Annotated in this window: 43 protein-coding genes and 1 pseudogene (1 of these 44 only partly in view); 9 read left to right on the top strand and 35 right to left on the bottom strand. The window is 26.7% G+C overall.

Annotated elements, in window-relative coordinates:
- Positions 1-49 precede the first annotated feature (49 nt).
- The 17 genes and pseudogenes from ACYUET_RS04785 to ACYUET_RS04865 all read right to left on the bottom strand — a co-directional run bounded on the left by ACYUET_RS04785 (position 50) and on the right by ACYUET_RS04865 (position 19,838).
- Positions 50-223 (bottom strand): hypothetical protein, encoded by a 174-nt coding sequence (locus ACYUET_RS04785; protein ID WP_460278103.1) that lies wholly within the window; start codon positions 221-223, stop codon positions 50-52.
- Between the two features lie 294 nt (positions 224-517).
- Complete coding sequence (locus ACYUET_RS04790) at positions 518-2,197, bottom strand: glycosyltransferase (protein ID WP_460278104.1); 1,680 nt, start codon at positions 2,195-2,197, stop codon at positions 518-520.
- A 27-nt stretch (positions 2,198-2,224) separates the two neighbouring features.
- A complete protein-coding gene (locus tag ACYUET_RS04795) occupies positions 2,225-3,172 on the bottom strand; it encodes an FkbM family methyltransferase (RefSeq protein ID WP_035792229.1) in 948 nt (315 codons plus the stop codon).
- Between the two features lie 74 nt (positions 3,173-3,246).
- Positions 3,247-4,359 (bottom strand): FkbM family methyltransferase, encoded by a 1,113-nt coding sequence (locus tag ACYUET_RS04800; protein WP_460278105.1) that lies wholly within the window; start codon positions 4,357-4,359, stop codon positions 3,247-3,249.
- Between the two features lie 30 nt (positions 4,360-4,389).
- A complete protein-coding gene (locus ACYUET_RS04805; RefSeq protein ID WP_460278106.1) occupies positions 4,390-5,484 on the bottom strand; it encodes an NAD-dependent epimerase/dehydratase family protein in 1,095 nt (364 codons plus the stop codon).
- Positions 5,484-6,593 (bottom strand): FkbM family methyltransferase, encoded by a 1,110-nt coding sequence (locus ACYUET_RS04810; RefSeq protein ID WP_460278107.1) that lies wholly within the window; start codon positions 6,591-6,593, stop codon positions 5,484-5,486. Before ACYUET_RS04810 ends, ACYUET_RS04805 begins: the two co-directional genes overlap by 1 nt.
- Positions 6,594-6,683: 90 nt before the next feature.
- On the bottom strand, positions 6,684-7,811 hold the full coding sequence (locus ACYUET_RS04815) for an FkbM family methyltransferase (protein WP_460278108.1): 1,128 nt from the start codon (positions 7,809-7,811) through the stop codon (positions 6,684-6,686).
- Positions 7,812-7,844: 33 nt separating this feature from the next.
- The gene (locus ACYUET_RS04820; RefSeq protein ID WP_460278109.1) at positions 7,845-8,870 is read right to left on the bottom strand and encodes a TylF/MycF/NovP-related O-methyltransferase; all 1,026 of its coding nucleotides are present in this window, start codon (positions 8,868-8,870) and stop codon (positions 7,845-7,847) included.
- Positions 8,871-8,890: 20 nt separating this feature from the next.
- Positions 8,891-10,693 (bottom strand): thiamine pyrophosphate-binding protein, encoded by a 1,803-nt coding sequence (locus ACYUET_RS04825; protein ID WP_460278110.1) that lies wholly within the window; start codon positions 10,691-10,693, stop codon positions 8,891-8,893.
- A gap of 57 nt (positions 10,694-10,750) precedes the next feature.
- Positions 10,751-11,827, bottom strand: coding sequence for an SIS domain-containing protein (locus tag ACYUET_RS04830; RefSeq protein ID WP_460278111.1), 1,077 nt, complete (start codon positions 11,825-11,827; stop codon positions 10,751-10,753).
- A gap of 4 nt (positions 11,828-11,831) precedes the next feature.
- On the bottom strand, positions 11,832-12,656 hold the full coding sequence (locus ACYUET_RS04835; protein ID WP_460278112.1) for an N-acetylneuraminate synthase family protein: 825 nt from the start codon (positions 12,654-12,656) through the stop codon (positions 11,832-11,834).
- 29 nt (positions 12,657-12,685) lie between these two features.
- The gene (gene rfbG, locus ACYUET_RS04840; protein WP_460278113.1) at positions 12,686-13,756 is read right to left on the bottom strand and encodes a CDP-glucose 4,6-dehydratase; all 1,071 of its coding nucleotides are present in this window, start codon (positions 13,754-13,756) and stop codon (positions 12,686-12,688) included.
- A complete protein-coding gene (gene rfbF / locus ACYUET_RS04845) occupies positions 13,738-14,517 on the bottom strand; it encodes a glucose-1-phosphate cytidylyltransferase (protein WP_460278114.1) in 780 nt (259 codons plus the stop codon). Before rfbF ends, rfbG begins: the two co-directional genes overlap by 19 nt.
- A 270-nt stretch (positions 14,518-14,787) precedes the next feature.
- A pseudogene (locus ACYUET_RS04850) lies at positions 14,788-15,431 on the bottom strand (reverse transcriptase domain-containing protein); the annotation flags it as partial.
- Positions 15,432-15,705: 274 nt separating this feature from the next.
- On the bottom strand, positions 15,706-17,424 hold the full coding sequence (locus ACYUET_RS04855; RefSeq protein ID WP_460278115.1) for a flavin monoamine oxidase family protein: 1,719 nt from the start codon (positions 17,422-17,424) through the stop codon (positions 15,706-15,708).
- A 66-nt stretch (positions 17,425-17,490) separates the two neighbouring features.
- A complete protein-coding gene (locus ACYUET_RS04860; protein WP_460278116.1) occupies positions 17,491-18,630 on the bottom strand; it encodes an aminotransferase class V-fold PLP-dependent enzyme in 1,140 nt (379 codons plus the stop codon).
- A gap of 434 nt (positions 18,631-19,064) precedes the next feature.
- Complete coding sequence (locus ACYUET_RS04865) at positions 19,065-19,838, bottom strand: hypothetical protein (RefSeq protein ID WP_460278117.1); 774 nt, start codon at positions 19,836-19,838, stop codon at positions 19,065-19,067.
- A gap of 1,086 nt (positions 19,839-20,924) precedes the next feature.
- On the opposite strand from ACYUET_RS04865, the gene ACYUET_RS04870 reads away from it, so the two are divergent.
- Positions 20,925-21,503: a hypothetical protein gene (locus ACYUET_RS04870; RefSeq protein ID WP_460278118.1), complete on the top strand. Its 579-nt coding sequence runs from the start codon at positions 20,925-20,927 to the stop codon at positions 21,501-21,503.
- The gene (locus tag ACYUET_RS04875; protein WP_460278119.1) at positions 21,496-22,533 is read left to right on the top strand and encodes a DUF6709 family protein; all 1,038 of its coding nucleotides are present in this window, start codon (positions 21,496-21,498) and stop codon (positions 22,531-22,533) included. The genes ACYUET_RS04870 and ACYUET_RS04875 overlap by 8 nt, the downstream gene beginning before the upstream one ends.
- A 91-nt stretch (positions 22,534-22,624) precedes the next feature.
- On the opposite strand, the gene ACYUET_RS04880 is transcribed toward ACYUET_RS04875, so the two are convergent.
- The 5 genes from ACYUET_RS04880 to ACYUET_RS04900 form a co-directional block, all read right to left on the bottom strand.
- The gene (locus tag ACYUET_RS04880; protein ID WP_460278120.1) at positions 22,625-24,370 is read right to left on the bottom strand and encodes a 3'-5' exonuclease; all 1,746 of its coding nucleotides are present in this window, start codon (positions 24,368-24,370) and stop codon (positions 22,625-22,627) included.
- 183 nt (positions 24,371-24,553) lie between these two features.
- Complete coding sequence (locus ACYUET_RS04885) at positions 24,554-25,780, bottom strand: chloride channel protein (protein ID WP_460278121.1); 1,227 nt, start codon at positions 25,778-25,780, stop codon at positions 24,554-24,556.
- Positions 25,781-26,105: 325 nt separating this feature from the next.
- Positions 26,106-27,143, bottom strand: a complete 1,038-nt coding sequence (locus ACYUET_RS04890) for a DUF4097 family beta strand repeat-containing protein (RefSeq protein ID WP_460278122.1) — start codon at positions 27,141-27,143, stop codon at positions 26,106-26,108.
- Positions 27,143-27,745: a DUF1700 domain-containing protein gene (locus ACYUET_RS04895; protein WP_460278123.1), complete on the bottom strand. Its 603-nt coding sequence runs from the start codon at positions 27,743-27,745 to the stop codon at positions 27,143-27,145. The genes ACYUET_RS04890 and ACYUET_RS04895 overlap by 1 nt, the downstream gene beginning before the upstream one ends.
- Positions 27,738-28,061, bottom strand: a complete 324-nt coding sequence (locus tag ACYUET_RS04900) for a PadR family transcriptional regulator (protein ID WP_460278124.1) — start codon at positions 28,059-28,061, stop codon at positions 27,738-27,740. Before ACYUET_RS04900 ends, ACYUET_RS04895 begins: the two co-directional genes overlap by 8 nt.
- 338 nt (positions 28,062-28,399) lie before the next feature.
- Between ACYUET_RS04900 and ACYUET_RS04905 the strand changes: the two genes are divergently transcribed.
- From ACYUET_RS04905 to ACYUET_RS04915, 3 genes are all read left to right on the top strand, one after another.
- Entirely contained in the window at positions 28,400-29,383 is a 984-nt protein-coding gene (locus tag ACYUET_RS04905; RefSeq protein ID WP_460278125.1) for a magnesium transporter CorA family protein, read from the top strand.
- A gap of 138 nt (positions 29,384-29,521) precedes the next feature.
- Complete coding sequence (locus ACYUET_RS04910; RefSeq protein ID WP_460278126.1) at positions 29,522-30,211, top strand: hypothetical protein; 690 nt, start codon at positions 29,522-29,524, stop codon at positions 30,209-30,211.
- 515 nt (positions 30,212-30,726) lie between these two features.
- Positions 30,727-31,362 carry a hypothetical protein gene (locus ACYUET_RS04915; RefSeq protein ID WP_460278127.1) on the top strand — a complete coding sequence of 212 codons (636 nt, stop codon included), beginning with the start codon at positions 30,727-30,729 and terminating at the stop codon, positions 31,360-31,362.
- A 125-nt stretch (positions 31,363-31,487) separates the two neighbouring features.
- Here ACYUET_RS04915 and ACYUET_RS04920 read toward each other — a convergent pair whose 3' ends face one another.
- Positions 31,488-32,795, bottom strand: coding sequence for an FtsW/RodA/SpoVE family cell cycle protein (locus tag ACYUET_RS04920; protein WP_460278128.1), 1,308 nt, complete (start codon positions 32,793-32,795; stop codon positions 31,488-31,490).
- 15 nt (positions 32,796-32,810) lie between these two features.
- On the bottom strand, positions 32,811-33,137 hold the full coding sequence (locus tag ACYUET_RS04925; protein WP_460278129.1) for a PadR family transcriptional regulator: 327 nt from the start codon (positions 33,135-33,137) through the stop codon (positions 32,811-32,813).
- Positions 33,138-33,351: 214 nt separating this feature from the next.
- Between ACYUET_RS04925 and ACYUET_RS04930 the strand changes: the two genes are divergently transcribed.
- Positions 33,352-34,365 (top strand): ABC transporter permease, encoded by a 1,014-nt coding sequence (locus ACYUET_RS04930; RefSeq protein WP_460278130.1) that lies wholly within the window; start codon positions 33,352-33,354, stop codon positions 34,363-34,365.
- 431 nt (positions 34,366-34,796) lie between these two features.
- On the opposite strand, the gene ACYUET_RS04935 is transcribed toward ACYUET_RS04930, so the two are convergent.
- The 3 genes from ACYUET_RS04935 to ACYUET_RS04945 all read right to left on the bottom strand — a co-directional run bounded on the left by ACYUET_RS04935 (position 34,797) and on the right by ACYUET_RS04945 (position 38,353).
- Positions 34,797-37,049, bottom strand: a complete 2,253-nt coding sequence (locus tag ACYUET_RS04935) for an ATP-binding cassette domain-containing protein (protein ID WP_460278131.1) — start codon at positions 37,047-37,049, stop codon at positions 34,797-34,799.
- Positions 37,030-37,488 (bottom strand): MarR family winged helix-turn-helix transcriptional regulator, encoded by a 459-nt coding sequence (locus tag ACYUET_RS04940; RefSeq protein WP_460278132.1) that lies wholly within the window; start codon positions 37,486-37,488, stop codon positions 37,030-37,032. The genes ACYUET_RS04935 and ACYUET_RS04940 overlap by 20 nt, the downstream gene beginning before the upstream one ends.
- A gap of 277 nt (positions 37,489-37,765) precedes the next feature.
- Positions 37,766-38,353 (bottom strand): hydrolase, encoded by a 588-nt coding sequence (locus ACYUET_RS04945; RefSeq protein ID WP_460278133.1) that lies wholly within the window; start codon positions 38,351-38,353, stop codon positions 37,766-37,768.
- Positions 38,354-38,517: 164 nt separating this feature from the next.
- On the opposite strand from ACYUET_RS04945, the gene ACYUET_RS04950 reads away from it, so the two are divergent.
- Positions 38,518-39,069, top strand: a complete 552-nt coding sequence (locus ACYUET_RS04950; RefSeq protein WP_460278134.1) for a helix-turn-helix domain-containing protein — start codon at positions 38,518-38,520, stop codon at positions 39,067-39,069.
- Positions 39,070-39,156: 87 nt separating this feature from the next.
- Here the strand turns inward: ACYUET_RS04950 and ACYUET_RS04955 are convergent, their stop codons facing one another.
- From ACYUET_RS04955 to ACYUET_RS04970, 4 genes are all read right to left on the bottom strand, one after another.
- Positions 39,157-48,273 (bottom strand): GH36-type glycosyl hydrolase domain-containing protein, encoded by a 9,117-nt coding sequence (locus tag ACYUET_RS04955; RefSeq protein ID WP_460278135.1) that lies wholly within the window; start codon positions 48,271-48,273, stop codon positions 39,157-39,159.
- Positions 48,274-48,467: 194 nt separating this feature from the next.
- A complete protein-coding gene (locus ACYUET_RS04960) occupies positions 48,468-49,073 on the bottom strand; it encodes an MptD family putative ECF transporter S component (RefSeq protein WP_460278136.1) in 606 nt (201 codons plus the stop codon).
- Positions 49,074-49,090: 17 nt separating this feature from the next.
- Positions 49,091-50,605 carry an ABC transporter ATP-binding protein gene (locus tag ACYUET_RS04965; protein WP_460278137.1) on the bottom strand — a complete coding sequence of 505 codons (1,515 nt, stop codon included), beginning with the start codon at positions 50,603-50,605 and terminating at the stop codon, positions 49,091-49,093.
- An 88-nt stretch (positions 50,606-50,693) separates the two neighbouring features.
- The gene (locus tag ACYUET_RS04970) at positions 50,694-51,422 is read right to left on the bottom strand and encodes an energy-coupling factor transporter transmembrane component T (protein ID WP_460278138.1); all 729 of its coding nucleotides are present in this window, start codon (positions 51,420-51,422) and stop codon (positions 50,694-50,696) included.
- Positions 51,423-51,767: 345 nt separating this feature from the next.
- Between ACYUET_RS04970 and ACYUET_RS04975 the strand changes: the two genes are divergently transcribed.
- Positions 51,768-52,745: a helix-turn-helix domain-containing protein gene (locus tag ACYUET_RS04975; protein WP_460278139.1), complete on the top strand. Its 978-nt coding sequence runs from the start codon at positions 51,768-51,770 to the stop codon at positions 52,743-52,745.
- Positions 52,746-53,094: 349 nt separating this feature from the next.
- Here the strand turns inward: ACYUET_RS04975 and ACYUET_RS04980 are convergent, their stop codons facing one another.
- A complete protein-coding gene (locus ACYUET_RS04980; protein WP_460278140.1) occupies positions 53,095-54,030 on the bottom strand; it encodes a DUF5692 family protein in 936 nt (311 codons plus the stop codon).
- 736 nt (positions 54,031-54,766) lie between these two features.
- Between ACYUET_RS04980 and ACYUET_RS04985 the strand changes: the two genes are divergently transcribed.
- Complete coding sequence (locus ACYUET_RS04985) at positions 54,767-56,173, top strand: peptide MFS transporter (protein WP_460278141.1); 1,407 nt, start codon at positions 54,767-54,769, stop codon at positions 56,171-56,173.
- Between the two features lie 132 nt (positions 56,174-56,305).
- Here ACYUET_RS04985 and ACYUET_RS04990 read toward each other — a convergent pair whose 3' ends face one another.
- The 3 genes from ACYUET_RS04990 to ACYUET_RS05000 form a co-directional block, all read right to left on the bottom strand.
- Positions 56,306-56,776 (bottom strand): hypothetical protein, encoded by a 471-nt coding sequence (locus ACYUET_RS04990; RefSeq protein WP_460278142.1) that lies wholly within the window; start codon positions 56,774-56,776, stop codon positions 56,306-56,308.
- A gap of 133 nt (positions 56,777-56,909) precedes the next feature.
- The gene (locus ACYUET_RS04995; protein WP_460278143.1) at positions 56,910-57,083 is read right to left on the bottom strand and encodes a hypothetical protein; all 174 of its coding nucleotides are present in this window, start codon (positions 57,081-57,083) and stop codon (positions 56,910-56,912) included.
- Positions 57,058-57,671, bottom strand: partial view of a YdcF family protein gene (locus ACYUET_RS05000; protein WP_460278144.1) — the 3' portion only. The gene runs 145 nt beyond the window's last position; 614 of the gene's 759 nt are visible here — the last part of the coding sequence; the start codon falls outside the window, past its right edge — the gene reads right to left on this strand; the stop codon is at positions 57,058-57,060. Before ACYUET_RS05000 ends, ACYUET_RS04995 begins: the two co-directional genes overlap by 26 nt.

Genomic DNA, 57,671 nt, shown 5'->3' on the forward strand with positions numbered 1-57,671 from the left:
CTCTATATTCCAAAAATTCTTATCATCATAATTAATTCATTGCTTTGTTTTATAATTCTATTTTTAATAAGCTCTTCATATCTTCAATTTGCTGTACTAATGAATAATTATTTATTATAAAGTCCTTATGATCTTTTGAATTATATTCATCAGAACAAATCATATTTATAGCTTCATCAATTGTATTCCATACATACTTTTTCTCATATATTTTTTGCTCCAACAAAATTGTGTACCATAGGCTTTATTCATTTACACATACACTGCATAACATTCATATTTTGTGATTCACGAATACTAGTATATAATATTATATTTTTACATGATTTATTGACATTAGAATTACTATTATGAAATTGCTTAAATATCTACAATTAAAATAAACTTCCTAAAGTTATCTTTCTATAAGAAGTTTATTAATTAACTATGCAATTTTTGCAAAGAAAAGTTTACCTACTCAAAGCTTTAATACTATAGCTAAAACAATATCAAATATTTAATTTAAATTTAGTAATCTTTACTTTAAAATAATCCATTCATTAGATTGTATTGAATTTAAAAAGTTGTTTTTAATATTTATTTGTAAATTTTTATCTAAAGTTTTAATACCTATAATTCCATCTTCTACTAGACGCTTTTTTAATTCAGAAATAATTAGCACTGGATCCTTATACGTTTCTACTTTACTTTCAAAAATTATATATTTAAATTTCTTGCCAGTAAAAATTTTATCTATATACTCACATGAATTTATATACTCAGCTACATTTGATATTCCTTTTAAGTCTTCAATATAATTTTCTTCATCTGTAATATTATAAATTGTAACATCTAAATTATGTGCAATTTCTTTAATGCTTTCTTTTACTTTTAAAGGATTACTTCCAATACCACAATTTATACCAAGAATATCTACATGTTTAGTATCATTACATGGCAAATACTTAAATAGCTCTTCATTAAAACAACAACCAGTTTCCCATGGATCAATTCCAAAAGCATTATAAAATTCTTGTCTTCCTTCATTTAAAAAAGCTTGTCCTCCTATATTCCCATTTTTATCTTTATACTTAGCCATATCATCATTTACAGTTATACTTCCAAAATGATAACAATACGCATCTTTTGCTAATATCATTTTATAACCATTTCGTCGTAATAAAAGTGACAATTTATCATCTGGAAATGCTAAAAAAGTAGATGAATGAAAATATCCTGTCAAACAAATTCCATTTGTAGAAAGAAAAGTTTTACTTCTACAAAGGCTAATAGGATTGCACAATCTTGGTCTTTGCTCCCATCTATAGCTATCACTTATATTATTTTCAGAAGCAAATTTATACATTTCGTCCATATCAGTATAACTCGCATTTATTGCTTGATAATTGCTGACATTAGGAGTGCTTGAAACTATCCATGCAATATTTTCATCTGATTCCATACACTTAATCATATTAGAAATAGCATTTTCAGTAACTAACACATCATTACTAATTATTAAATGATATTTTCCTTCTATAATTCTAGCTATTACAGAAACTAAACTACCATTTTTCATTATATCTACTTGCTTAGTAGGAGCAATTGATTCAAAATATTCTTTTGTACCATCTGTTGAACCATGATTTATTAATATTAACTCATAATTTATATCATTAGGCAAATACTTCAATAAGCTTTCAATACACAACTTCGTATATTCTAACTTATTATATCCAATTACAACAATAGAAAGTTCATATTTATATTTCCCTTTTTTCTCTGATTCGTTAATATATTTATTTGAAGACAGTTTTTTCATCTCATTGTTATAATAATATTTCATTTTTTCTCTATCTGGATAAATACATCCCCAAAAATATAATTGCAAATACATCTCCTGTAACAAAGGAATTAATTCAAATTCTATTTTGTCAAAAAGCTTTTGTGATCTAGTTTTGGATAACATTATAATTCTATTCAATGAATCCTGTACACTTTCACATGCAATATCCATGCTAATAATTAAATTTTCTTCATTTTTTATATTAACTATTATATTATATATACTATTAATTAAATCATGCATATCAGTAGAAATATTCTCAAAAGCAGTAAAATCATGTTCTTTAGCAATTTTATATAAGTATTCTGTTGTTTCAATAAGTGTATCATTCATTTCAAGTATTTGTTTAACTATAGATTGATTTTTAATCATATAATTCCCCCTTAGTTTATAAAACTACTATATAATATTATTACTCATCTTATTAATAATATCTCTATGTTTATCTGAATGTAAAAAGAAATAATTAGTTTCTATTGTTTCTTCATCTACTCTTTCAAACTCTTTTAATCTTCTATTAGAAATCACAAAACATTTGTATCCAATTTCTCCAAATAAATCAATAATTTCATTGGGATGATAACCAAATTTTGCAGACCACTTTCTAAGCATTTCAGAAAAAATAACTGGTTTAAATTTTTTAATACTTTTAAGTCCGCCTTTATAAACAAATAATTCTGCTCCTTCAACATCACATTTTATAAAATCCAAATTATCAATACCATTTTCTGTGACAAAATCATCTAACTTTTTTACATTGCATTTTACTATCTTGGTTGTATCTAATTCTCTTAAATCTTGTATAGATGATGCTCCAGATGCAAAAATATCATAAAAGAATTCTAAAACTTTATTTTCACTATAAAATCCAAAATTATATATATTTTTATCACTTATATTATTTAATAATAGATTGGTTTTTAGCTTTTCAAAAGTTTCTTGTATTGGTTCAAATGAATAAATCTTACTATTCTTTATTGCTTTAGCCATATTAAGAGTATACCATCCCAAATTTGCTCCAATATCAAATATAACACTAGTATCACCAATCATTTTTAGTATATTCAAACTAATATCTAATTCATTTTTCTCATATTCACCAATGTTCATTATTGTAACCGGTACAGCACATGAATCTAAACTATACACCTTCATTTTTATGATATTATCATTACTTTCTATTTCTACTATTACCCCATCTTTAGTTATGTTTATATTTTTCACCAAGGAATTTTTTAATAACTCAGGATATTCCAATAATATTTCATGTATTAAAAATATTTTTTCACAATATTCCTTATTACTAATTATTCCATTTTTATGTTCTTCTATAATTTCTTTTAGCATCGCATACCTCCTTGTCTAATTCGATATAACATAACAAACAATTAACTGCTAGAACTTAAAATAATTATAATTGTCTAATCTAATATAGCGTAACAAACAGTTTCATTTAATAAATCAGTATGATGTCTAATAAATATTTTATACTCCGGCAAAATTTCTTTTATATAAAATGGTATTTCCCATAAATCTTGGGGTTTATGATAAATACAAATTGACAATTTTGGTTTACATTTTTTTATAATATTTTTTGCACCATAAAGTGCCTTTAATTCAGATCCCTCTATATCCATTTTTATAAAAGATACCATTTCATTTTTCAATTCAGAATCTATAGTTGTTGTTTCACCTTTAATTACTCCATCTTCACTAATATATGAACCTTCTTCTTTATCATTATAGAAAATATTCATTTTTTTATTTGATAAGCCTTTATTTAATGCAACAATTTTCTTTTTTATTCTATGATTGAAATTATTTATATTTTTATTAAGTTTTTCATAATTATGTTTATTTAATTCGAACGAGATTATCTTATTAAATCTATAATTACAATTTTGTAGAAATTGTTCAATTGTATCTCCTATATATGCTCCCCCATCAACAAACACTTCATTTTCTGATAAGTTTATAATATTTTCACAAAAATATTGATTTTCTGAATTTATATTATCTAGCTGTCCATATTTGTAGCTATAAGTATTCCATTCTTCTATTAACCTATATACAATTCTTTTAGATTCATCATCTTCTAGAATATCAATAAGTTTAAAGATTTTAGTTTTTGTATCTTCTAAATTATTATTCATATAATCATCTATTGCAAACTTATTTGTAAATATTCTATCTAAATTGGAAAATCCCAACTCGCTCAATTGGTTATATATATCCTTATAATATCTAGTTGCAATTATCACAATAACTTCATCTTTTTTTTCTCTTAATTCATCTACTGATATGCATTTTACATTATTATAAATTTGTCCAACTTTTTTTGTGTCATTATCACAAAAAAAATCAACTTTAATACCTTCTTCTACCAAGTCATTTAGTGTTCCTTGTCCTATATTTCCACATCCAAAAATACAAATAAACTTATATTGATGAAATCTCTTTTTTAATACATTCGCATAATTATCTTTTACTTTATTCTCAAAACATTTACAAATCATTCTTTTATAATCACACATTTAAATGTCCATCCTTTAAAATCTATTAAACTAATTAATTTGAAAACTCTCTACAGTTCTTTTAAATCCTTCTTCTATACCAATTTTAGGATTCCATCCTAAATCCTTTATTTTACTTATATCTACAGACACTTGTGCCTTATCCGTACTTCTTACTTCTGTATCATTTATATTATTAGTTACTTTTAAATCTTTTTCTAAAAATGTTTTCTCAACAAGTATATGAGCTAAATCATTTATTGACAAAAAACACTTATTATTGCTCATATTGTATACTTCTCCATTTTTTCCTTTGAACAATACTAAAAAAAATGCTATTATAGCGTCTGTTATATAACAAAATGGTCTTTTAGCCTTACCATCACTTTTTATTACCAAATCTTCATTATTTAAAATACTATTAACAAAATCAGAAAATACACGTCCATCTTTTAAATTTATTCCTGGACCATATGTGTGACTTATTCTAATTATCTTAGTTGGTATATTAAATTGTTTATAGTATGAAAAGCACATATTTTCTCCCATTCTTTTACTTTCAGCATAACAACTTCTTATATCAAGTGGATCTAAAGAATAAAATTGTGTTTCTTTAATAAATTCTTTTGCTTCGTTAGCATTTCCATATACTGCTCCACTACTAAAAAAAAGAAAACTTATTATGTCTTTTGTTTTTGCATATTCAAGTAATCTATATGTTCCTATAACATTTGCACTTAATACTCCAACTGGATTAATTCCAAATTCTTTAGTATTAGCTCTACTAGCTGCATGTATTATATAATCAACATTATCGCTATATTCAATTTTATCTTCTACTCTTTGAAATATTAAATTAAAATATTCTCTATTTAAATATTCTTTGAATTTTATATAGGCATCTGCTTTATTTCTACACAATGCAATTATTTTACATTTTTCATTTAAAACATACTCATTTAAATAGACTAATACTTCAACCATATACCTAGCTAAAAATCCATTTGCACCAGTTATAAAAAAACTTTTTCCTTCACATTTTTTTATATTAATATTTTTTATGATATATTCAATATCTTCTAGAATTATATTATTTAACATAAAAATTCTCTCTCCATTAGAATCTGTTATTTGTACACTTTTCATTAATTTATGCCCTTTGGAACATATGCATATAATTTTTTCCATTTATGTTCAATCTTATAGTTTGGATTAGCCTCTTTTATTAATTTTTCTATTACTTGTGGATCATCTTTAAGGTGATATGTGCATACTGAAATTTTAGGAGCATGGTATTTCAAAGTTTCTTTAGCACCCATAATCATAAATCTTTCTGCTCCTTCAATATCTGCTTTTATAAAATCCACTTTTACTATATTATTTTCTTTTACAAAGTTATCAATTGTATTTATTTTAACTTCTGTAGTATAATCTTCTTCACCTAATTCAGTGTCAAGAATAGAATTTCCACCAATATAATTTTTCAAAATATTAAACTTACTAATTCCGATTTTATTTGATAGTGCCATCGGAACAATGTTAATTAATCCTGAATATAAATTGGCTGTTTCTTTTAAATATACTTGTGTTTCTATAAATGGCTCAAATGCATACACCTTACATTTTTTAAATGCAGCAACTGCTGAAAAAAGTCCAACATTGGCTCCACAATCAAAAACCACATCATCTTCTATTAGCTTTACATCTCCATATTCGTAATTTCCTTCATCTATTTGTGAATAATCAGACATAATTTCTGGTAATATTATATCACCCATTTCAAATAACACGGCTAAACAATAATCCATATCTTTTAAAAATGGATTAATAATTTTTAAATCTTTAAAACTTATTATTTCATTATTAATGTCAATGTTATTTTTCTTAAAATAATTAATATAGTATAGTTTCTTTAACAATAGTAAATCTTTTACATAATCAATATAGATTAAGTTGTTTGACATTTTCTCTTTTATCGGATTCATAATATTAGAATTTATAGAACGAACTGCAACAAATATATTGCATTCTTCTTCACTAACTGATAATTCCGATACTGTATATATAGGAATACTTAAATGTGTTGATTCAACACGATGATTATCATTTACTAAGAAGCAATAAACAGGAATGTTCAAATCATTTAAACATTTACTAAAGAGACTTCCTATCGCTCCTGAACCAAATATAATATTTTTCTTGCCATTCCTTAATACTTTAATTAGAGTACTTTCTTTATCAACTAACTGACTCACTTATTTCTGCCTCCAATTATTTATTTTATATATAATAATAAGTAGTTTTTAATTATTTACAAAATTTAATTTATATAAAATATTTATAATTCACATTACTGCATACAGCACTAAATCATATCCACTATATCCATACATTCTTAAATAATATTTATAATTCAAATTCCAACTTTCTAAAAGTAATGGTATTCTATATATATCTTCTGGAGTATGATATAAACTTATAGCTAAATTTGGTTTCCATTTCTCAATCGTGCTTTTTGTTCCTAAAAGAGCTTCATATTCCGCACCTTCAATATCCATTTTTATGAACGTTGGATTAAAATTTCTAATACCTTCATCTATGGATATGCATTGAACATATTCAGTTCCATCATTTGAAATAGTGCTGCCAGCATCACTATCTACATTAAATCTTAGCTGAGTTGCACTTGAATAAACTGCACATGGTATTGCAAGAAAATTTTTTATAACTTTATTTAATTGAATTTTTTCTATTCTTCTCAATAATCTTTTATAATTTTTTAAATTTGGTTCAAAAGCTACATATGCTTCTACTTTATCAAAATTATTATATACTTGTTCTATCGTATCTCCATCAAATGCTCCACAATCAATAAATCTTATCTCTTTTAAACCATACAAATTTTCAATATCCTTAGCAAAGTACTGTTCCTCCAGTAAATCCTTTTGCATTAAAGTATTATAATTTTTTGATAATCGAAATTTTACAATAGATCTATACAGCTCTTGACTTTTTTTATCTTTGAATAAGTCATATACCTTTATAATATATTCCTCATACTTTAAAAACTCTTTTCTACTATTTAAATAGAATTTTCCTTTTATTTCACCATCAAATAAATCTATAAGTTCTGCATATGTAACTATATTCTCATAGCCAAAATCTAATAAATCTCTTCTTATTCTGCCTATATCTGCATATGCAGTAAAAGCTGCAATACATACTGTAATGTTTTTTTTGTTATAACTAGTTATGCTATTATCATCTAATTTTTTTATTTCTCCTAAGTCACTAACTACATTAATATAATTAAAACTTTTATTTAAAAAAAATTTAATATTATATCCCTTGTTAATCATAAACTTATATACATCCCGCGCTAGTGTTCCAGTACCATAAATCACTACATCTTTTTTTATTTTCTTTATTTCATCATAATTTTTGAATATATTTATTATATCTATATTATTCATAAAAACTCCTTAGAACATTTCATATTCTATGATTTAAATAATCTTTATTACTATAGCATGACCATTTAAATTTTCTATTATTAAACTGTCTTTTTTATTTTTTATTTCTTCTATTAATTTAGCAATTCCATTACATGTTTTAAAGCCAAAATCATCAAAAACAACTATTCCTCCACTAATAACTCTATCCCAAATAAAATTAAAAACATCTTTTGCTGATTCATACACGTCTACATCTATATGACAAAACCTTATATATTCTTCTTTAATAAGATGTTTAGTATCCTCTGGAAATATTCCTTTTAATATTTTAACTTTTTTAATTTTAAACTCATTTATTAAATTATTAACATAATTTTCTGAAGTATCGCAATGTTCCCCACCTTTATATAATTTATCTATATTGCTTGCCTTTACAACGCCATTAAATGTATCACATAAATATATATTTTCGTTTATTCCAACTAATCTAGCTTTTTCAGCCATTAACACACCTGTTCCACCTCGCCATACACCTATTTCTAAAAATATTCCTTTACTTAATTTACTTGATTGTTCTATTAGACACCAAATTTCATAACAACGATAAATATCTACTAATGTATTTCCACTTATTTTGTTATAACAATCAATAAATTCTTTATCTTTTAACCATGGTGCATATGTAGAGTCGAGAATATAATCTTCATATGGATTATCTTCATCACTTTTTAGTTCTCTTCTAAATATTTTACTACTTATAAAATTTTCATTCTCACGTAACTCCAAATTTTTTAATTGCTTATTTATCTGTAAATATATATTTTTATCATCTGTACAAATAATAATTATAAATTGATCCACATTTAAATTATTCAATCTATCTACTTTATATATTGGAACATTATTAATATAATTTTCATTTATTTTATTATCTATAAAACAATAAACTTTCCCTATTTTTTCACTTTCTATAATTTTAAGAACTTCTCTCCCCCTACTTCCAGCTCCAAAAAGAATAATCAATTTAGAGCCTATAAATTTTTTTAGCAAATTATTTATTATTTTCTCTTTTTCCATAAATTCCCCTTATATATTTATCAAATTTTCAAATTACATTTAATTTCTGCCTCCTCCATAAATGGCCACATATCCTCTAAAGGCTTAGAAATCATATTTCCATCCTCTAATTTAATAGATTTAATTCTAGGAGATACTGTTTCTTCTGGTAAGACCATCAATTCGCACAATACTGTTCCTTTTGATTCTAATACTTGCGGTAAAATATACTTCATCTCATCATTATTATTAGCCCTAAATGTTTTAATTCCATAGGCACTTGCAATTTTGCTTATACTAGGCATTGTTAAGCCACTTCCTTCATCACTTGCTACATAATATCCATTAAACGTATTTCTCTGCATAGCTCTTATGCTGGCATAACCATTGTTATTCCATATAAATATTTTTATTGGTAATTGTAATCTTTTTAAAGTCTCTAATTCTTGAATATTTAATTGAAATGCCCCATCACCATTTATTAATATGGTTCTTCTTCTATCATTTGCAAGACATGCACCTATAGAATAAGGTAACCCGAATCCCATTGATCCAAGACCTGCTGCATTTTTCATTTTTTGACCTTTTTTTATCTTAAATGCTTGATATGTAATTTCTCCCGCTCCACCTGAACTTTCTGGAACTATAATATCATCGCAATTTAATTGTTTACATAATTCATCAATAAAGCAGTATGCGCTAACATAATCTTTAACCTCATTATGTTCTTTTTTAACTAAAGGATATTTAGCTCTTATATCCCTGCTATAAGATAGCCACTTTTCTTTTTCCTTTATTTCATTATTACTTAAATTATTAATTAACTCACTGCTATTTTCATTTAATACATCAATAAAATATTTAACATTACAAACCACCTTAACATCTATATTCATTTGCATTTTATCAATTTCATTTTTATCAATATCAACCATAACTTTTTGTGCACTTTTTCCAAAGTTTTTATGATTAAAAGCTGTAATACTAGTATCAAGCCTGCTTCCTAGAATAAGTAATAAGTCACTGCTTTGAAGAATAAAGTTAGCTCCTCTATCTCCCATTATTCCTGGATGTCCTGCATATAATGGATCCTTTTCATCTAACATATCTATTGCTTTCCAAGTAGTTAATACCGGTATCTGTAATTTATTAATAAGCTGATAAAAACTATTTTCTGCTCTTGCAAGCTTAATTCCATTACCAGCTAATATCAATGGTTTCTTAGAATTTTTTAATAATTCTAAGGTTTCTCCTATTTCTTTAGAAATGTCCAATTTATATTCACTAGAACTTTTGTCATAATACCCTTCAAGCTTTTCTTCATCAATCATAGCAGCTTGAACATCAAGAGGAATATCCAACCATACTGGTCCCATTCTTCCAGTTGTTGCTTCACAATATGCCTTTTCCAAATAATATTTGATTTTCATTGGTTCTAATACTTGTACTGCATATTTTGTAATAGGTTTTATCATTTCAACTATTTGAACCTCTTGTGAACCCATTTGCCTAACACCAGTTTTACCAACCAAGTCAGAACGTTTTGCTTGTCCAGATATTACAAGCATAGGAGTTGAATCAATCCAACCAGCTGTAACCCCAGTAATTGCATTAGTAGCACCCGGTCCTGATGTAACTAATACTACACCAATATTATTTGTATGTTGTCCATAACTTTCAGCCGCAATTGCTGCTGCTTGTTCATGTCCACAACATATATATTCTATTTTAGATTTTCCTATTGAATCAATTAAATGCATTGCTCCACCACCTGGTAAAAGAAATGCATGTTTAACCATTTTTTCTTCTATAAATTTAAATACATAGTCTGATAATTTAATCATATATTTTCCTTTCTTCTCACTTTCGGTATAAAATATGCAAACTTACCATGACTTATTTTATAAAAATCCCTTGATATCCCCATGGCAATCAAAGATTTTCTGTTCTACATATTCTGCTATTAAATGCCCTAAAAATATATGTGCTTCTTGTATTCGTGGAGTAATTTTCGATGGAACTTTTATCACATAATCTGATATATATTCAACTTCTTCATTATAATAATCACCCATTAGCATTATTGTAATTAATTCTTCTCTTTTACCATATCTCAATGCTTCTAACACATTTTTAGATTTTCCACTAGTTGATATTCCTATGATCATATCTCCTTTTTTAGCCTTTGCTTCTAATTGTCTTACAAATATCCTATCGTAACTGTAGTCATTTCCAACCGCGGTTAAAGTTGATGTGTTTACTGTTAGTGCTTCTGCATTAAGTGCCTGTCTTTCTTTATAAAACTTGCTAATAAATTCTGTAGCAATATGCTGTGCATCAGCTGCACTTCCACCATTTCCACACAAAAATACCTGATTCTTATTACTTAACAAGTTTATGATATTATCACCAATTTTCATTACATCATAAATGAGTTCTTTATCTGATGCCATGACTTTAAATATATCTATATGTTCTGTAAGTCTCTTATAAAAATAGTTTTGTGCCCCTCCCTCGTTATTGTATTCTTCAATAATCGAAATAAGTTCCCATAGGCATCCTTCTCCTGCATTATTTTGCAATATTATATCAGCGGAATTTTTTGCTTTATTAATTGCATCTTTAGGGCATACTCCAATACCTACATATTTTAAAGGATCAATATCATACTTTCCATCACCTATATAACATATTTCTTCTGCTTTTATTTTACTTTGTTTTTCAATTTCTTTTATTATTTCAATCTTACTCTTCTTACCATAATAAAAATAATCCCATGGAAATCTCTTTTCAAAATAAGTCACTATTTTTGAACTTTCTCCAGTTATAGCAGAGATAATATAATTTCTAGATTTCAATTCAAAAATTGCATCAATATCCTTTAAATTAATCTTTTTTTGTTCCCTTCCCTCTTCATCTACTATAATTGAACCATCTGTTATAACACCATCAATATCGAAAATTATCAATTTTATCATTTAATTAACCTCTTAATTTTTTTTTCACTTCTAATTCAGCTTGACTCAATATCTTCTTTCCATTTCCTAATATTTTTTCTACTTCTCTAATATCTTTGACTAGTTTACATAATTCATATAGTTCTATAGATGCTCCTTGATCTGAACCATACATTGTTTTATCTAAAGTTATATGTCTCTCAATAGATGTAGCACCAAGAGTTACTGCACAAGTACTAACTAAAGTTCCTGTTTCATGTCCACTATAACCAACTTTGCAATTATATTTTTCTTTTAATTTCTTAATCATTGATAAATTAGCATCTTCATTTTTCATCGGATATGTACTATTACAATGCATTAATTCAAATGGGCAATTTTTATTTTCAAATATTTTTACTGCTTTATCTATTTCCTCATAATTACTCATTCCTGTTGATATAAAAGTATATTTTCCTTCAGATGCAATTTCTTCTAATAATTCATAATTATTAAGCATCGCTGATGCTACTTTATTATATTTTAAACCATATTTTTGTAAAAACTTTTGTGAATCTATGTCCCATGCTGATACAAACCAATCTATTCCTTTAGTTTTACAATATTTATTAATCTCATCATACTCTTTTTCATTAAATTCAAGGCCTTCCTTTTGTGCTCTTTGAGTATTTCCCCAAGGACTTATACGAGGGCTATCAAGCATTTCTTTACTATAAACTTTATCAATTGTTCTCTTTTGAAATTTAACTGCATCACATCCTGATATTACTGCTATATCGATAAGCTCTTTAGCTATTTTTATATCTCCGTTATGATTAATTCCTATTTCTGCTATTATATATGTTTTCATTTTATACACTCCTACCTCTCTATCTATATTTATAAAAATTCTTTAAAGTACACCTTTATTTGATTTTTTATTAATTCGTTTATATTATCCTTTGAATAATAACATTTTGTCCATTCTATAGTTAAATCAACAGCCTCTTTTATACTTAATTTAGGCTTCCAGCCAAGTTTATTTTTTATTTTTGAACAATCTAACTTTAAAAGGTTTGATTCATAAAAATGAGTATCTTCTATATTACTTATCCATTTCATATTTCCCCATAAGTTACAAAATGTTTCAACAAGATTAGCTGTAGTGACACATCCGTCTTCATTTGGTCCTATGTTATAACTTCCCTCAAAATACTTATGGTTGTATTGCTTTTCTGCAATCAACAAATATCCTAAAAGTGCTTCAAAGACGTGTTGATAAGGTCTAATAGATTTTGGATTTCTAACAACAATATCTTCTTTCTTAATAGCTGCTCTAATGCAATCTGGGATTATTCTATCTTCTGAGAAATCACCACCACCTATTACATTACCAGCTCTGGCTGTAGATATAGCTGGTCCTTGATCTAAAAAGAAGGAATTTTTATAACTACAAGTAACAAGTTCAGAACAAGATTTACTATTAGAATAAGGATCAAAACCATCTAATGGATCAATTTCACGATATCCCCAATCCCATTCATTATTTTTATAAACCTTATCTGTTGTGACAATAACTACCGAACGCACACTTTTACAATTTCTTATGCTTTCAAGCAAATTTACAGTTCCTATTACATTTGTCTCATATGTGTATACTGGATTTTTATATGATTCTCTAACTAAAGGTTGTGCCGCTAAATGAAATACAATATCTGGTTTGCAATTGCATAATTCTTTTTTTAAATGCTCTAAATCTCTTATATCTCCAATAATTGAATTGATATCCTTTTTTATATTAATAATATTGAATAAATAAGGATTTGTATTAGATATTAATGAAAATCCAGTAACTTTAGCTCCTGCCATAATCAAAATCTTGGTAAGCCAGCTTCCTTTAAAACCAGTATGTCCTGTTATAAAAACCCTTTTTTGATTATAAAATTCAAGCATTAATCCCAGACCTTCCATTTAGCATTATTTTCTCTCCATAGTTTTTCAAGTAATTCTTTATCTCTTTGAGTATCCATGCACTTCCAAAATCCACTATGCTTATACGCATTTAACATTTTATCTTTTGCAAGATTCTCCATAGGTTCCTTTTCTAAAAACGTATTATCACCCTTAATATACTCAAAAACTTTAGGTTCTAAAACCATATAACCACCATTAATCCAGCTTCCATTTTCTTTAGACTTTTCATCAAATGATGTTACAGTTCTATTATCCTCATCTATATTAATTACTCCAAATCTTCCCTCTGGTTGAATTGCTGTTAATGTTGCTATTTTGTTATTTTTTTTATGAAATTCTAATAAATTAGTAATATTAATATCACTGACTCCATCTCCATATGTCAGCATAAAAGTTTCATCCCCCACATACTTTTGAACTCTTTTAAGCCTTCCTCCAGTCATAGTATCAATGCCAGTATCAACTAGTGTCACTTTCCATGGCTCTGCAACGTTTGAATGAATCGAGATTTTATTATTTTTAGAAAACTCAAAAGTAATATCTGAACTATATATATAATAATTTGCAAAATATTCTTTTATCATATGCCCTTTATATCCACAACAAATTATGAATTCATTAAACCCATAATAGGAATAACCTTTCATTATGTGCCATAATATTGGATTACCTCCAATTTCAATCATAGGTTTTGGTCTTAAATGGGATTCTTCTGATATTCTAGTCCCATATCCACCTGCAAGTATCACTACTTTCATAATTCTTATTCCCCTCAATTTACATTAATATTATTTTTCATAAATTTATCTAACGAAGAATTCATATAATATTTTATTCTTCCATCGCATAAATTATGATTTACTCAGCTTTTATTTAACTGCTTGTCTAATATTATTTACTCTCCTTTTTGCATTTACATAAAAAACTTTAGGATAACTGTCTTGTCTAATAACAATTAAAATGCTTTTTTATTATATCTAATACTACTTTATGCCATAATTTTTTTAATATGAGAATAGAATATATTTTTCTATTATATTTGTCATAGATTTCATTACTATAAGCCCTGCTCTTTTACTTTTGACATATACATTATCATCATCTGCATATCTGCGAAATATGTGACCCCGTTTTTTAAGTTCTTTATCCAGTTCGTCTAGCACTATGGTTGCTAATAATGGACTTAACGGACCACCCTGTGGTGTTCCTTCTTCACTTGTTACCGAAACGCCGTTAATAAAAATTCCGCTTTTAAAATACTTTCTTAGTAATGATAACAATCTTTTGTCTTGTATCTTCTTTTCAAGCTTGTTTATGAGAATAGCGTGATTAACTTTATAAGATAATTTCTCTAGATCCATATCTACAACCCATCTATTTCCTTGATTTATATATTGTTTTGATTTCGTTATAGCACCCTTCGCTCCTCTGCGAGGACGGAATCCGAAACTATTTTCAGAAAATAATGGTTCATATATTTTAGATAAAACTTGAGCAATAGCCTGAGTAATCTACTAGTATCAAATGTTCCATTGTTTACGCTTTCTCTATTTGGTAAAACCATAGAATTACTCGGCACCTTTGATTTACCTTGAAGTTCCACTTCTACTTCCATCAATTGGTCTCTATATTGAGTTTTCTGCTTTCTTTGCAATTTCTTTGATTTATCCAAAGTTGTAAACCTCCTAACGTTCAGTCCTTTATCCGCTATAGCGATTAACGGAGTTACTATGACTTCTGCGGACTTCTGATAGTTCAGCTATATATCACTATATAAGTTGTATCCTAGAAATTTAATTCATTTGGTATATATCTATCAAACCTCCCCAGGTAAGAGCACGCACTTTCACCGATTAGTACATGTCCATGCTGGGCACACATGAAGAAAAGGCCTACATTCATACAATGCAGGTCCTTTTTATATAAATATTTAATTATTGTCAATCTTAATTATCTTTTATCTGCTTTGCTACTTCATTTGCAGCAATCATTCCAGTTTGAAGAGCTCCTTGTTGACTTACATGTTTTTGTGATACATGCTCTCCTGCAAAAAATACCTTATTTTCCATCTCTGGAACTGTTACAGCATAAGAAAAAAGTGTTTTATCTTCTGGCTTTGATAGTGCTCCCGCAGTCCATATATACTGTACATCTGACCAAATTAATGACTTATAATCAATTAACTTATCATCCAGATAGTGAGGAGGTAGTCCATGAACTTTTTCTACATATCTCATTACATCATCAATTTGCAATTCTGGATTTTCATTTCCAAATCTAACTGCTTCCTGGCACCAACTATAGCTAGCTAACAATACACCCGCTTCTTCTGGTGTTACTCCAGGCTTTAATACCCACTTACCATATTTATCAGCCACAGGTTTTGCATGATCTGATGGATAGTAAATTGAAACTAATGGGAGATCTGTAAAAGAACATCCCCCTATTATCTTTTTTGATGCATTTCCCATTTCCCAAAACCTTTCATTAAGATGTAGATATATTTTATGTGCTATTTCGTAATTCATTTCACTTATAGCTTGCATCTTTGTCGTTGTAAAAAGTGGGGCTATTTCAATTCTCCTTAGGCTTGAAAATGGTATAGCGCATATTACGTAATCGAATTCTTCAGATGTTTCTTTGTTATTTCTATAATCTGTGTACTTAAGTATAACTTTATCTTTTGAATGAGAATTATATATTCCACTAACTGGGAAACCCATTTTTATTTCTATTTTTCCTAATTTATCTTTGCTAATATCCTTGTAAACTTCTTCATTTTTGTCACAAAGAGCTTCATATAATGAATAAGGTAAACTAATCATGCCATCAGTAATACGATAATTATATTCAAGATCTGCTGTATAGTATTGTTGAAGCATTTCAGTAAGACTTAAATTAAAAAATTGTTCTTTGCCTTCCAAATCTCCAAGCATTGATATTAAATCCTGACTAATATCTATATTTTCGTATGCATTTCTATAATTTAATTTATCTATTTCTATTATACTGTTTGAATATTCTGGTTTAACTTGAATTAATTCCCTTCTTAATTCTGATGGAAGAGATTTTAAATATTTTTCATATATCTTTTCATGGAATTTAAACCATGCTTTTTTTCTCTCTGTTTCACTCAAACTAAACTTAGGATATATATTATTTCCTACATTTTTTCCTTTAATATCATTAACTGCCCTTCCATCTCTAATGTAAAACAAAGCATTATTGTTATGATTTACAAAAGGACTTGTATGCAGTTTAAATAGATTTATATAATGCCAAGTAGTTTCATGAGATACCGGTATACTCATTGGCCCTAATTCACCATAACACTTTTTATTTCTATCAAAATAATAAGTGTATACCCTTCCTCCTATTCGATGACTTGCTTCAAATAAAGTAATATTGCAGCCTATTTTTCTAAGTTCAAAGGCAGCAGCAAGACCTGCTTCTCCAGCTCCAATTACAGCTACTTTAATATTCTTGGCATCTCCTACAGGACAAATATTAGTTATATTTTCTGGAGGCCTCATTAAATCAATTATATTCTCTAGATCATCTGATCTATTTTGCATCTTGAGTATATATTCAAGCATCGTATATCTTTCACACTCACCAGGATTATCTATTTGATAAGGAGAGTTTGAATTATTATAAGAATTCATAACTTTCACATCCTAATATTTTTATTACATATATAATTATATATGTACTGCATCCTTTATTTCACGTTATCTCACTTTATACATCTTTATGATTGTTGCTAATAGTTTTTCTATTTCATCGAAAGTATTAAAATATCCTGGACTCACTCTCACCGTTCCAGCATATTCTGTACCAAGTACATCATGTATTAATGGCGCACAATGATAACCTGTTCGTACAGCTATTCCTTCTTTATTCAATTGTTCACCAACAATAGAAGCATCAATGCCCTCCACATTGAAAGAAAGTACTGAACTTCTTTGTTTTACAGAATGACTTCCATAAATTTTTATATAAGAGAGTTTTTTCAATTCCTCTAATAAGTATAATATTAATTCCTCTTCACTTTTTTGGATACTTTCTACTCCAATTTTCCTAATGAATTTTACCCCTTCGCACAAACCTGCAATCCCAGGCGTATTTAGTGTCCCACTTTCAAACTGATCTGGCATAAAATTTGGTTGAACCATAAAATGAGAGTTACTTCCTGTTCCACCTTCCTTAAAATTCTTTAATTTTATGCCTTCTCGTATAAACACTGCCCCTGTCCCTTGCGGTCCTAGCAATCCTTTATGACCTGAAAATGCTAATAAATCAATATTATCACGTTCCACGTCAATAGGAATGACTCCAGCACTTTGAGATGCATCTACCATAAATATAATCCCTTTTTCCTTTGAGATCTTTCCAATATTCTTAATGTCTTGACGACTACCTAATACATTAGATACGTGATTGATAATAATCATTTTCGTGTTTTTCTTAATCTCTTTCTCAATATCCTTAATATTAACATAACCTGCTTTATCAACATTTACCAAAGTAACTTCAACGCCTCTTTCACTTAGTGAATTCAGTGGTCTTAAAACAGAATTATGTTCAATAACTGTACTAATAACATGATCTCCTACATTTAACACACCTTTAATTCCTATATTCAAGGCCTCTGTTGCATTACATGTGAAAATTAAGTTAAAAGGATTAGCAATATTAAATAATTTGCATACTTCTTCTCTGGTTTCCATAATTTTTAGAGCTGCTTTTACAGACATCTCATAAGAACCTCGTCCTGGATTAGCAGCATAATTTTTCATACAATTTAGTACTTCTTTATAAACTTCTGATGGTTTTGGAAAAGATGTAGCTGCATTATCTAAATAAATCATATAAAACTCCTTATTAAGTTTAAGCATTGTTCTAGCTAGATTATTTTAAAAAAACCCTAACAAAATCCAAAATCCAAATTATAATTAGATTAAGTAAAAATCAATAATAAAGAGGATAATTGAAATGCTAGAGTTCTCTTATTGTAATAATGAACAATTTAATAATATAAATGACTTTTTTATATTATCCCTTATATTAATTTATGATGTGTACAATGTAATAATACCTAGTTCTATACAAAATAGAAGAAACATATTAAAACATAAATTTTAAAGATTATTTTCTAATATTTTTTATAGAACAAGGTTTATAGAACTAAAAATATATTTACATTCACTGTAAATATGTTTTTAAAACTAGCACAACGCATAAATGCAAAATTCATATTTATAAAAAATTTACGTAATTAGAACGTATATAATAATAATCTTTGCTAATCATGATATTCATCGTTGTCATCACATTCTGGAAATAATGGATCTAAATTCTGATTTGGATAGAATTTAGGGATTGGTGCTTTTTCAAATTTTTCACATGGGTCTTCCTCTGGTTCCTCTTCACATGGTTCTTTTGGAACTGGGCAATATTCGTAAGCTGGAATAAGGAGCTGTACAATAAGCTCACATTTTACAACAATATAATAACCCAAAGTAATATCTAAAACATCATTTCCACTTCTATCTTTTAGTAATTCACCATCTAGAGCCTGAGCAACCATTTCAAGTTTTATTATATTAGAATCTAAATCTTCAGCATATCCAACTGGTACAAAGCTAGCAGAAATTTGTGCTATAGAATCAGGACAGTAGAATTTTCCAATTACATCTGTTCTATTAATTTCAAACAATTCACTTTTGTTTACACCATTGCAGTCAATATAATCTGCATAGAAAGAAATCATGTAAGAAAGAACAATTTTTTTAAAATCGTGATTCCCCTTAAGTGGAATCTTATCCACTGAAATTAACTTTACGTTAAAGTCTCTACTACCTATATATCTCTTGGGATTTTTTAGGGGATTGCTTCTTAATTCACAATCTGTTGTATTTGTGTCAGGACCTTCATCGTACACAAGACATCTTTTGATTAAGCATTGATCAAAAATTTTAGGTACTTCAATGCAAACTAACTCAGAAGGATCTGGCAAACGACCTTGTTTATTTACAAGACCTGGACGTGGTGAAAATTTTTTAAAATTGATGGACATAAATTTTCCTCCTCTTTAAAGGTTATAATAAATGTAAATTTATTTAATATTTATAATACATGATATGTTGGAACATAAAAGTGGTGACATTAAAAATATATATCTAATAACAAAATAATCATACTAAACAATTAACCATAAATTAATCTGTATTACTCATAGTCCACAATAATTCGTATACTGGTTAACTAGGAAATCCTGACGGCTGACAAGACGGAATTGAATCAAGTGAAGATTTCTTCTTGATAATTTATATCTGGAACTTTCATTTGGAATCCTCCTTTAATATTTCTAAGTATATTATTCCAAATCTACCATCAAACCATTGAAAAAAGGGTGTAGTAGATTTGCTTTTACACAAATCTCACTACATCCCCTAAAAAAGATACGAAAACATAAATATTTAACAATAAATAACACTAAACTGACTTTGTTAATATTTTACTGTTTTTTAATAACGTTGATATTATAGTATAAGGGTGAACTGGCATTGGAATTTGCTTTTTAGAACTCTTAAGTGAAAGCCAAAATTTTATATTTTGTTACTTGAACTTACTCAGCGAATGTACATGAGTCGAGTTTCCTATTTCAATTCTATCCATGAGCTTTATCCGATAGTTAGTATCTGTAAATTCATAACAGCTACACGCTTCTAGATAACGAATTCTAATCATTAGTGAAAGACAAGCTTTATCTAATGCTTAGAATTCTGTTTATACTACAATACCACCTGTTCCCACAACTCCAATTTTCATATTACTACCTCCTATAAAATACGTTTAGAAGTCATAAATTTTCTATATAAGTTTCCACCATAATTGTAAATTATATAATAAACTAAATTCCATTACTATCTTGAATTACTATAAATAACATATGTATATCTAAAATTATAATAAATATTATAATTATTGTTAAATAGCTTAAACTTTTCTTGTTTATTTCTTCAATTTTTTCAAATTTTGTTTTAAATTCATCATTTTTCTACATTTTTTTCATGAAATCGTTTATTTATAGTAGCATAATTATACCATAATATGATATAATTTCTTCCGAAACAATTAAATGTAAAGGGGATGAATTATAATGAATTCAAAAAAATCTTTTAGTTCTTTATTAGTAATGTTAATATCTATTCCAATCATTGCACTAATAGCTGGTTCTGTAGTTAACTTCATTACTACAAAAACAAACTATTCAAATTACATTTCTCTTGGTGGTGCTATCATTTCAGTAGTTTTAATGATAATTGTATTAAGTCTTTGTAAAATTAAAAATATAGTTATAGCAATTATTTATTCTTTTTTAGTAGGAACTTCAGTATATATGGTTCATACTTATGGAGACTATGTTAGTTTTGGTAAAGAGCTTGCAATAGAACAAAACTTAACTGACACTAATGAAACTAAAGCTCTTGCAGATAAATTTTTAGAATCTGAAACTGGCACACCAGGAGTATGTGGATATGTAAAATATGTAGCCAAGGTTGGTATTATAACTAAATCTAGCAAATCTCATCGAGTTACAAAACATGAAGGTGCAGATGCATGGATGGAAATGGGATTTGATTTACTTTCATATGTTGCTGTCTCTATTGGATGCATATATTATTATATGAAAGATAAGAAAAAAGAAGAATTAGAGGAAACTGCTGAAAATGCGTAGTAACTTTATTAATAAACAAATTTTAAGATCTAGTATTTTAAAGCTTTTATTATATATTTTATGTATAACTTTTTTAGGCTTTCTAGCAAATCTTCTAATGCCTCAATTTAAATTAATGGTTAATCCAGTAATCACTATAAGTAATTATTCTGATATCGAATTACAAAATTCAAAAAGTGATAAGAATATTATTACTTTTAATGCAAACAAAAATAATATAACTAAAATAGGTGATAAAGTTTCTCCAGAAGGGGAACTTCAAGCAGTTTACGCTACTATAGTTATGAATGATAAAGCTGTTTTGATTTCTGCACCAATGAAGTTTTTTCAAAATGACCTTAATAATGATTCATGGAAATTTAAAGGTGTGGTTCACCCTATTAGCGAAAATTCTAATGAAATGTTAAGAAATATAAAAGCTACTAACACCAATAGTCAAGATATAATAAAACAGCTTCAACCATTAATGGTTAATTGTGAAGATAATTATGGTTATGAATCTAATATAGAATCTGCCATTGTATTCTTAATACTTTTAGCTGTAATTTTATTAGTAATACTTTGGATAATTGCTACTATAATTAATCCAAAACTTAATTATACAAATAGATTACTTTCAAAACATGGTGATATAAAGCTTCTTAAAGATAATATTGATAAGGAACTTAACGACAATATTAAATTAAAGGTTTCTAAAATATTTATTACAGAAAATTGGTTTATTTATAATGGGACCTTTAAAGTAATAGCTTTACCTATAAAAAATATTGTTTGGGTACATAAATTTATTCGTAAACAACTTATAAGTAATTATAGTGTAAGAATTTATACTTCTGTTAATCAAGAATGTGAAACTTATTTATTAACAGAAAAAATGGTTGATAAAATTATAAACTATTTTTCTGATAGCTTTCCTTGGATGATTATAGGTTTTGATGAAAAAATAAAAGAGCAATGGGATTCTAAACCAGAAGAATTAATAGAATCTATATCTTTTAATAAAAAAAGATACGAAAACACAGATATTTAACAACTAATGCTTAAAAACTCTTATCAAATTATTAATAGAGTTTTTAAGCATTAGTATTTTTAATTACATATTATAAACTATAATTATCTTTTTATTTATTGCTATTAGTAATTTCCATAGCTAAATCTGAAATTCCAAACTTATCATCATCAAACATTATCTGTTCATAAGAATTATATTTAGATATATCATCTAATTCACATACTTCCTTATTTGTGATAACAGATTTATCCTCATCTTCCCCTATTGAATGTTGATCACGCTCTAAACTAAGCATATCACTATTTGATTCTTTATTGAGTTTATTTAGAGGTATATTAGTATCTTCTTCTACTTTTAAAAATTTATAATCTATGTCTTTAATAAATTTAGAAGGTATACCATTGGATGTTATAAATAATTTTTCAGTAGCTCTTGTCATTCCAACATAAAGTAACTTTCTTTCTCTAAACTCTAACATATCCATATCCTCTTCTTCAACTTCCACCGGACATAATGGCATTACTGTAGAATTAACTCCTGCAATTATTACTATCTTAAATTCAAGACCTTTAATAGAATGCATCGTTACAAGTTTTACACATTCTTTATTGAAATCAATTTTGTTGGCATTATCAAATATTGAACAAGGTATATTGTACTTATCTAAACAAATTTTAAATTCTTCTAGCTGTCTTTTTTGTCTAGCAATTATAACTATATCCTCTAATTTATAATCTTTTATAAGATTTTCCACTATTAAATTAGCTATATATAAGCCTTCTTCATTTGCATCTTTAAAATTTCTGTATGTTGGGTAATCACCTTGCTTGTCTATTAAATTAGGCTTAACAAAATTATCATCCTGAAGCAAGTCTTTATTACTATTAATTAAACTAAAAGCTGCCTCAGCTATTTGTGTTGTTGTTCTATAATTTTTAGTAAGTGCATTAGATTTACCTGTCATATCATATCCAAGACTAGTAAATGAACGATTTTTAATAAGCCAAGCTTGAGAATATATACTTTGAGCAACATCTGAAATAAATGTTATACTAGAATAAGCTTTTTTATTATATAATATCTTTAAAAATTCTAATTGAACCCTTGTTAAATCTTGACTTTCATCTATTAAAATGTGAGTATATTTTTCAATATGACATTTCTCAGCTTCCTTTAATGCAATTAATGCCATATCTTGAAGATCCACTTTATTTATCTTTTTTAAATTATCATTATATTTTAATAAAACATCAAATATAGCATTTCTTTGTTTAGAATTTTTTCTAAGCTTTTGAGGCCCATCACTATTAATATTGATAACTCTTCCTATCCGATCAACACATTGATATTCTTGAAGATCCATATAATTGCATGCCTTAATCCATATAATTTCTTCTTTAATAAATTGAAGATATTTAGAATTAATCACTTCAACGTTTTCATATTTATTACTAACAAAATTTATAGCATCTATTAATTCATTCTTACACTCTTTTGGTGATGCAATAGTTAATTTCTCATTATATTGATTTTTATAACTATTAAAATACATATACATTATTGAATTTATTGTTTTAATATACAACTTGCTACTATTTTCTTCATCAAATAAATTTGCTTGAGCATTAATCTCATCCTTAATATTATCATATATAACTGATACATATTTTTGAAGTGCTTTATTATAAGTCACCATAAGTACACTATCATCTTTAGATGGGCAATAATGTCTTAATAGTAACGGTATCTTATTTGCAGCAACAGTAGTCTTACCAGAACCTGCTACACCTTTTATTAATGAATGACCATTTGGTTTACCCTCAATTATTCTTTTTTGTTCTATATTAAGTTGCATTTCTACTCCCTCTTCACACATATCTTCTAAAATTTGGTAATTATTATATTAATTGTACTATATTCTGTGCTTATATGTAAAGTTTTGAATGATTCTAAATTTAAAACATATAAAATTAAGAGGATATTTCAAATATATTTTTTGAAACATCCTCTTTACTCTCTAATATTCTTTCTAAATTATTTAAATAACATTATTAGATAACTTTCCTATGGCAGCTGATAATATCATTGGTAATATAGTATTTAATGGGAAAAAGAATATAAGTAATATCATAGGAATAACCATATTATCCATAGCTTTACTCACAAAACATGTAGTAACTACAACTACACTAAATACTGGATCAATTCCAAATAAAATTGATAATCCATATCCAATACAACTTCCTGAGAATATTATAGGAAAAATATGTCCACCTCTCCATCCAGTTGATAAACAAATTTCTGTTAATAACAACTTAATTAATCCTATAGTAATTAACATATATGCTCCTATACTTTTCCATTCAAAAACTAATTTTTTTAATTCATGTTCACCTGAAAATAGTGTGTAAGGTAACAATGTACCTATAGTTCCTATTAATATTCCGCCCATTATTGCTTTTACAACCTTTTTATTCTCAAAAGGTTTCAATAATTTATGAAGTATTTTTCCATACGTTTTATAAATGATACCTATTAATATAGCAATTAATATGAGTATCATTCCAAATAGTATTTCACGCCCACCTATTTTACTGTCTCCAAATTTAACTATAAATCCCTCTCTATTATCTATTTGTGATAATAATATAAAAACTGAAAAACCTGCTATTGTAGTAACCGTATATATAATAGTTTTTATTTTTTTTATTAAACTTTTATCTTTATCACTATCTTCGCCAAGAGTATACACTCCAAATAAAGGTGCATTAAATATCATACCTATACTTGCTTGCATACTTGATTGAGTTATCTCATCTGCATACTCATTAATAATATTGTTTTTCTTAAATTTTTCCTTCATCTTATCTCCAACAAATGTAATAATACCACCAATTATACCTGTAAGTGCTGCTTCTGGACCTAAACTAGCTCCAAAAAATAAAACAGTAAGCGCTGCAATAGTAGCTTTTGGTACTGATTTATACTCTACTCTTTTATTTTGTTTAAATTCAGCTAAAGTTCCATTCATAAATTTAGGATAATCTCCAAAATATTTTTGAGTAAGTCCTACTAATATTCCACCTATTATTCCCAGGATTAAAGTCCAATGATTTGTATTAAAATAATCAGGTAATGTATTCCACATAAAGTGAATTCCTAAATTAACTAAACCTAGAAATAACCAAGTTAAAAAACCTACCATTCCTCCCATAATAATACTATATAGTACTATTTCAAGGTCTATTGTTATAGTTTTATTCATGCTAATCTCCCTTTGTATTTATATAATTAATTGTATTTCTTATATTTAAGACACATGCAAATAAATAACAACACCAAAGTTGCAATGGATATTTTTCATCATGCAAGGAGATTAATTGTCATCATGGCGTGAGACTATTAAGCCAATTTGAAAAGGCAGCATGATGTAAAATAGGCTGGCAAATGGACTTTTTATTTTATTGATTGTGCCTAATCCTCATCAATAAATTTAAATATATCCTCTACCATTTTGTCAAATACATTAGCAATATCCATTGCAAGTTTTAATGACGGATTTAAACTAAATTCTTTTAAATCTATTTTCTTTATTTAAAATCCATATTTATATCTCCATTATTACTAGTAACATCTATAGTATTTTGAGTATTATTATTACCCTTATTTTGGACTTTCTTTTCAAACTTATCTCCATCTATATTGATATCACCATAGTTACATGAAGCACTATAATTATATAGATCTTTACTAATATTAGTTCTAAAATTTATGTCTCCATAATGTGAAGATAAGCTAGTAGTCCCTTTAAACTCTCCATCTAAATCAATATCCCCATTATTTGATTTTACTTTTAATCCGTTAGATATAAGATTATTTGATGTTATTTTTCCATATTCATTATTAATAGTATTATTCTCAACTTTAACATTTCCCATTTCAAGGTTACCATTATTCATATTATTACTTAAGATATTAAATTCACTATTTCTTATTTTTATATCTCCATATGAATTTTTTAATATAGCATTATTATTGGATTTTATATTTTCTAAATCTATATCCCCATTATTTAACTCTAAAGTTAAATTGTTTGTAACAATATTTCTACTTATTACATCTCCATAATTACAATTTATATAAATTTCATTAACATTAATATCACTCATAGTAAAATCTCCACTATTTGCTTTTACATTTAAATTAGTTAAATCTACATTGCCCGGAACATATATCTTAATATAACTTTCTTGAAAATTTGAACCTATACAAAAATTTATATTTCCAAACATAGAATTTTGTAATTTGTCTTGTTTTACTACCAACTTTCCATCTTCTATTGAATAATTAACGTCACCTTCATCTTTAGAATATTTCACTTCAATTTCATATCTATTAGATTTTATTATATCTATTTTTCCTACTTTAGAATCAACTTCTATGCTATTAAATTGAGATAATTCTTCATTTTTTTCAATCATATTTGTATTATCCAAAATCTTAAATCCAGAATCTTGTTTAGAAATTGTAAATTTTCCTCCCATTGAGAAACCTACTAAAGCAAGTATTAATCCTACTACAATTATACAAGCTGAAAATATTAATAATTTCTTTTTTGTTTCCCCCATTATAGCTCCTCCTTTTTGCTTGATTTCTTAACTCTGTTCAATAATTTTCTAGCTAATTTTGCAATTCCTTTAAATATCTTTGGTGCTAATATTGAAATTAATACTGATATCAATAATCCTACTCCGATTAATGCCAATCCAATTCCAATAAACATAATAGCTGTTGAAAAACCTTGAGTAATAACTGCAAATCCTGCAAAAATAGTAACAAATCCTGTAAATATTATTGCAATTGTAGAAACTGCAAAAGCAAAAGTGATAGATCCTGCAACTATAACCATGGATATTAAAATCATTATAACTGCAAAGGCCAATGGTAAAGCCACAGGGGCTGCTAATATTGCTAAAATAATAAACCATATTGAATAAATGCTTCTTTTAGGCTTATTAATAGTTATCTCGTTTCCTTTAAATGCATACTCTGATAACAACTGTGATGCTATAACTGAAGGATCATCTAGTTCTTTTAAAACATCTTGCTCATTATCTATTCCTGCATCCTCAAAGTATTCTATATAATACCCTATTGCATTTTCTATTTCTTCCTGCGGTAATCTCTTTAATTTTTTTCTTAACTCTTGAATAAAAATTTCTTTATTCATCTCCTGATATCCCCCCTAAAAGAACTTTATCAACATTCTCTTTATATTCTTCCCACTCATTAAGATACTGACAGAGCATAGTTCTTCCTTTTTCCGTTATCTTATAATATCTTCTATTTCTTCCTTGAAAAGCTTGATCATATGTTGTTAGACATTCATCTTTTTGTAATCTTCTAAGCACTGGATACAGTGTTGATTCTGATATATTCATTATGGACCGTACTTGTTGAGTTAGAACATACCCATAAGTATCTCCTCTTGAAAGAACAGCTAATACACAAGCATCAAGTAAAGACGCTCCTAATTGAAAAGCCATCTGTTTACCTCCTACATATATTATATTTTTTTATATATTATATTACATATAATATACTTTATATCCAATACTATACGCCGTATAATATTAGATGTCAATATATTTTAACTTTTTAAGAAAAATTAACCATAATATATTTCCATATAAATTTCTTCTATTTTACAGAGCACAAGATAAAAATATTACTAGAAATCACGGTTTTTAGTAATATTTAAATAACAAATGTGCAAACTATACAAAGAGAGATTAGCTACTATTATTTAATAATACCTTTTAAATACGCAAGTACTCATCTAATAAAATCTTTAATTTATTGAGAAAGGGAGAATTGAATTATTATGTTTACACTACCCTTTAAAAATGAAAAAAAGCAATCTGTTGTTTTAAGAAAAATAAATACAGAAGTAAAAATAATTGAATTTAATGGTCTTAAATGGATTGATATAATTAACCCTACAAACAATGAAATTAAAATGCTTGAAGATATGTATGAATTTCATGAACTTCTTTTAGAAGATTGTATGACTGAACATCAAAGATCCAAAATAGACTCTTATGATGATTATAGTTTCATTGTTCTTCATCTCCCAAGATATAAAAAAGAACACTTTAGACTTGATTCAGCAGAAATAGATATCTTTATAAGTAATAATTATTTAGTTACACTTCATGAAGGAGAACTTAAACCATTAGTTGAATTAGCACAAAAATGTCATTCTAAAGAAGAAGCACGAAAAGAATATATGAATGAAGGATCCGCACTATTACTTTATGAGATAACTAAACAGTTATTCGATTATTGTTTTCCTATGCTCGATAAAATTGGAAATAGAGTTAACGAAATTAATAAAGAAGTATTTGCTACTCGTTCTAAATCAATGCTTGAAGTAATATCAAGAACTAAAATGCAAATAATAAGTTATAGGAGTGTAATTAAACCTTTAAGACCCGTTATAACAACTTTAGAAAAAGTTATTACAAAGTATCTTCCTGAAGATATGAACATGTACTTTGATGATATTACAGATAAAATAGAAAAAATATGGGATATGCTTGAAAATTATAAAGAGGTTATAGAGTCTGCTGATAATACATTTGCAGCACTTACTAATCATACAATGAACGGGCTTATGCGTACTTTTACTATTATTCAAGTTGCTATATTGCCTATGACTCTTGTTAGTGCTCTTTTTTCAATGAATGTACAAGGAATTCCAATGCATGATTATGAATTTGCATTTTGGATAGTTTTTGGAATGATATTTATTCCAACTGTACTGATTGGAGTTGTATTACTTGTTAATAAAGATAAGTGGTTTTAAAAAATAAAAATTATGTATTTTTAATATCGTATAATTCAAATGAATTTACGATATTTTTTATTGCAATTTATATATTAATTATATTTTTTTATCATATATGCTATAATTTAACTTGATTTTACTGAAAGGTGTGATTAAATGGAATATAAAATTAAGCCTCCCCATAAATTCAAATTAAAAGATATATTATTTTCATTGATTTTCATATTAGCTTATAGTATTTCAACATATGTAACTTTGCAAAAACCTGCTATAACCCTTGACCAAAATTCTATTACTAATAAAATTGAGAATCTCTTTACAGATAAAAATGAGAATACCTCTTCTGATAATACTGAAGTTTCTTCTGATAATTTTACAGTTTCTAAAAATGATTATACTCCTACAGATTATAGTAAGTTTACAATTAATGAATATGTTAATACCTGTGTTACTGAAACATTTGGCAAAAAAGATAATCAAGGTGGTTCTTATTTAAGTAGAATTCTTTTTTCAAACAATACTTACACTATTTACATAAATATTGGCTTTTATAGAAACAGTGATGAACTAAAATCAGCTGCAGTTAATGCGAGTGTAGAGCTTTATAAATCATTATATACTCTTTATCCTGAAAAATTTGGACATACCTTATTTGGGATTGTAGTTAGTGGTGATACCATAAACAAAAAAGGTGATACAACTCATATATATGAGGCAGCTGTTAGCTGGTATAATGAAAAAACTCTTCAAACTTTAGACATTAATAATTTAACTGTTAACAACTTTAAAGATACTGTTTATCGCTTTTATGATTATCAAAATCAAAAAGGCATACAAAGAGATTAACTTATGAAAGGTAAAATACTATGACTAAAGATATTAATAATCAACTAAAATCAAAATCTTATTTTATTTCACTATTTTCTCTTATAATTTTAATCGATTTACTAATTTATATGTTATTTCCTATATTAAAAAATAACTGTGCTTTTTTACTTATTGGAATTTTTAACATAATAATAGATGTAATCTTATGGCTTTGTGTACAGAACGGTTTTAATTGGGCTAGATGGACTTTTATTATTTCTATTTTTATGAGAGGAGGTATTTTAATACTTAGTACTTTAGATGACTTATTCATAATTAATCATTTTAACATTAAATATATAATAATTATCTTATATAGCGTTATCATTCTTATGCTTTCATTTTCAAAAAACATTAGGAAATATTATAAATTATGCTCATCATATAATTACTATTTCGAACAATGTAAAGAGTATATTAAATTACGTTATGATACTCCTATAGTATTAAATAAACAATTTAACACTAATGCTTTTTTAGACGATGTGATATCTATGCCTGCTCAGTCAATTATTCATAATTGTTCATTTTCTGTGATGATAAAAAATAATATAATTTCCGATAATTATTTTGAAAATTACTTCAGTAAACAGATTAATTCTAAGATAAAATTTCAGATAAATAAATATGCATTAAAATCAAACGAACCATATGCAAACAAACTGTTAAACATGTATATAAAGAAAAACTCTAGAATTGATCACCTAGAATTTAACGTTAATTCTTCTATTAATTTATTTGAAGAATATAAAACTAAAGTTCCATCTTATGAAATATTTTATGAAAGAAATTCATTAAAAAATAATGCTTTAAATTTTAATTATTTAATGACTATAGATAATAAAGATTTTGAACTTAATGTTAACTACATTTATTTAATATTACAGACTTTAATTAATTTTAATTATAAATTTGATACTATAAATTTTTATGGTTATGATAAAAATACATTTTTCTCTAATAACAAAACATCTAATGATTCAAATTATATTATAAAAGATATGTCTTATTCTAAAGCATGTAGTATTTTAACAAGTGAAGATTTATCTTATATTAAAGAAAAACTTAATTCTTATATGACAAATAAAAATCATATACAATCTAATACATACACAGAAGAGACATTATAAAATTAATACTAAATTTATAACATGTTAAATCTAAAATAGCTAGTAACATAATAAAGTTACTAGCTATTTTCAGTTAACTAAAAATATAAAATTTTGAAAAAGTAACGCTATTGATTTTATTAATATCATTTATCTATATTAATAGCTAAACTATCAATATTACTAAGCGATCTTCTCCTATAAATACTACATATCAATCCAACCATTGATATATTTATAATAGAATTAACACTTCCATGCCCAATAAAAGGTAATCCAATAAATACTGCTATAACTCCTAGATTACTAAGTATATTTATAACTATTTGCATAAAAAATATAAATCCTATTACTAATGTTAATGTTCTTCCATAAGTGTCCTTAACCTTACTTAAAGTATTTAATATTCTTACTATAAATGCTATCATCACAAATATACAAGTTATTCCAAACACAATTCCAAAATTATATATAATATATGCAAAAACAAAATTACTTTCTAAACTAGGTACTTTTAATAGTTCTATATTGGTTTCATTTCCAAACAATGTTGATTGAAAAGATAAAGTTCTCATCTTCATGATAAAATAACCAATTCCTTTTGGATCGCTTGATGGATTTATAATTGAACTAATAAGGTTAGCTCTATAAGGTGAATTAAATGTAATAGCTAATAAGCCCAATATCATAACTATTAATTCAGTATATATTAAAGTTATTTTTAATGATTTCTTAATCTTTGATGTTAAAAAAACTACATTTATTCCACATAGATAAATTAAACTCATTGTTATATCTTGCGCAAAAAAATATAAGATTATAGGCATAATCCCCATAGTTTCAACAGTAAATAAATCAGTTTTATTATTTATACTTTTAATATTTACTACTCCACTTAAAGAAATTAATAATAAGATTGTTACAATCAAATGAACATAGATATGTCCAATATATAAAGCCCCTACCTGAGTAATATAATAGTAGTTAATATTCATTGATACAATTAATATTATTATTGCTGCTACATACATATAATAACTATATTTTTTAAGTTTTCTATAATCGAAAAAGTAAATTCCTATAGCAATAATACTGCCTATTAATAATCCACTTATATTATTTAATAATGAAATGTCAGTCCCTATAGTATTTTTTTTAATTGAGTACATAGTAATCATACCTATAAATGCTAACATTAATGCTAATATAATACTAATTATATCTGGTTTTGCTTTATGGACCTTATCTAATTTTATACCACATTCATAAGCACTTCCAATTCTTTTAATTGCTTTGTTTATTGCTTCATTTTCTTTTAAACCAGCATTAGTATATTCATCAATAATTTCATATATATGTTCTCTTATTTCATCTGAAACTTCTTTGTGTACATCCTTGTTTTTAATATAATTACATACATCTTGTAGATAATTTTCAATTATCTCATTTTCCATAAATAACACCTCTTATCATTCAGTTATTATCTTATTTACAGTTGAAGTAAATAAAATCCATTCTTCTTCCTTTTCTTTTAATGCTCCTTTACCCTTTTTTGTTATTCTATAATATTTCCTTTTTCTTGCATTTCCAGCTTGGCACCAAAACGATTCAACTAACTTTTCTTCTTCAAGATTATGAAGTATTGGATATAAAGTACCTTCCTTAAATTCAAAAATTCCACTAGATTTTAGTTGCATTTCTTTTATCATTTCATAACCATACATTTCACTCTTTTGTAATAAACTTAAAACTAAAATATTGGTACTTCCTTTTAAAAGTTCTTTATTTATTTTCATTGATTTATCCTCCAATATTTATACATAGTATATCTATGTATAAACTTTACCATTATTTATTTATTTTGTAAATATATCGTTAATATTTTTTCAAAAAGTACTATATAGAAAAATATTATTTACACTATTTAAGTTTAAAAAATATAATTATAATTTAAAAAAGTTACAATGCATAAATCAAAAACACAAGGAGAATATGTAATATATACGCTCTTTGGATTATATCGCACAAAGTAAAAGCCATTATCAAATAAAAAACGAAATGATTAACAGTTCTGATTTATACACTATCTTAAACAAATATTTTGTTAGTGTAACGAATAAGGTTGGATTTATAGAAAGAAAGGTAAAACTTGATAAGCTACGCTTTACTACTAAATTTAAAATAAGAGAGCAACTTAGAAGTATATCAAGAAGTATCTTTCTTCTACTAGGTATTATTATGTCAACAATGCTACTGCTCATGGGATTTGCAGCTAAAAGTTCTATGAATAGTTTAATGAAAGATTCTTTTAATGAGGCATTTAAATATAATTATCATTATGTATTTAATTCTATTCAAAATGGTATACCAAAAAAAGGTGAAGCTTTCTTAGAAATACCATTTGCATTACAATCTAATAACAAACTTATCTTCACAGTATATGGTGTAAGTCCTGATTCAGAATACATATCTTTTAAAGATAAATCAGGAAATATATTAAAATCAGATAAAATTATTATTACAAGGCCTTTAGCTGATAAACTTAATATAAAATCAAATGATACAATTAAAATGATAAATAGACTTGACTCAAAAAAATATAGCATAACAGTTAATAATATTGCTGAGACCTTTGTTGGTCAATATATTTATATGCCACTTAATACACTTAATGATCTTCTTAAATTTCCAACCGACAGTTATATTGGATTATGGAGTACAGAAAAATTAGATATTCCTGAAAATAAATTATTAGCTACTATAACTGTTAATGATATGAAAAATGCCTTTAATACAATGACTAAACCATTACAAGCAATTATTGGAGGTGTATCTTTTATATCTTTTATAATTGGGCTTATAGTACTATATGTTGTTACTTCACTTACTATAGAGGAAAATATATCTCTTATGAAAATCTTAGGTTATAGGAATAATGAGGTTTATTCTCTAATTTTGAATAGTTGTACTTGGCTATATTCTTGGAATACCAATACTTCTTGCATCTTTAAGTGTTTTATTTAAATCAATAACAAGAGACATGAGTGTATCTTTCCCTGTAACTATTGATTACATATATGTTCTAATTGGTTTTGTTATAATATACTTAACCTATGAATTTTCAAAGTTATTAAGTAGAAGAAAAATCAACAAAATTACCATGGCTGAAGCCTTAAAATCTAGAATGGAATAAAATAGTGAATTAAATAAGAACCTTTATCTTGTGGTTGTTGCAAGTCATCACGACTTGCAACAGATTTAAATTTATTTTATAATAATTTTTTACTTTCTCTAGAGTTTAACTTTCAATTGATCTTTCAGTTTTTGATTGTAATTTCTTTAATCATTGCTACAATAAATGAAGTTTTTACTAAAATAAAGTAATACATTTATACTAATTTAATACTAATATATTAAACTCTATCTTTTAGTAGCTATTTTACAAAAATAATGTATTATCTTCGTGTATATTCTAACAATCTTTTCCCTGTCAGAGATGAAGAACATAGTAAAATATTTTCCGGATATCCCATATACATCACTTCTCCACCATTAAAACCACCAAAAGGTCCTAAATCAATAATCCAGTCAGCATGGCACATTACACTTAAATTATGCTCTAGTGTGATTATTGTTTTTCCTCTCTCAATTAATTTTGTTAATAATTCTATTAACTTTTGAATATCTGCTTCATGTAATCCGTTGCTTGGCTCATCTAATATATAAATTTCACCCGTATCATTTAAAAGTGTTGAAGCTATTTTCAATCGCTGAAGTTCTCCCCCTGATAAAGTATCAAGTGATTGTCCAAGTTTAATATAACCTAGATTTACTTCTTGAATAGTATATAATATATTTTTTATATATTTGTCACTAAAAACTGTTAAAGCCTCTTCAACTGTGAGGTCAAGAATATCACTTATTGTATATCTATTATACCTATACTTCAACGCTTCTTGCTTATAACGTTTTCCATCACATAACTCACAAGTTTGTTCAACATCATCTAGAAAAGCAAGATCTGTTTTAATTATTCCTTTTCCTTTACACAAAGGACATGCACCTTCTCCATTAGAGCTAAATAATGAAGGAGATTGATTACTTGTCTTTCCAAATATAGTTCGGATTTTATCAAAGAAACCCATATATGTAGCTAATATCGAACGAGAGGATGTATAAATTCTTCTTTGATCTAAAATCATGCTGTTTGGATACTTATTGCGAAAAAGACGTGTGATTAGCGTACTTTTACCTGAACCTGCTACTCCCGTTATAAGTGTTAACGCATTTTTAGGTATTTTTATAGATAGGTTTTTTAAGTTAAACATTTTTGCGTTATTTAATTCATAAAAATGTTTAAAATTTTTCTTTTTTCCTTTTATATTATGTTTTTTAGATAAAGCAATACCTGTAGTAGTAGAACTTCCTAATAATTCTGAATATGTTCCTTGGAAAGTTATTTTCCCACCATGAACTCCTGATTTTGGCCCCATATCAATAATATAATCTGCTATTTTTATTACATCTGGATCATGTTCAACTATTATAACTGTATTTCCCTTTTCTTTAAGTCCTTTAAATATATTATTTATGCCAATAATATCATGGGGATGTAATCCAATGCTAGGTTCATCAAATATATATAGAATATCATTAAGGCTACTATTTAAATGTTTTGACATTTTAATACGCTGAGACTCTCCACCAGATAATGTATTAGTTGTACGATTTAATGTAAGATAATCTAATCCAACTTCTTCTAACGTACTTAATTGCTTTATAATATTATCAACTACTGCTTGAACTTTTGATTCATTAATTGTCTGAATAAAAAATTTCAATTCATTTATTGGCATATCTACACAATCACCAATTGATTTTCCTTTAATTTTACAAGATAAAATCGTATCATTAACACGTTTTCCATTACAATGAGGACAAATCTTTTCATCAACAAGTTGTTCAATTTCTTTTTTATATTGTTTTTGCTCTTTTTCTAAAAAAGAACTTCTAATTCTAGGAATAACTCCAAGATACTTAGCTGTTTTATGCCAATTGTTTGTTGGGTTATCTGGTATTTTTTCTTCTTCATAAAGCAATGTGTTAAGTTCTAAATTAGAGTAATCTTTAATGGGTTTTTTAATATCAAAGTAACCAGATTCAGTATAACGGCTTAATCGCCATCCCCCTGGTTGAAATGTAGGAAATTGAATAGCACCTTCATTTAAACTTTTATCAAAATCGATTAACTTATTAATATCAATATCTTTAACAACTCCTAATCCTTGACAATATGAACACATACCATTTGTATTGTTGAAAGAAAAATTCATTGAATAGCCAACAAAAGGTTTTCCTATTCTAGAAAAGAGCAGACGTAATAATGTATAAACATCAGTAACTGTTCCAACTGTTGAACGTGCATTTCCGCCTATTTTCTTTTGATCTATAATAATAGATACAGGAAGATTATTAATCTTCTCAACATTAGGTCTGCCATAGTGTGGCAACAAACGTTGAATATAGGTGGAATATGTATCATTCAGCATTCTTTGAGATTCAGCAGCTAGTGTATCAAAAATTAGTGAAGACTTTCCTGAACCAGATAGCCCTGTAATTATAGTAATTTTTTTCTTTGGAATACTTACTGATATATCCTTAAGATTATTTTCATTTGCGTGAAGTATCTCAATCATTTTTTCTGTCATAGTGTCCCCTTCTTTCTTCAAAAATTTTGCTTACTTTAAAACATAATTCAGCAAAAAGTACTTGTTCATTTTCATTTAAAGCAGTTGAAGCAATTTCAGCTAAATGTTCATGTCCTTTCTCTGTGTTCTTTAAAAATTTGAAACCTTTATCCGTTAATTCTGTCCAAAGTTCTCTTGCATCATAACTACTTTTCTCCTGTTTTATATAACCTATATCTTTAAGAATTTTTAATCCTTTAGATATTTTAGAACGTGAAACACCTAATCTACTACTTAATTCTGCAGGACGACTTCCATTTGTTTTATATAAACACTCAAGTAAATCATACTGAAACCAAGAAATATTGTCTGTATTTACTCTATTTCTTTCAGCAACAAGTTCACATTGAAGTCGTGATAATCCTTCTTCTAATTTAGAATTATATAAATTTTTATTCATAAATAAACACCTCATTAATGTTAGTGGAATATAGTTTCCTTTTAGAAACTATATTAGCACTTTAATAAAATGATTGCAATAAAGAAATTATACAAAAAAAGTCCATCTCAAATTTGAGACGGACTTTTTCAATAAATTAACCATCTATTTTAATAAATTCGTTGCTGTAAATCAAATTTATATTAAAATAAAATTTGATAGCTTTTTATTATTTTTCTTAGAATTAATTTAGGAAATTATTTAGTTTTTAGCTACTTTTAAGTCTGCTACGTATTCACTAATTATTATATATTTCCATTTGATTATTAATATATTCTTCACAAGAACGCATAGCTAAAATTGTTTCTTCAAGTAATTTATCTAATTCCCATCCAAGCATATCTGCACCTTGCTTAATTACATCACGTGAACACCCAGCTGCAAACTTTTTATCCTTAAATTTTTTCTTAAGACTCGAAAGTTCCATATCCATAACACTTTTAGATGGACGCATCCTTGCCGCTGCACCAATCAATCCTGTAAGTTCATCTACTGCAAATAATACTTTTTCCATCTGATGCTCTGGTTTAGGTTGTTCTTCTAAACAAAGACCATATCCATGACTAGCTGCTGCTCTTATTAATTTTTCATCAATCCCACGTTCTTTCATAATTTCTTGAGTTTTGCTACAATGTTGTTCTGGATACATTTCAAAATCCAAATCATGAAGTAATCCAACTATAGACCAGAAATCTGTTTCATCTCCATATCCCAATTTTTCTGCGAAATAATGCATAGCACCTTCAACTGTTAAAGCATGCTGAATATGAAATACCTCTTTATTGTATTCAGTGAGCAAAATCCATGCTTCTTCTCTTGTTATCATAATAATGTCCTCCTTTAAATATTTCTCATCATTTTTTTATTCTTCTTGTTTACTTTAAGTAGTTACGATATAATAATTTACAAACGTTAAATATATTTAATGTTAATTATATTTTACATTCGTAATTTATAATTGTCAACATGATTATAGGAGGGTATACCTTAATGAATATAAATTCTATTATTGCAGAAAACCTAAAAACACTTCGAACTGAACGAAATTTAAGTTTAGGCCAACTTGCCGAACTATCTGATATCAGTAAAGTTATGCTATCTCAAATTGAAAAAGGTGACACTAATCCAACCATAAATACTTTATGGAAAATAGCTAACGGATTAAAGGTTCCTTATACTTTATTACTTGAGCAAAAAAAACATGATACTTCAATTATAAAGAAAAATGATATTGAGGCTCAGCTTACTGAAGAAGGACATTATAGAGTATATTGTTACTACACTAGTACACCCTATCGCAATTTTGAACTTTTTCAGATTGAACTTGATGAAGGTTACTCATATACATCTGTAGGTCATTCTAAAAAATCTGAGGAATATATTATGGTGTTAGAAGGTGAGTTGACATTAGAAGTAAACAATGAAACTTATAAACTAACTTCTAATGATTCAATAAGCTTTTCAGCATCTAATCAACATATATATGTTAATACTGGAAAAGGAACATTAAAAGCTGCAATAACAAATTTTTATCCAGTCTAATCATTAAGTATAATATAATAAGACTCTATATATGAAATTTACCATATATAGAGTCTTATTTTCATAAATACTTCAAAATTTTTTGTATTATATGTATACAACTACATCTATTTTTCCTAAATTTCTTGGTATTATATTTCCATTAATTTTTTCGCCATTTATAGTTATATGAGATTTATCCTCTTTAATCTCTGACTTAACTACAATATTTGAGTTTTTTCCTTTATCTATATTTTCACCTCTTATTACTTTTATATTATAATCTTCTTTATCATTTTTAATTTTTATTTCAAATTCATTCCATGACTTTGGTATACATGGGTTTAATATATAGCCTTTATCTTCAACTCTTTTTAAACCTAAAATATCTTCAATACCTACTCTATACATCCAACCTGAAGCTCCAGTATACCAGCTCCAACCACCTCTTCCTCCATGTGGTTCTTTTATGTATACATCTGCTGCCATTACATAAGGTTCTAATTTATATGTCATACATTCAAGTTCAGTCTTTGTATGATTTATTGGATTTATCATATTATAGTATTTTAAAGCTTTATCTCCCAATCCTAGCTTAGTTAAAGCTAAGATTACCCAAACAGCAGCATGAGTATATTGTCCTCCGTTTTCTCTTACTCCTGGTACATATCCTTTTATATATCCTGGTTCAAGATATGAATTACTAAATGGTGGTGCTAATAAAAGTATTAATCCCTTATCTTGTTTTACTAGATTTTTATCAACAGCCTCCATAGCTTCAAAAGCTCTTTCACTATATGTTTTTAATCCATTTTCTGATTTAATTTCTGTAGCTCCTGAAATTATAGACCAACTTTGAGCTAAAGAATCAATTTGGCATTCAGGATTTTCACGACTTCCAAGTGGTGTACCATCATCAAAATATGCTCTTCTATACCAGCCGCCATCCCAGGCGTTTTTCTCTAAGTTTTCTCTTATAAATTCCTTTCTCTCTTCATAATGAGTCTTAGTTTTTTCATCTCCTTTAGCCACTGCAATTTTAATGAAGTTTTCTAAAATAGAATACAAGAACCAACCAAGCCATACACTTTCACCTTTTCCTTGATTACCAACAGTACTCATACCATCATTCCAGTCTCCACTACCCATTAATGGAATGTTGTGCACTCCAAACTTTAAAGCTTTTTCTATAGCTTTTAAACAATGTTCATATACTGTTCCTTCTTTTGAAGATTGGTTTACTATTGTATATCTCTCATCTTCACCCTCTCTTAAAGGCTCATCTTCAAGATAAGGTGCAGTTTCTTGCAAAATTTCATAATCTCCAGTTGAATTAATATATTCAGCAGTAACATAAGGAAGCCATAATAAATCATCACTAAATCTAGTTCTTATACCCGAATTTACAACTGGATGCCACCAATGTTGTACATCTCCTTCTACATATTGTCTTGAAGCACTACGTAATATTTGAGCTTTTGGTATTTCTGGGTTAACAACTCCTAATGCCATTGAATCCTGAAGTTGATCTCTAAATCCATATGCTCCACCACTTTGATAAAATGCACTCCTACTTAAATATCTACAACTTAAAGTTTGGTATAAAAGCCATCCATTTACAAGATAATTAAATGATTTATCTGGTGTATTAACTTGTATATTTCCTAGGAAATTTTTCCAATACACTTTAACATTATCTAATTCTTTTTCTGCATTTCCTTTAATCTCATATTTCTTAATAACTTTTTCTATATTTTCTTTTTCTTCCTCACCAAATAAAATTAAAAGTTCTTTCTTTTCTCCTTTTTTAAGTTGAATCTTTGTAGTAGCAGCTAAGCAAGGATCATAAATTCCTCCACACCTATTTGATAGAGCTTCATAATTTAATGCTTTTGGTGCTGACACTTCTCCATTAATTCCTGTAAATTCTTTACTATCTCCAGTAAAACTTAAATATTCTCCACCTAAAATAGTTAGATAAGAATTATATTTTCCAAAGTATTCACTATATGGATTACATCCTCTAATAAATCCACTATTATATATATATCTAGCACTGTTAGAGACATTATTCTCTTCATTTACATTTAATTTATTATTTTTCTCAACATTACCATGAATATATGTTGAAACATATCTAGAACTATCATATTCATATACACCCATTACAAGTTTTGCATAATAGAATAAAGAAATTTCTCTATCATCTTCACTTAAGTTTTCCAATGTTACTTTTTGAATTTTCACCTTTTCATTTTTAGGTGCAAATATTTCTAGCTTTCCTTTTAAATCATACGCAGTATGAGTAAATTCAGAATATCCAAATCCGTGTTTTATAAAATAATCTCCCTTATCTCTAACTGGTTTTGGTGTTATAGAAAAATAATTATAAGAGTCATCATCTCTAATATAAAGTGCTTCTCCTATAGGATCCCTAATATAGTCATTGCTCCAAGGAGTTATCTTATTTTCTCTAGAATTTCCACACCATGTATAAGATGATCCGCTTTCAGATATATGAAATCCAAAATCATCATTAGAAACAACATTAATCCAAGGTGCTGGAGTGTTTTTAAAGTTAGATAATTTTATCAAATAACTATTATCAAGCTTACTAAAACCACCATATCCATTAAAGAAATCTAAATCTTTCATATTAAAATCTTCATCAAAATCTTCTGTATTAAAATCTTTCTTATTCATTGATTTTGATATACCGTCTTTTGTTCCTGATGTTTCTAATCCATGAATTAAATCCTGTTTTTCTAAAAAGTCTATATCATGATCATATTCTTTATATTCAGTTATATTATCATCTAATCTAGGCATTACTTCATCAGCAATTTCTAATTTATAGTTAATATTTAATGGTTTAGCTTCTTCCTCTAATCTCTTAGTTTCCTTCTTGTTAACTTTATTTTCTTGTAAGATAGAATCTTCTTCATTATTATTTTGTATATTATTGTGATTGCGTTTATAACTTTTTTCATCAACTGACTTGTTATACCTTGAAAATTCACTAATACTATTAATTTTAGAATCTTCACTTTCTTCAATTTGTTCTAATATTGAACCTTTTTTCGAATCAACATACAATCTAGCAATTCCTATTATTAAGTCTTTAACCTGTGGATCCATAGTAGATTTATTATGAACAAATATTCCTCCTGGTATATTTAAAGAATTACGTTCTTTTGATGTATGTATTGCTTGCATTATCTCTTTTTGAAGTGGTTCATCATATGAAATTTCTTCATTATTATATATTATTAAATCTAATTTAACCCCTTTAAGCTTGAGATAATAATGTAAATTTAAAATATTAGTTACTAAATTAATATTCTCTTCATGTTCAATAGTTAAAAATATAATAGGCAAATCACCTGAAATTCCATAAGACCATAAATCTTTTTGATGCTTTGAAATATTTTTTATATATTCCTCTCTATCTTTTCTACCACTATGCAAAAAGAATATATATGAAGCTAAGCTTTGGAATATATTAGCCTGAGCACTTCTTATACCCAAATTCTTAAGTTCAAGCTGAGTTCTTATGCTATAGCTTTCAAAAACTTTCTCTAAATTATTAGCTTCTTTATTTTGTTTACATATATTAATAGCAGCTTCTTTAGAATCTGTTGTTCCTGTTATAAAATAAAGTTCTTTTTTTGAGTTTCCATCCAATCTTATTCTAGCTCTTATACTCATTATTGGATCTAAAACTGTTCCAACAGTATTGTTTAATGCTTTATCATTATCCATAGCTAAAGGAAATTTAAGTTCTCTATTTCTTCCTATAAAATTAATTCTAGAAGTTTCATAACTTATACCACCTTCTAATTCTCCATTTGCTACAACTTTGTGAAATATATAGGGTACTTTTGCGCCTTTAACTCTACCTCTTCTGCTTCCTATAAGTACATTTTCCTTATCATCATATTCCGTTTGAACAAATAAATTAGAGAAAGTCGGATGCACTGTATCTGCACTAAAAGTAGCTAGTGTTATTTCCATATAACTTGTTATCTCAATACTTCTACCCTTATCACTTAAATTAGTTAAAGTAATTTTTCTAACTTCAAAATTTTCATCTGGAGAAACAACCACTTCCATTTGAGTTTCTATATTACCATCTTTTCTATTAAACTTGGCTTTATCTAAATTAAATTCAGTGACATATTTATCTCCATACTCTTTACATGGTTCAAATGTGGAACTCCAATAATCATTAGAATTTAAATTTTTTATATAAAAGAACATTCCACTATCATCACTTGTGGAATTACCTTTCCATCTATAAAGCATCATATCATTCTTTTTAGAATAACCGCTTCCAGCCACAGTTAACATAGATGAATATTCACCATTAGATAATAATAAAACTTCTGGATTATCTTGATTTGCCTTTTTAAAATTCCTTGGAATCAAGTTTTCTCCTTCAAAATACATATTCTTTATAGAAAAATCTTCGTTTCTTTCAAAGGTTACACTATGAGGAATCTTTTCTTTTAATATAAGTTCAGTTGCTTTAACCTCTGGCAAGCTATGGAACCTATTAATTAAAATATTGTCAAGAAGTACATTATCAAGAGCCATTAAAGACATTCCTAAATGGTGCACCATGTATGTCATAACTTTATTTGGCTTTATTCCATCATTATATATACTATCCTCAGCTATATGCATATCATCATATTTTGTATCACTTTCTATTGAAACATTATCCTCTTTATTATCTATTTTGTTTTTTATCACATATTTATCTTCTCTTGCCTTAGTATAATCTACTGCCTCAATAAATCCATATCTTCCAACACAACCTATTTCCTCTAATTTTTTAAGATTTTTAATTCCACTTTTTTTAGAAAATTGTAATGTCATCAATGTTGAGTAAGGAGATATTACAATTTCATCCTCAAGTCCTCTTTTTAATCCGATACCTGGAATACCAAAGGCTTTATATTGATAATTTTCGTCAACATCAAATTTATAAAATGCACATTCGGATATTCCCCACGGTATTTTCTTTTGCTTAGCAAAACTTTTTTGAGCCTTTATTACTGATTTGTATGTTTGGCTTAACAATGTCTTAGGATAATTTCTCATTATTAAAGCTGGCATAAAATACTCAAACATAGTTCCACTCCAAGATACAAGTGCATGAGTATGAAAAGCATCCGTCATAGATCTACCTAATTTAAACCAATGAGATGTAGGAACATCATTTTTAGCTACAGAAACAAATGATGCTATTCTTGATTCTGATGCCAATAAATCATAATAAGAATTTCCAAGTGAATCTTCTTCTACATTGTAACCAATAAAAAATAACTGTCTAGTTGTATCATAAAGAAATTTAAAATCCATATTTTCTGAGATTACATTAATATCTTTAATTATAGTATCTATTTTTCTAAAATAAATTTTTAACTTATCAATTTTTTGTCCCAATGTATTATTAAAATCATCACCAAATTCATTTTTATATTCTTCACATCTATCAATTAATTCTCTAATACTAGGAATTCCTTCAAAAAATTCTTTACTATATAACCTTTCCAATCCATCAAATATATAATTATAACCTTTAAGCTTACTATTAACCTCCTCAAAAAACTTATTTACCCAATATTCATCATCTTGATTCATTTTTTTCTGTAAATAATCTTCATTTTTATTACTACTATCTTTTTGATTGATTTGTGTAAATTCGTTAATTTTATCTAATATCTTATTTAAAGTTTCCTTATATTCACCAAAGTTAATATTCGAATTAAATATATCTTGAATTGAAGGCTTTTCTTTTTTAATTAAATCATATATATCTCTTAATGATAAAATCTCATTTATTCTTATGATTTCTTTATCTTTTAATTCCTCCATAGCTTGTTTTAGTACCCACAAATCGCCTAAAAGATTTCCACTATCAACAGTTGATACATATCTAGGCCATAATGGAGATTTAGTTTTGGTATCATACCAATTTAAATAATGTCCATGAACCATTTGTAAAGATTTCATACTATCTAATATCATTTCTGTTTTATCAACAAATTCCATCATTGTTATGTATCCTAAATCATAAGCAACAACATTTGAAACAAGCCCCATACCTATATTAGTTGGAGATGTTCTATGCGCAATTCCTTTAAACGGTTTTTCTTGGTAATTATCTGGAGCTAAATAATTGTTTTCTTCATTAACAAAATCTTCATAATAAGCATATATTCTTCTTGATATTCTTCTTAAATAAACATTTTCTTCATCATCTAAAATTGTTTTATTTTTAGAATTAAACTTGCTTATACAGTAAGCTAAATATGGACTAATTATCCAAAGTCCAGCAACAATTGCACTATACATAATAACCCCTATAGGATTATAAATAGACAAATACAATACTAGTAATCCTATTATTGGAGCAATCCACATTCTTTTTAAATATGCCTTAAAGCTATTATTACTATACTTTTTTTCTACTGAATCAAAAGATTGCCATTCCAAAAGATTTCTTTTAGATATACATAATCTAAACAATGTCCTTATTATTGCATCAATCATTAAAAATGCCTGATAAGGAATAAAGCTAAATATTAAAAGTATCTGTTGAAAACTCTTAAATGTACCCATAAGCTTATTTTTAGGCGTAACAACAAAATCCGTAACCGTAAATACTAATGAATTCATAAGTGCTAAAAAACAAACTAATGCTATTTGACTTCTTCCACGTAAAACAGTTAAAGAAAGAATTAATGCAATCAACAGATTAGGTGCTAAAAGACTTCTTCTCATATTATCAAATATTTTCCATTTATTAAGAGAACTTATCTTATTTGAAAATAACCAACCTATAAGTTGCCAATCCCCCCTAACCCATCTATGTAATCTTCTACAACTACTCTCATAAAAAGCTGGATATCCATCTATAAATTCTACTTGACTAATTAAAGCACATCGTGCAATTGCTCCTTCTAAGAGATCATGACTCAAAATTCTATCATCTTTTATTGATGGATGTAATGTATTATAAAATTCATCAATATTAATTATTCCCTTACCTGTAAAAGAACCTTGACCAAATAAATCTTGATATGTATCTGAATAAGCTACTGAATATCCATCAACTCCACCTTCTCCACCAAAGATTTTTGAAAAATACGATTGATTTTGTGCTTCTAAACTTATGCTAACCTTAGGTTGCATAATGCCATATCCTCTTACAACTCTGTTATTCTTAACATAAGGTACATTGAGTACATGACTCATCGCCCCTATAAGTTTAAAACTACTTTCTCTTGGCATAAATGTATCTTCATCTAAAGTAATTAAATACTTAACATCCTCAAGAGGAGTTATGTCTGAACTTAAAACATTATAAGTATGATCTGCCTTTCCTGTAATAAGTGCCATAAATTCCATAAGCTTTCCACGTTTTCTTTCTTTACCCATGAAAACATTTTGCTTTTTATTATAAAGCCTTTTCCTACTGAAAAAGAAAAATCTTGCTTCATTATTTGTATTTTGGTAATAATCTTTAGAATATTTATTATTTAACTTTCTTGCACATTCAAGTCCACATTTAATTATTTCTTTATCTTTTTTTCCAATTTCCGAATCTGAATCCTCAAAGTCACTTAACAATGCAAAATAAAGATTTTTATCTTTATTTCCACAATATGCTACTTCTAATTTTTCCATAAGAGATTTAACTTTTTCTTTCCCATTCACAATTGCTGGAATAACCACTATTGTTTTGCAGTCTTCAGGAAGTCCTTCACTAAAATCCATTTTTGGTACTAATCTAATGTCTACTGTTTTACTTACAATCCAGTTAGTAAGTCCAATTATAATTTCATTTATAGGAATTAAAATCAGTAAAAACGAAATTATGTACTCTGCTTTAGTATATTTTACTCCTCCTAAACTACATATAAATAAAAAAAGTACACTTATAATAAATGTTCCTAAAATATTTATAGCTAAATATGTTCCTTCAGAAATTACATGATTTACATTATGATGATATCCTTCAAGTTGGCTCATACCATTATCAATTAAGTAATATCCAACATGAGATTTATAAGCTTCTTTGTTATCTTCTTTATTCTTTAAAGAAAGTTGTAATGCATTATATGCTATATTAATTTCATTTCTATCAATTATTTTAGCTATATTTTCAAGCTTATGTCTATAATAATCTTTAGATTCAAAATCCATACTTCCATAAACATTTTCTGGATCTTCTCTTAAAATCCTATCTACTAATGATGTGTTTTGGAAGAAGTTCCTCCAACTTATACCTTCAATTTTCCTTATTGAAGTTATATATTCTCCAATGTGTCTTTCTAAAAATTCTTCTCTTAAATGGCTCTTAATAATATAATTATCAAGTTCCTGATCTATTTTCCATTTTATCTTTACAAAATCATAAATACTTTTATTTTCTATAGAATTATCTCTTAAAACTTTAAAAAACTCTCTTAAAGATAACGGACTAAATTCTTCATATTTATCATTAATACGCTCAAGTTCCTCATCAATTTTATTATTACTTATAGCGTCTACAATTCTCTCAGCAACAATTTTCCCCTGTAATATTTGCTTTTGAATATCAACAAGTTCATTGGTATACTGTGATAAATTTATTATTATTGCTGTCTTAAGCATAAGTGGAAAGGCCCAAAGTTCCCCCATAGTAAAAGCCATATCTTTATTAATCTTAATATTATCTATTTTACTAAATAATTTTTCACTTATATTATTACAATTTAAATCTACCCCCAAATTTTCTTCTTGAATTTTATTTACATACTTAATAAAACTCTGACCGTCAATATCTCCCCCTATATTTATATAATTTTTTGCAACTACGAAAATGCGTGGAAGGTCATTTTCAAATTCATTATAATTTTTCTTTTCAAAATTTTCTTCTTCATCAAAGTTTTTATTTTTAAATGAAGTAGTTATTTTATATTGATAATTACTAAAGTTCTCAATAGAAGGTAGCGAATTAAAATAATCCATAGGCATTTCCTTCTTAATTGCCTTATATTCTTTTTCAATTAAATATATATTATCAAGAAGCCATTCAGCTGCTCCAATAACTTTAGTATTTCCCTTAGTCAGTTTTCTAAAGTACTTAAAATTTTCATGAATACAAGAAAATCCTTGATTAAGTTCTCTTAAAACATTTCTTCTTAATCCATAAGAATTATTTTTCCTCAAGTAAAAAACTCCCTTCTCAAATTAAATATTCCTTAATCATAATTACTCAATGGAGTTATTTTTACCAAAATTACAAAAAAAATTCTCACTTTTAAAAAATAAATATCCATTCTTTTTTTCTTTATAATATAAATAAAAATAGTAAGTATTAAATACCTACTATTTTTGCTTATATTATATGAAAATGTATACTTTTATGCGATTCCTGCTCTTTCAAAATGCTTACTAAGAAGTTTTTTCCCCCATAAGCTTCCTAGATACGCAGCAATAATTGTTACTATGCTTAATATAACCATTGTTTGAACATTTACTATTTCTAAACATCTTCTTAATATTTCCACTGATTCAGAACCTTTTGCTGATTCCTGTGCAATATATGCTTCCTTCATATAAACAAAAGGAATATATTCACCTAATGCAAATCCAAGCATATAAAAGGCAAAACCTGTAGCAGCTGACAAAAAATTTTTTCTACCCATAAAAGTAAATATAATTTCTCCAATTATTCCACCAAAGAAAATACAAATCCCCATTACACCCCCTGGTGCCATAGTTAAAAGAGATAATCCAAGAAGTGAGCCACTTATAATAAATATCCCATTCATCTCTGCCTTTGAAATCATAAGCATAAATATAATACCAGCAACAAGTGATACAATTATAGGTAATACTACTAAAATTGGTGGAAATAATCCTATCGTAAATCCCAAAGCAAAAAATACTGAAATAATTAAAGCATTAAATACCCCTATTGTTATTAATTTTCTTACAATATTACTACTATTTTTCTTACTTGACATAATACTCTCTCCTTTATTTATACTATCTTTGAATAAAGTAATTCATTTGAATATTGATTAAATGGAAAATTATCAAAACTACCCTTATCATCAAAATACATTAATCGATTAAACGTATTTAATGCAAATTCATAATCATGTGTAATTACAAAAATACATTTACCCTCTAAGGCAAGTTTTTTTAGAATATTACTTACAATTTTCATATTATTTGCATCTAAACCACTTGTAGGCTCGTCCAAAAATAAAAATTTACTTTCTTGCATACATGCAACCGCAATTGCAAGACGTTGTTTTTGACCTCCAGAAAGTGAAGATGGATGATTATCCTTATAAGCTTCTAAATTAAATAACTTAATATATTGTTCAGCCTTTTCTACTATATCTTTATTAATTTTTTTCCCTACTAACATTTCCTCTAATACACTAGAAGCAAATAATTGATAATCTACATCCTGCATAACATAAGAGGAATTCTTAATTCGAATACTCTTTCCTGTATTTTTACCATCTACATATATTTTCCCACTATTTTGTTTTTCAAGTCCCATCAATACTCTAGCAAGCGAACTTTTTCCAACACCATTCTTACCTATAATTCCTATAATTTCTCCTTCATTAGCTTCAAATGATACATCAGACCATAATCTTTTTCCAATATTATAGCCAAAAGAAATATTGTTTACTTGAAGTAATGGAGCCTTTTTCTCTTGTGGTAAAACTCGTACGCCCTCTGAAATTATAAGTGTACCTAATTTAATTTGCCTAAGTCCTTTATTTTCGAACCATTGATTCGGTTTATTTCTAAAAACTTTTCCCTCCAATACTTTTTGCAGCTCACCATTTTTCATTATAACTACTCTATCTACTAAATCTTTTAGGTAATGTAATTTGTGTTCAGAAATAATTATGGTGTGGCCTTTATCTTTTAATATTTTTAAAACATTAAAAAGTTGTCTTGTTCCTTCGCCATCTAAATTTGCTGATGGCTCATCTAAAACATATATTTTAGGCTTTAGTGTATATACTGAAGCAACTGCAACTTTCTGTTTTTCGCCACTAGATAAATTTAGAATTGGTCTATGTATTAAAGAATCTAATTCCAAATCCTCTATAGATTTTTTTATACTTTTTTGTATTATTTCTTTACTTATTCCATAATTCTCACTTGAAAATGGAAGTTCCGTTTTTACATGTAACGTAAAAAATTGTGATCTAGGATCTTGAAAAACTGAACCTACTTCTCTTGAGATGTCTCTAAGTGGAACTTTATTAATATTCATATTACATACACTAACTTGTCCATCAAGCTTACCTTCATAGAATTCTGGAATCAACCCATTAATGCATCTAATTACTGTAGTCTTACCACATCCACTTTCACCTGTAAGTAAGATAAATTCACCTTTTTTTATATTTAAATTAAAATTTGATAAACTTTTCTTTTTAGAATTTTTATAAGTAAAATTAACATTATCAAACTTAATTATAGTATCATCATTAATTCCTTCTTTTATTTGATTTTTATCCAAGAATAATAGCCCCTTTCTTTATATTAAACTTATCTAAATTTCTATTGTTGTATGTTATTTTATATAATCACTATTTCAAAACTTAAATTCAAACTAAAATATTACTATTATGAACTAATATAAATAATCCAAAAGCACTAATACATCCAATACAGTAAATACAATCACTAATTTGAAATTTCACTTCTGTACATGATGTTCTTTTATGTTCTGTATCAAGGCCTTTGCATAATGATGCAGCAGATAATTCTTCAGATATTTTTCCACTTCTAATTAATAGTGGTATCATAAAATTTTCTACAGATTTCATAGGATGTAATAATAATCCTAAAAAAGAAGTATTTAATCCTCTCATTTTTAAACTTTCTCTAACTTTTAATATCTCATCTTTAATTGTTGGGATATAACGATAAACTACAGCTAATGGAAGAATCATTACTTTGGGAATGTGTATTTTTTCTAAAGCAAATAACAATTCATCCATATAAACTTTTTGAATTAAAATAACACATGCTAAATAAACTGGAAATAAACGAAGACATAAAAAAATTAATGTTGTAAACATCATAGTAATAAGAGGGATTTTAAAATATACCAACAAAATATTAGTTACATATAATAGTATATATGTCATTGAAAAATGTATTGCTGTTTTAACCATTCCATGCCATAATATTAGACCATTCATTACAATAAATAAAAGTAATAATTCTATAGGACGATTTAGTATAAAATTTAAGATTGATACTATAATCACTTGAAATATTAATACTCTTGGATCAGGTTTTACTGCTTTAAAATATATTGTATTATTCAATATTTTCACCTCCTCATTCCTTTAGCTAATATAAACTACTTACTTTTTATGCTATATTAAATTACTTTTTATTTTTTATCTGCATCTCTTTAAGCATTTATTTTTATTAAATAAATATATACATTAGCTTTTTTGATTATTAACATAACATCTTTTTTGATTTGTAAGCTATTTGCATAATTTAGTTGAATATTAATTAATTAGATAATATAATAATATTGATAATCACTTTCAATATACTCTCGTATAAAATGTACAACTATTTACTTAACTTATCAATATCATTTTCATATATATGTCCATTTAAGGTATTGATTCGTCTAATCATGGTATAAGGAGGAAAAAATGAAGAATGTTTTAAAAGAAATACATGATCCATGTTTATTAAAGCATGGTTTTTATTTAGATGAGAACTGTTCAAAATTTAATACTGAAGGTATTTGCTATTCTGTACTCCCTGAAAAAGGGATTGGACATTATTGGGTTTATCCCTATAAAAATTTATTTTCTATTTCAATTCATGATTTTGTGCTTTCAAAAGATTTATTTTTTGAATATAAAATTCCTGAATACTTAAGTATAAGTTATTTAGAATCTGGTTCAGGAAAAGAATTTAAAACATTTAAATCAATATCTTGTGGTTGTATAAAAAGCTTTATTGGAAATCATTCTTTGTATCAAGCTCTATTTCATAAAAATATTCCTATTCGTTCTATTGGAATTGAGATTATGCCAGAATATTATAAAGATTATTTACAAAAAAAATATCCTGGAGAATACAAAAACCCTTGCTCTGCTTTTTTAAGTATAGATGGCACTGTTAATTTTCCAGAATTGATATCTCTATTAAAACAAATAAAGAATTATCGTGGAACTGGCATGACTGCTAAATTATTTTATGAATGCAAAGTAGCAGAGGCAATTTCTCTAATAGTTGATAAATCAAAAACTATGAATACTATATCAATGCCTACTAGAAAAATATCAAATGAAGATATAAATAGTATAAAAACTATTTCTTCATATATTGATGCTCATTATGCAGCCGAAATCCACCTAGAAGAACTTTCAAAACTTGCCTGTATGGGAATAACTAAGCTTAAATATACATTTAAAGCGGTTCATAAATGTACAATTACTGAATATATCCAAATAAAAAGAATGCACCATGCAGAACATATGCTTTTAAATACAAATTTAAATATTAATGAAGTGGCACAAATTGTAGGATATAAAAAAGCAAGTAGATTTTCTGAATTGTTTCGTAAAACTACTGGGCTACTTCCAAATGAATTTCGTAAAAATTTAAATATAACTAAATAATTTTTGTATTTTTTGACTTTAAACTTTATTATATTTCAATAAATCTTTATATTTAAACTGATTAAATAAGTTATATTACATTAATTATAGTAATTGCAAAGCTCTGTTGCTTACAGAGCCTTTATTTAAGTTATCTTTTTTAACATTGTACATATTAATTATTAATGTTATTTATAATATCTGTAATCATTTCATTTAGTTCAAGTTCTTTTGGAATAAGTAACAATGTATCCTTTATCAAATTAAAACAATTATTTAAATTATCTTTAGTATCTTCTATACATATAATAGATATAATATAAGCCAATAATACTTTTAATATCATTGGCTTATTTGTTAATTTTATAAATTACTTATTTTCTTTAATGACTTTCTTATAAGCTGTTGTTTCTACAAATATTTCATCTTTTAATGGATTAAGTTTATTTTTACGAATCTTATTAAACTGATAAACTGCTAATATAATATTCGCACTTAATGATAAAAAACTTACAATAAAAAATACTTTTGAATTATGAGTAGTAGGCACAGGTGCTATTCTATCTGCGAATGAAGGTACTGTCATAACAAACATAATCCATAAAGCAAGGGTTTGTGCACGATGTTGTAACCATGCCCCCTTTTTGATAAAGAAAGCAGGTATAGTACATGAAAATAATAATGCTAATCCACAGTAAAATGAATGATCTGCTATACAATTGTATGTATAAGCAAAATTCCATAAATCATAGGCTATAATCCAAGGCCATATCATATCTGGCCATATCATATCTTTTGTTTTGTCTTTAGAAATAAAAATACCACACCATCCACAGATAGTAATAATGTTAAGTAGTCCAGCTACACCATTCATAATATTCCAAGGCCCTGACATTACCCAAAGATTATTTATATATTCTCCATTCCATGCACCATATGTGAAACATTGAAAATCACGAATAGATGCTTCAAATATATTAAGTGCTAAAATAAAAGGTGGAAAATATAATAGCCACTTTTTTTTAGTAAGTGATGGATTATATCTAAGAACCATAAAGCCAAGACACCCAGCAATTGCAGAATAAGTTTTTACCCAATTAAACCAATTGCCTGTACCATATTCATTTCCTGATGCTGCAGTGATTGGCCAAACGAAAATAGTTAACATTATAGGAATAATTAAAAAAAGTATAATTCCGCCCCATTTAGTAGAACGTCCAAATTCATTAAATGCCATTAAAGCAAATAAAACAAAAAGCCAAATTCCCCACCCAGTAAAGTTTGTTGTTTCATACAAAAAACCCATAATACATCTTACCTCCTAAAATAAGATTCTAACCTTAAATAAATTATTTAACTTATAAATATTTGTAAAATCAGTGTATTTTTCATCTATAAAATACTTATATTATAGAATGTTTCTTATATAGATTATTTGCAAACATAGTATTTTATTCCATAACCATCTACATATAGAGTTATTTTCTATTTTTAATTTAATATAAAATAGAAATTTTTTATAAATAAATAATGTAATATACTCCCCTCTTTAATTAATTAATAATTTTTCTAAACATTTTTTATTATATTGAAGTAATATAACGTTATTTATTCAAAATATATAGCATAATTTGCAAAATTATAATTTAATAATAATAATCATGTAACTCTTGTAATATTAACAAATCCCTCTCTTTCTCTATTAGATCATCTTCCAAAAAAATTATACTTTAAAATCTATATAAAATTTAAACCCAAACAAAATATGCAAGAAAAACATTTCATTCTTGCATATTGCTTATCGGTATAAAATGAATAATTATAAAATAAATATGTGTTTTTTTATCTGATTATCTATTTTTTACTTGATTAAATTTTATATATGTATAATTCCTCATGATAAAAACCTAAAAAAATTATTTATATTTTCATAAAAATGCAATTTATAATTTCATAAAAATTCAATTTTAGACTTGTCGAATCTCTAATTAATTGGTAAAATTATAATGTTACAAAAAAACAAATGAAAGAAGAGGTTAATTATGGAACTTAAACAGACAAGCGATGGGATGATGAATGAAGTTTCAGAAAACAAAACATTCAAACTAAAACACCCACCAGGATTATATCTATTATTTTTTACTGAAATGTGGGAAAGATTTAGTTACTATGGTATGAGAGCTTTACTGGTACTATATTTAACTACAGAATTTATAAAAGGTGGTCTTGGTGTTGATAAAGCATCAGCATTACATATGTATGGTTCATTTACAGCACTTGTATATCTTACTCCAATAGCTGGAGGATACATTTCTGATAGATATATAGGTCAAAGAAAAGCTATTACTATTGGTGGAATAATAATAGCCCTAGGTCAATTTACGTTATTTTCAAATCAAAGTATGACAACTTTATATATAGGACTAGCTTTACTTATAATTGGTAATGGTTTCTTTAAGCCAAACATTTCAACACTAGTTGGACACTTATATCCTGAAGGTGATAAAAGAAAGGATGCCGCTTTTACTATTTTCTATATGGGAATAAATGTTGGATCATTCTTAGCTCCTCTTGTATGTGGTACTTTAGCTGAAAATCTAATGGCAACAAAGCAAGCTGGTGAAATCATGCATTATGGATTTAGATATGGTTTCTTAGCAGCTGGTATTGGTATGGTTTTAGGACAAATACTATTCAACTCATTATCAGATAAATATCTTGGAGATATTGGTAAAACAACAGTAGGTGTAAATAAAAATAGTGAAAATAAAAATGTTAAAAATAAACCTTTAACTAAACAAGAGAAAAACAGAACAATTGTTATATGTATATTAGCTGCTTTTGTTATAGTTTTCTGGACAGGCTTTGAACAAGCTGGAAGTTCACTTACTGTTTATACTAAAGAATATGTAAATAGAAGTGTTGCTGGATGGGAAGTTCCTGTTTCATGGTTCCAATCATTAAATCCACTATTTATAGTATTATTCGGAATACCTGTATCAAAATTATGGATTAAATTAGCATGTAGAGAAAAAGGAGACTTAAGTATTCCTACAAAAATGGCTCTAGGTATGATTATGTTAGGTATTGGTTTCTTATTAATGGTATGTGCCGTTATGCAAAGAGGCGGAAATGTAGCTGATACTGCTGTAAAAGCTAACATGTTATGGTTAGTAGGCGCTTATTATCTTCATACTATGGGAGAACTTTGTTTATCACCTGTAGGACTTTCTATGGTAAGTTCATTAGCACCAGCTAAACTTGCTTCATTCTTAATGGGTGTATGGTTATGTAGTCAGTTTGTTGCTAATGAAGTAGCAGGAATTGTTGCTGCATACACTGAAACTTTAGGACACTTAGAAATATTTGCTGGAATAGCTGTAATTTCAATAGTTATAGGATTAATATTATTAGCTTTAAATAAGAAATTAGTAAAAATGATGCAATAATATTATATAAGGACTATATAAGAATATCGAAAATATTTTTATATAGTCCTTTTTAAAATTATATCTTTTAATTTAATATTATCCATATTGTTATGTAGTATAGAAGGATATAATTTATAATTATATCCTGTCTTATATTTCAAAAGAATAATATCTTTCCTTAACCTCTCTTGTAAAACCATAATCTACAATTACAGGTCTTCCATTAATAATACCCCAACTACTCTTTCTGCCCAAATCAGCTAATAACAAATTATATTTTTTCATAATATTCTGTAATTCTTTTGACTTAATTAGCTCCTTTTTACTTGTAATATCAAAATATTTCCATACATATAAAATACTCGGAACCATATATGCTCTTTCCATTATTAATAAAACAAAATTATTTGATACACCTATAACTTTTGCAAATAAGTTAGAATGATTATTTAATGAAATTTTATATTCTGACTTATTTTGTGCAATTCCCGCTCTATTTTTTGCTACTTTAATTACATATCCATTTCCTAAATCAAATACTTTCCTGCCAGAACCCGAACCAATATATCTATAGTATCCCTGTGTTAAATTAAACATAATTTGATTAAATTCAATAAGCATTTTAAACACCTGCTTAATAATAAATCTTTATACTTTTGTATTATTGTTTTAAATTCGTTAGTAATACTATCTACATTATATTATTCACTTCATATTAAATAGGTTCATTCTAATATTATAAGTTAATTATTTTTTATAATTTATATGCTATTTTTCTAGTTTTATCTAATATATTTTGTGCTATACATTCTTTTTCCTTAAACCATTTACCTTGCTTAACAGTTTTAATTACAATTCCTTCTTTAAAGCCTCCTCTTGCATCTTTCTTTTTATCTCTGATATTAATCAAATAATATACTTTTAACAACTCCAAATGCTTCCCTTGTATACATGACTGGAATGAATTGCCACACTGTATTGCTTGAGTAATTTTCAAAATTCTCATATCCATTTTTCTTTGCTAAAATACCACTTCTAAAAGCGTGAAAATCTGTTGTTACTATTTTAACACTAACCTGATCTAATGATTTACCACTATGTTCTTCAATTTTTTCTTTAGAATATTTAAAATTCTCATTAGTATTTCTAGATTGATCTTCAATTATTATTTTATCTTTAGGAATGCCTTTCTCAATTAAATAAGTACTCATAGCCATAGCTTCCGATATATGTTCATCATCTCCCTTTCCCCCTGAAACAACTATATATCCAGTATTACCATATTCGTTAATACACTTTAAAGCTGCATCTAATCTTCCTTGAAGTATTAGATTTGGAGTTTTTCCATTAGTTAATCCAGCACCTAATACCAAAATATAATCTGAATTTTCCTTTTTATATTTTGGGTATGTTATTATAATTGCTTCAATTCCAATAAAACCTATTAACCCAATACATAGCATTACTTTAAAAACTTTAACTATTTTTTTATAAACTTTAATTTGTTTTAATTGTT

The sequence above is a fragment of the Clostridium sp. CTA-5 genome (assembly GCF_054768135.1).

Bases quoted from the DNA above. Each gene is read 5' to 3' on its own strand.
- ACYUET_RS04790 (WP_460278104.1), bottom strand. From the start codon at position 2,197: ATGATTAAAAATCAATCTATAGTTAAACAAATACTTGAAATGAATGAT.
- ACYUET_RS04795 (WP_035792229.1), bottom strand. From the start codon at position 3,172: ATGCTAAAAGAAATTATAGAAGAACATAAAAATGGAATAATTAGTAAT.
- ACYUET_RS04800 (WP_460278105.1), bottom strand. From the start codon at position 4,359: ATGTGTGATTATAAAAGAATGATTTGTAAATGTTTTGAGAATAAAGTA.
- ACYUET_RS04805 (WP_460278106.1), bottom strand. From the start codon at position 5,484: ATGAAAAGTGTACAAATAACAGATTCTAATGGAGAGAGAATTTTTATG.
- ACYUET_RS04815 (WP_460278108.1), bottom strand. From the start codon at position 7,811: ATGAATAATATAGATATAATAAATATATTCAAAAATTATGATGAAATA.
- ACYUET_RS04820 (WP_460278109.1), bottom strand. From the start codon at position 8,870: ATGGAAAAAGAGAAAATAATAAATAATTTGCTAAAAAAATTTATAGGC.
- ACYUET_RS04825 (WP_460278110.1), bottom strand. From the start codon at position 10,693: ATGATTAAATTATCAGACTATGTATTTAAATTTATAGAAGAAAAAATG.
- ACYUET_RS04830 (WP_460278111.1), bottom strand. From the start codon at position 11,827: ATGATAAAATTGATAATTTTCGATATTGATGGTGTTATAACAGATGGT.
- ACYUET_RS04835 (WP_460278112.1), bottom strand. From the start codon at position 12,656: ATGAAAACATATATAATAGCAGAAATAGGAATTAATCATAACGGAGAT.
- rfbG (WP_460278113.1), bottom strand. From the start codon at position 13,756: ATGGAAGGTCTGGGATTAATGCTTGAATTTTATAATCAAAAAAGGGTT.
- rfbF (WP_460278114.1), bottom strand. From the start codon at position 14,517: ATGAAAGTAGTGATACTTGCAGGTGGATATGGGACTAGAATATCAGAA.
- ACYUET_RS04855 (WP_460278115.1), bottom strand. From the start codon at position 17,424: ATGAATTCTTATAATAATTCAAACTCTCCTTATCAAATAGATAATCCT.
- ACYUET_RS04860 (WP_460278116.1), bottom strand. From the start codon at position 18,630: ATGATTTATTTAGATAATGCAGCTACATCTTTTCCAAAACCATCAGAA.
- ACYUET_RS04865 (WP_460278117.1), bottom strand. From the start codon at position 19,838: ATGTCCATCAATTTTAAAAAATTTTCACCACGTCCAGGTCTTGTAAAT.
- ACYUET_RS04870 (WP_460278118.1), top strand. From the start codon at position 20,925: ATGAATTCAAAAAAATCTTTTAGTTCTTTATTAGTAATGTTAATATCT.
- ACYUET_RS04875 (WP_460278119.1), top strand. From the start codon at position 21,496: ATGCGTAGTAACTTTATTAATAAACAAATTTTAAGATCTAGTATTTTA.
- ACYUET_RS04880 (WP_460278120.1), bottom strand. From the start codon at position 24,370: ATGCAACTTAATATAGAACAAAAAAGAATAATTGAGGGTAAACCAAAT.
- ACYUET_RS04885 (WP_460278121.1), bottom strand. From the start codon at position 25,780: ATGAATAAAACTATAACAATAGACCTTGAAATAGTACTATATAGTATT.
- ACYUET_RS04890 (WP_460278122.1), bottom strand. From the start codon at position 27,143: ATGGGGGAAACAAAAAAGAAATTATTAATATTTTCAGCTTGTATAATT.
- ACYUET_RS04895 (WP_460278123.1), bottom strand. From the start codon at position 27,745: ATGAATAAAGAAATTTTTATTCAAGAGTTAAGAAAAAAATTAAAGAGA.
- ACYUET_RS04900 (WP_460278124.1), bottom strand. From the start codon at position 28,061: ATGGCTTTTCAATTAGGAGCGTCTTTACTTGATGCTTGTGTATTAGCT.
- ACYUET_RS04905 (WP_460278125.1), top strand. From the start codon at position 28,400: ATGTTTACACTACCCTTTAAAAATGAAAAAAAGCAATCTGTTGTTTTA.
- ACYUET_RS04910 (WP_460278126.1), top strand. From the start codon at position 29,522: ATGGAATATAAAATTAAGCCTCCCCATAAATTCAAATTAAAAGATATA.
- ACYUET_RS04915 (WP_460278127.1), top strand. From the start codon at position 30,727: ATGCCTGCTCAGTCAATTATTCATAATTGTTCATTTTCTGTGATGATA.
- ACYUET_RS04920 (WP_460278128.1), bottom strand. From the start codon at position 32,795: ATGGAAAATGAGATAATTGAAAATTATCTACAAGATGTATGTAATTAT.
- ACYUET_RS04925 (WP_460278129.1), bottom strand. From the start codon at position 33,137: ATGAAAATAAATAAAGAACTTTTAAAAGGAAGTACCAATATTTTAGTT.
- ACYUET_RS04935 (WP_460278131.1), bottom strand. From the start codon at position 37,049: ATGACAGAAAAAATGATTGAGATACTTCACGCAAATGAAAATAATCTT.
- ACYUET_RS04940 (WP_460278132.1), bottom strand. From the start codon at position 37,488: ATGAATAAAAATTTATATAATTCTAAATTAGAAGAAGGATTATCACGA.
- ACYUET_RS04945 (WP_460278133.1), bottom strand. From the start codon at position 38,353: ATGATAACAAGAGAAGAAGCATGGATTTTGCTCACTGAATACAATAAA.
- ACYUET_RS04950 (WP_460278134.1), top strand. From the start codon at position 38,518: ATGAATATAAATTCTATTATTGCAGAAAACCTAAAAACACTTCGAACT.
- ACYUET_RS04960 (WP_460278136.1), bottom strand. From the start codon at position 49,073: ATGTCAAGTAAGAAAAATAGTAGTAATATTGTAAGAAAATTAATAACA.
- ACYUET_RS04975 (WP_460278139.1), top strand. From the start codon at position 51,768: ATGAAGAATGTTTTAAAAGAAATACATGATCCATGTTTATTAAAGCAT.
- ACYUET_RS04980 (WP_460278140.1), bottom strand. From the start codon at position 54,030: ATGGGTTTTTTGTATGAAACAACAAACTTTACTGGGTGGGGAATTTGG.
- ACYUET_RS04985 (WP_460278141.1), top strand. From the start codon at position 54,767: ATGGAACTTAAACAGACAAGCGATGGGATGATGAATGAAGTTTCAGAA.
- ACYUET_RS04990 (WP_460278142.1), bottom strand. From the start codon at position 56,776: ATGCTTATTGAATTTAATCAAATTATGTTTAATTTAACACAGGGATAC.